The sequence below is a fragment of the Vibrio nitrifigilis genome (genome assembly GCF_015686695.1).
GTDB classification, from domain to species: Bacteria; Pseudomonadota; Gammaproteobacteria; order Enterobacterales; family Vibrionaceae; genus Vibrio; species Vibrio nitrifigilis.
On sequence record NZ_JADPMR010000001.1, the window covers coordinates 1,384,118 to 1,441,788 of the forward strand.

55 protein-coding genes, 2 tRNA genes and 1 pseudogene (2 of these 58 running past the window's edge) are annotated in these 57,671 nt (G+C 42.7%); 22 read left to right on the top strand and 36 right to left on the bottom strand.

What is annotated here, in order from left to right; genetic code table 11:
• A protein-coding gene (locus I1A42_RS06205) for an SEL1-like repeat protein (RefSeq protein WP_196122931.1) crosses the window boundary here: on the bottom strand, positions 1-783 show its start. 1,335 nt of this gene lie to the left of the window's left edge; only the first 783 of its 2,118 coding nucleotides appear in the window; it begins with the start codon at positions 781-783; its stop codon lies off the left edge, out of view.
• Between the two features lie 453 nt (positions 784-1,236).
• Between I1A42_RS06205 and I1A42_RS06210 the strand changes: the two genes are divergently transcribed.
• Together I1A42_RS06210 and dbpA are read left to right on the top strand one after the other, a co-directional pair.
• Positions 1,237-2,838, top strand: a complete 1,602-nt coding sequence (locus I1A42_RS06210; RefSeq protein WP_161156773.1) for a BCCT family transporter — start codon at positions 1,237-1,239, stop codon at positions 2,836-2,838.
• A 155-nt stretch (positions 2,839-2,993) separates the two neighbouring features.
• On the top strand, positions 2,994-4,376 hold the full coding sequence (gene dbpA, locus I1A42_RS06215; RefSeq protein ID WP_230389341.1) for an ATP-dependent RNA helicase DbpA: 1,383 nt from the start codon (positions 2,994-2,996) through the stop codon (positions 4,374-4,376).
• A 77-nt stretch (positions 4,377-4,453) separates the two neighbouring features.
• Here dbpA and I1A42_RS06220 read toward each other — a convergent pair whose 3' ends face one another.
• A complete protein-coding gene (locus I1A42_RS06220) occupies positions 4,454-4,990 on the bottom strand; it encodes a PadR family transcriptional regulator (RefSeq protein WP_196122932.1) in 537 nt (178 codons plus the stop codon).
• Positions 4,991-5,193: 203 nt separating this feature from the next.
• On the opposite strand from I1A42_RS06220, the gene I1A42_RS06225 reads away from it, so the two are divergent.
• Together I1A42_RS06225 and I1A42_RS06230 are read left to right on the top strand one after the other, a co-directional pair.
• Entirely contained in the window at positions 5,194-6,450 is a 1,257-nt protein-coding gene (locus I1A42_RS06225; RefSeq protein WP_196122933.1) for an L-lactate MFS transporter, read from the top strand.
• Positions 6,451-6,677: 227 nt separating this feature from the next.
• On the top strand, positions 6,678-8,090 hold the full coding sequence (locus I1A42_RS06230) for a hypothetical protein (protein WP_196122934.1): 1,413 nt from the start codon (positions 6,678-6,680) through the stop codon (positions 8,088-8,090).
• A 68-nt stretch (positions 8,091-8,158) separates the two neighbouring features.
• On the opposite strand, the gene I1A42_RS06235 is transcribed toward I1A42_RS06230, so the two are convergent.
• From I1A42_RS06235 to I1A42_RS25015, 7 genes and pseudogenes are all read right to left on the bottom strand, one after another.
• Entirely contained in the window at positions 8,159-9,022 is an 864-nt protein-coding gene (locus I1A42_RS06235) for a 5'-nucleotidase, lipoprotein e(P4) family (protein WP_161156781.1), read from the bottom strand.
• 184 nt (positions 9,023-9,206) lie between these two features.
• Positions 9,207-9,683 (bottom strand): hypothetical protein, encoded by a 477-nt coding sequence (locus I1A42_RS06240; RefSeq protein WP_230389342.1) that lies wholly within the window; start codon positions 9,681-9,683, stop codon positions 9,207-9,209.
• 3 nt (positions 9,684-9,686) lie between these two features.
• Entirely contained in the window at positions 9,687-10,538 is an 852-nt protein-coding gene (locus I1A42_RS06245) for a DUF3100 domain-containing protein (RefSeq protein WP_230389343.1), read from the bottom strand.
• A 428-nt stretch (positions 10,539-10,966) separates the two neighbouring features.
• Positions 10,967-12,118, bottom strand: a complete 1,152-nt coding sequence (locus I1A42_RS06250) for a M20 aminoacylase family protein (RefSeq protein ID WP_161156783.1) — start codon at positions 12,116-12,118, stop codon at positions 10,967-10,969.
• Positions 12,119-12,121: 3 nt separating this feature from the next.
• On the bottom strand, positions 12,122-13,627 hold the full coding sequence (locus tag I1A42_RS06255; protein WP_161156785.1) for an aldehyde dehydrogenase family protein: 1,506 nt from the start codon (positions 13,625-13,627) through the stop codon (positions 12,122-12,124).
• 12 nt (positions 13,628-13,639) lie between these two features.
• Positions 13,640-14,056 (bottom strand): NAD-binding protein, encoded by a 417-nt coding sequence (locus tag I1A42_RS25010; RefSeq protein WP_268982056.1) that lies wholly within the window; start codon positions 14,054-14,056, stop codon positions 13,640-13,642.
• Positions 14,042-14,536 (bottom strand): annotated as a pseudogene (locus I1A42_RS25015) (NAD(P)-dependent oxidoreductase); the annotation flags it as partial. The gene I1A42_RS25010 and the pseudogene I1A42_RS25015, both read right to left, overlap by 15 nt.
• A 257-nt stretch (positions 14,537-14,793) precedes the next feature.
• On the opposite strand from I1A42_RS25015, the gene I1A42_RS06265 reads away from it, so the two are divergent.
• The gene (locus tag I1A42_RS06265) at positions 14,794-15,720 is read left to right on the top strand and encodes a LysR family transcriptional regulator (protein WP_161156789.1); all 927 of its coding nucleotides are present in this window, start codon (positions 14,794-14,796) and stop codon (positions 15,718-15,720) included.
• Positions 15,721-15,804: 84 nt separating this feature from the next.
• Complete coding sequence (locus I1A42_RS06270; RefSeq protein WP_161156820.1) at positions 15,805-16,281, top strand: LabA-like NYN domain-containing protein; 477 nt, start codon at positions 15,805-15,807, stop codon at positions 16,279-16,281.
• 77 nt (positions 16,282-16,358) lie between these two features.
• Here the strand turns inward: I1A42_RS06270 and I1A42_RS06275 are convergent, their stop codons facing one another.
• The 3 genes from I1A42_RS06275 to I1A42_RS06285 form a co-directional block, all read right to left on the bottom strand.
• On the bottom strand, positions 16,359-16,736 hold the full coding sequence (locus I1A42_RS06275; protein ID WP_161156791.1) for a DUF805 domain-containing protein: 378 nt from the start codon (positions 16,734-16,736) through the stop codon (positions 16,359-16,361).
• Positions 16,737-16,873: 137 nt separating this feature from the next.
• Positions 16,874-17,638, bottom strand: coding sequence for a substrate-binding domain-containing protein (locus I1A42_RS06280; protein WP_161156793.1), 765 nt, complete (start codon positions 17,636-17,638; stop codon positions 16,874-16,876).
• 393 nt (positions 17,639-18,031) lie between these two features.
• Positions 18,032-18,856, bottom strand: a complete 825-nt coding sequence (locus I1A42_RS06285; RefSeq protein ID WP_161156795.1) for a DUF2076 domain-containing protein — start codon at positions 18,854-18,856, stop codon at positions 18,032-18,034.
• 431 nt (positions 18,857-19,287) lie between these two features.
• Between I1A42_RS06285 and yegD the strand changes: the two genes are divergently transcribed.
• The gene (gene yegD / locus I1A42_RS06290) at positions 19,288-20,640 is read left to right on the top strand and encodes a molecular chaperone (RefSeq protein ID WP_196122935.1); all 1,353 of its coding nucleotides are present in this window, start codon (positions 19,288-19,290) and stop codon (positions 20,638-20,640) included.
• Positions 20,641-20,707: 67 nt separating this feature from the next.
• On the opposite strand, the gene I1A42_RS06295 is transcribed toward yegD, so the two are convergent.
• The 3 genes from I1A42_RS06295 to I1A42_RS06305 form a co-directional block, all read right to left on the bottom strand.
• Positions 20,708-21,796 carry a glycerol dehydrogenase gene (locus I1A42_RS06295; RefSeq protein WP_196122936.1) on the bottom strand — a complete coding sequence of 363 codons (1,089 nt, stop codon included), beginning with the start codon at positions 21,794-21,796 and terminating at the stop codon, positions 20,708-20,710.
• A 335-nt stretch (positions 21,797-22,131) separates the two neighbouring features.
• Positions 22,132-22,785, bottom strand: a complete 654-nt coding sequence (gene bluB, locus I1A42_RS06300) for a 5,6-dimethylbenzimidazole synthase (RefSeq protein ID WP_196122937.1) — start codon at positions 22,783-22,785, stop codon at positions 22,132-22,134.
• A 99-nt stretch (positions 22,786-22,884) separates the two neighbouring features.
• Positions 22,885-23,376: a hypothetical protein gene (locus I1A42_RS06305; RefSeq protein ID WP_196122938.1), complete on the bottom strand. Its 492-nt coding sequence runs from the start codon at positions 23,374-23,376 to the stop codon at positions 22,885-22,887.
• Positions 23,377-23,835: 459 nt separating this feature from the next.
• On the opposite strand from I1A42_RS06305, the gene I1A42_RS06310 reads away from it, so the two are divergent.
• Positions 23,836-25,095 (top strand): YeeE/YedE family protein, encoded by a 1,260-nt coding sequence (locus I1A42_RS06310; protein ID WP_196122939.1) that lies wholly within the window; start codon positions 23,836-23,838, stop codon positions 25,093-25,095.
• 346 nt (positions 25,096-25,441) lie between these two features.
• Here the strand turns inward: I1A42_RS06310 and I1A42_RS06315 are convergent, their stop codons facing one another.
• The 3 genes from I1A42_RS06315 to I1A42_RS06325 all read right to left on the bottom strand — a co-directional run bounded on the left by I1A42_RS06315 (position 25,442) and on the right by I1A42_RS06325 (position 29,099).
• A complete protein-coding gene (locus I1A42_RS06315; protein ID WP_161156807.1) occupies positions 25,442-26,809 on the bottom strand; it encodes an L-cystine transporter in 1,368 nt (455 codons plus the stop codon).
• Positions 26,810-27,165: 356 nt separating this feature from the next.
• Positions 27,166-27,594, bottom strand: a complete 429-nt coding sequence (locus tag I1A42_RS06320; protein ID WP_161156809.1) for a hypothetical protein — start codon at positions 27,592-27,594, stop codon at positions 27,166-27,168.
• A gap of 797 nt (positions 27,595-28,391) precedes the next feature.
• Positions 28,392-29,099 carry an NAD(P)H-binding protein gene (locus tag I1A42_RS06325; protein WP_161156148.1) on the bottom strand — a complete coding sequence of 236 codons (708 nt, stop codon included), beginning with the start codon at positions 29,097-29,099 and terminating at the stop codon, positions 28,392-28,394.
• A 559-nt stretch (positions 29,100-29,658) separates the two neighbouring features.
• Between I1A42_RS06325 and cobT the strand changes: the two genes are divergently transcribed.
• From cobT to btuD, 4 genes are all read left to right on the top strand, one after another.
• Positions 29,659-30,720, top strand: coding sequence for a nicotinate-nucleotide--dimethylbenzimidazole phosphoribosyltransferase (gene cobT, locus I1A42_RS06330; RefSeq protein ID WP_268982044.1), 1,062 nt, complete (start codon positions 29,659-29,661; stop codon positions 30,718-30,720).
• 242 nt (positions 30,721-30,962) lie between these two features.
• Positions 30,963-31,988: a succinylglutamate desuccinylase gene (locus I1A42_RS06335; protein WP_196122940.1), complete on the top strand. Its 1,026-nt coding sequence runs from the start codon at positions 30,963-30,965 to the stop codon at positions 31,986-31,988.
• A gap of 138 nt (positions 31,989-32,126) precedes the next feature.
• Positions 32,127-33,122, top strand: a complete 996-nt coding sequence (gene btuC / locus I1A42_RS06340; protein WP_196123779.1) for a vitamin B12 ABC transporter permease BtuC — start codon at positions 32,127-32,129, stop codon at positions 33,120-33,122.
• Positions 33,109-33,864: a vitamin B12 ABC transporter ATP-binding protein BtuD gene (gene btuD, locus I1A42_RS06345; protein ID WP_196122941.1), complete on the top strand. Its 756-nt coding sequence runs from the start codon at positions 33,109-33,111 to the stop codon at positions 33,862-33,864. The genes btuC and btuD overlap by 14 nt, the downstream gene beginning before the upstream one ends.
• Positions 33,865-34,238: 374 nt before the next feature.
• Here the strand turns inward: btuD and I1A42_RS06350 are convergent, their stop codons facing one another.
• From I1A42_RS06350 to I1A42_RS06365, 4 genes are all read right to left on the bottom strand, one after another.
• A complete protein-coding gene (locus tag I1A42_RS06350; RefSeq protein WP_196122942.1) occupies positions 34,239-34,814 on the bottom strand; it encodes a nucleoside triphosphate pyrophosphohydrolase family protein in 576 nt (191 codons plus the stop codon).
• Between the two features lie 138 nt (positions 34,815-34,952).
• The gene (locus I1A42_RS06355; protein WP_196122943.1) at positions 34,953-35,303 is read right to left on the bottom strand and encodes a DUF2750 domain-containing protein; all 351 of its coding nucleotides are present in this window, start codon (positions 35,301-35,303) and stop codon (positions 34,953-34,955) included.
• 80 nt (positions 35,304-35,383) lie between these two features.
• Positions 35,384-35,956: a DUF1415 domain-containing protein gene (locus I1A42_RS06360; protein WP_196122944.1), complete on the bottom strand. Its 573-nt coding sequence runs from the start codon at positions 35,954-35,956 to the stop codon at positions 35,384-35,386.
• An 81-nt stretch (positions 35,957-36,037) separates the two neighbouring features.
• On the bottom strand, positions 36,038-37,252 hold the full coding sequence (locus I1A42_RS06365; RefSeq protein ID WP_196122945.1) for an MFS transporter: 1,215 nt from the start codon (positions 37,250-37,252) through the stop codon (positions 36,038-36,040).
• Between the two features lie 101 nt (positions 37,253-37,353).
• Between I1A42_RS06365 and I1A42_RS06370 the strand changes: the two genes are divergently transcribed.
• Complete coding sequence (locus tag I1A42_RS06370; protein WP_196122946.1) at positions 37,354-38,223, top strand: LysR family transcriptional regulator; 870 nt, start codon at positions 37,354-37,356, stop codon at positions 38,221-38,223.
• A gap of 42 nt (positions 38,224-38,265) precedes the next feature.
• On the opposite strand, the gene I1A42_RS06375 is transcribed toward I1A42_RS06370, so the two are convergent.
• A complete protein-coding gene (locus tag I1A42_RS06375) occupies positions 38,266-38,493 on the bottom strand; it encodes a glutaredoxin family protein (protein ID WP_196122947.1) in 228 nt (75 codons plus the stop codon).
• 128 nt (positions 38,494-38,621) lie between these two features.
• Between I1A42_RS06375 and I1A42_RS06380 the strand changes: the two genes are divergently transcribed.
• The 3 genes from I1A42_RS06380 to I1A42_RS06390 all read left to right on the top strand — a co-directional run bounded on the left by I1A42_RS06380 (position 38,622) and on the right by I1A42_RS06390 (position 40,554).
• Positions 38,622-39,128 carry a M48 metallopeptidase family protein gene (locus I1A42_RS06380; protein WP_196122948.1) on the top strand — a complete coding sequence of 169 codons (507 nt, stop codon included), beginning with the start codon at positions 38,622-38,624 and terminating at the stop codon, positions 39,126-39,128.
• Positions 39,129-39,130: 2 nt separating this feature from the next.
• Complete coding sequence (gene rlmF, locus I1A42_RS06385) at positions 39,131-40,243, top strand: 23S rRNA (adenine(1618)-N(6))-methyltransferase RlmF (protein WP_408063516.1); 1,113 nt, start codon at positions 39,131-39,133, stop codon at positions 40,241-40,243.
• Between the two features lie 89 nt (positions 40,244-40,332).
• Entirely contained in the window at positions 40,333-40,554 is a 222-nt protein-coding gene (locus I1A42_RS06390) for a hypothetical protein (protein WP_196122949.1), read from the top strand.
• Here the strand turns inward: I1A42_RS06390 and I1A42_RS06395 are convergent.
• Entirely contained in the window at positions 40,551-41,162 is a 612-nt protein-coding gene (locus I1A42_RS06395) for a tetratricopeptide repeat protein (protein WP_196122950.1), read from the bottom strand. The genes I1A42_RS06390 and I1A42_RS06395 overlap by 4 nt on opposite strands.
• Before the next feature lie 169 nt (positions 41,163-41,331).
• On the bottom strand, positions 41,332-42,276 hold the full coding sequence (gene metA / locus I1A42_RS06400; protein WP_161156094.1) for a homoserine O-acetyltransferase MetA: 945 nt from the start codon (positions 42,274-42,276) through the stop codon (positions 41,332-41,334).
• Between the two features lie 258 nt (positions 42,277-42,534).
• Between metA and I1A42_RS06405 the strand changes: the two genes are divergently transcribed.
• Positions 42,535-42,909, top strand: coding sequence for an ATP-binding protein (locus I1A42_RS06405; protein WP_196122951.1), 375 nt, complete (start codon positions 42,535-42,537; stop codon positions 42,907-42,909).
• 20 nt (positions 42,910-42,929) lie between these two features.
• On the opposite strand, the gene I1A42_RS06410 is transcribed toward I1A42_RS06405, so the two are convergent.
• The 5 genes from I1A42_RS06410 to I1A42_RS06430 all read right to left on the bottom strand — a co-directional run bounded on the left by I1A42_RS06410 (position 42,930) and on the right by I1A42_RS06430 (position 48,106).
• A complete protein-coding gene (locus I1A42_RS06410) occupies positions 42,930-44,051 on the bottom strand; it encodes an ABC transporter permease (protein WP_230389344.1) in 1,122 nt (373 codons plus the stop codon).
• Entirely contained in the window at positions 44,044-45,195 is a 1,152-nt protein-coding gene (locus I1A42_RS06415; protein WP_196122953.1) for an ABC transporter permease, read from the bottom strand. The genes I1A42_RS06410 and I1A42_RS06415 overlap by 8 nt, the downstream gene beginning before the upstream one ends.
• The gene (locus I1A42_RS06420) at positions 45,195-46,175 is read right to left on the bottom strand and encodes an HlyD family secretion protein (protein ID WP_196122954.1); all 981 of its coding nucleotides are present in this window, start codon (positions 46,173-46,175) and stop codon (positions 45,195-45,197) included. The genes I1A42_RS06415 and I1A42_RS06420 overlap by 1 nt, the downstream gene beginning before the upstream one ends.
• 10 nt (positions 46,176-46,185) lie before the next feature.
• The gene (locus I1A42_RS06425; RefSeq protein WP_196123781.1) at positions 46,186-47,580 is read right to left on the bottom strand and encodes a TolC family protein; all 1,395 of its coding nucleotides are present in this window, start codon (positions 47,578-47,580) and stop codon (positions 46,186-46,188) included.
• Positions 47,581-47,872: 292 nt separating this feature from the next.
• Positions 47,873-48,106, bottom strand: a complete 234-nt coding sequence (locus tag I1A42_RS06430; RefSeq protein ID WP_161156154.1) for a hypothetical protein — start codon at positions 48,104-48,106, stop codon at positions 47,873-47,875.
• A 614-nt stretch (positions 48,107-48,720) separates the two neighbouring features.
• Here I1A42_RS06430 and I1A42_RS06435 point away from each other — a divergent pair.
• Entirely contained in the window at positions 48,721-49,692 is a 972-nt protein-coding gene (locus I1A42_RS06435) for a chemotaxis protein CheV (RefSeq protein WP_202436449.1), read from the top strand.
• Positions 49,693-49,932: 240 nt separating this feature from the next.
• Positions 49,933-50,613 carry a DUF2726 domain-containing protein gene (locus I1A42_RS06440; protein WP_196122955.1) on the top strand — a complete coding sequence of 227 codons (681 nt, stop codon included), beginning with the start codon at positions 49,933-49,935 and terminating at the stop codon, positions 50,611-50,613.
• A gap of 23 nt (positions 50,614-50,636) precedes the next feature.
• Here the strand turns inward: I1A42_RS06440 and I1A42_RS06445 are convergent, their stop codons facing one another.
• Positions 50,637-51,713 carry a GGDEF domain-containing protein gene (locus tag I1A42_RS06445; RefSeq protein ID WP_329604805.1) on the bottom strand — a complete coding sequence of 359 codons (1,077 nt, stop codon included), beginning with the start codon at positions 51,711-51,713 and terminating at the stop codon, positions 50,637-50,639.
• Between the two features lie 294 nt (positions 51,714-52,007).
• On the opposite strand from I1A42_RS06445, the gene I1A42_RS06450 reads away from it, so the two are divergent.
• Together I1A42_RS06450 and I1A42_RS06455 are read left to right on the top strand one after the other, a co-directional pair.
• Positions 52,008-52,084 (top strand) — tRNA-Val (locus I1A42_RS06450).
• Positions 52,085-52,106: 22 nt separating this feature from the next.
• Positions 52,107-52,183 (top strand) — tRNA-Val (locus I1A42_RS06455).
• Positions 52,184-52,343: 160 nt separating this feature from the next.
• Here I1A42_RS06455 and I1A42_RS06460 read toward each other — a convergent pair.
• Positions 52,344-53,102, bottom strand: a complete 759-nt coding sequence (locus tag I1A42_RS06460; protein WP_196122957.1) for a DeoR/GlpR family DNA-binding transcription regulator — start codon at positions 53,100-53,102, stop codon at positions 52,344-52,346.
• Positions 53,103-53,269: 167 nt separating this feature from the next.
• Between I1A42_RS06460 and I1A42_RS06465 the strand changes: the two genes are divergently transcribed.
• On the top strand, positions 53,270-54,247 hold the full coding sequence (locus I1A42_RS06465) for a Gfo/Idh/MocA family protein (RefSeq protein WP_196122958.1): 978 nt from the start codon (positions 53,270-53,272) through the stop codon (positions 54,245-54,247).
• Between the two features lie 62 nt (positions 54,248-54,309).
• On the opposite strand, the gene I1A42_RS06470 is transcribed toward I1A42_RS06465, so the two are convergent.
• The 4 genes from I1A42_RS06470 to I1A42_RS06485 all read right to left on the bottom strand — a co-directional run.
• The gene (locus I1A42_RS06470; protein WP_196122959.1) at positions 54,310-54,828 is read right to left on the bottom strand and encodes a cupin domain-containing protein; all 519 of its coding nucleotides are present in this window, start codon (positions 54,826-54,828) and stop codon (positions 54,310-54,312) included.
• A 277-nt stretch (positions 54,829-55,105) separates the two neighbouring features.
• The gene (locus I1A42_RS06475) at positions 55,106-56,017 is read right to left on the bottom strand and encodes an AraC family transcriptional regulator (protein ID WP_161156072.1); all 912 of its coding nucleotides are present in this window, start codon (positions 56,015-56,017) and stop codon (positions 55,106-55,108) included.
• A 309-nt stretch (positions 56,018-56,326) separates the two neighbouring features.
• The gene (locus I1A42_RS06480; RefSeq protein ID WP_161156070.1) at positions 56,327-57,196 is read right to left on the bottom strand and encodes an aldo/keto reductase; all 870 of its coding nucleotides are present in this window, start codon (positions 57,194-57,196) and stop codon (positions 56,327-56,329) included.
• Between the two features lie 183 nt (positions 57,197-57,379).
• A protein-coding gene (locus I1A42_RS06485) for an MFS transporter (RefSeq protein ID WP_230389345.1) crosses the window boundary here: on the bottom strand, positions 57,380-57,671 show its end. The gene runs 905 nt beyond the window's last position; 292 of the gene's 1,197 nt are visible here — the last part of the coding sequence; its start codon lies beyond the right edge, outside the window; the stop codon is at positions 57,380-57,382.

Consider the following 57,671-nt stretch of genomic DNA (forward strand, 5'->3'; position numbering starts at 1 on the left):
ATGGTAGGTGACAACGGGACCATCGACTTCCCCATTTTTATAGAAAGCGGTTTGATGGAGTTGCCCAGTTTTAAAGTAGAGTTTCATCTCTTTATTTTGTGTGCCCATCAGATCGAAGTGGCTCACTTTTTGTAATTTGCCATTACGAAAATATTGCTTAAATTCACCGACAAAGCGTAGTTTATTTAATTCCTTATCATTGGTGTATCCCTCAATGGCTTTACTGTTACTGAGTCGGCCACCTTTAGAGTAGTAACCGACGACTTTCCATAGTTTTTTCTGTTTATCGTAGGTGAGGGGAGTTTTGATACCGACTAACCCGTTGGAGCGGTAGTCTTTTTCGAGTGATGAGTTTAACCAGATGATGCTGTCATCGTGAGTGTATTTAGCGCCACAGATTTGTGCCGTACAATGTTCGATTTTGGTGATCATATACGGGTATTGATCACAGGCCGTGGTGGTAAATTTGAAGTAGTCACCGTCTTTCGCTTGTGCCCATGTTTTACGCAGGAACGTTTTATATTCTTCAGCTTTCATTCCCAATGAATCCCAGTTGACGTTAGCTGAGATTTCGTTACAACTTGTCAGGTCTTCAAAGCGAATTTTTTCTACGCGTACGAGGTTCATTCCTCCGCCTTTTCTGGAAATCGTACTGCGATTGACATCGATATCTGAAATTTGTCCTATGAAGGGTTGCCCCTTCGGTGGGGTTGATTGAGCGTCTGCCCATGCGAGTGAGGGTGCGAGAGCTGACAGCACAAGCATCGAGTGAGTGATTTTCATTATTAGTATTTCCTAGCCTTAGTTGTGAAAAGAAATATACCGTGCATGAATATTTGAACAACGCTCATCCAGTGCTAAAAACTTGAGTTTGCTCCAGAATCGATCAAATAGTTTGTGTTTGTACGGTGATTCAGCTTCTATAAATCGGACGCTGGTTGCGATGATGCGGCAAAATTCCACACTAAAGGTATGTCTATATTCCACTAGGTGTATAAGCGAGGCTGTATATATAAAATATTTCGATTTCAAATTAATTTTGTTGTAAAAAAGTTGCTTTATTTTGTGATTATTCTCACATGATGAGAATAAGTTATTGAAAGTGAGCTTTGTGCCGTTAGTATTTAGCGAAACAAACAATTCGAGTTCTAAGTATTTTGTCAATGTGTCCGCACACTCCTTGTCCTACAAGGGCGGACAGACGCATTCATAAGGCGCTTTTTAAATAAAATTATCATGCAGTACGCATCAAAAAAATATAGTATCGAAACCACCGATTATTACGTAGGCCAAGACAATACGAAAAAATGGGGGTTTGATATTCATACTCCTGTATTTCTCATTAGTTCTGGTCTTATCCTCGCATTTCTCATTGCTGTTCTTTCAACCAATCCAGCCACCGCTAAAGCTGCCATCGACCAAGTGCGAAATGGCATCATGAATCAATTCGATGATCTCTTTATGTGGTCAACGAACTTTTTTCTTATTTTTGCTTTGATCTTAACTTTTTCTCCCTTTGGTAAGATTCGCTTGGGTGGTAAGGATGCTGTTCCAGAGCACTCGACCAAATCATGGATTTCCATGCTGTTTGCCGCAGGTATGGGTAGTGGCGTGTTATTTTGGAGTGTTGCCGAGCCCGCGGCAGATTTTACCAATTGGTATTACATGCCCCTCAATGCGACACCTAATTCACCCGCGACGGAGCCGTTGGCCTTAGCAACGACTATTTTTCACTGGGGTATTCACGGTTGGGCTATTTTTGCATTAGTGGCATTAGGGTTGGCATTCTTCTGTTTTAACAAAGGCTTACCGCTCTCAATGCGTTCGATTTTCTATCCCATAATGGGTGATCGAGCGTGGGGTTGGTTCGGACATATCATTGATATTTTATCCGTGTTAGCAACCCTGTTTGGTCTCGTGACTTCTTTGGGTATTGGTGCTCAGCAAGCGACCAGTGGTATCAACCATGTATTTGGTACTCATGGCGGGTTGGGGATGTCGTTATTAGTAATTGCGGTTGTTACACTGATCACTATTGGTTCCGTAGCAAGAGGCATTAACGGTGGCGTTAAACTATTGAGTAACATAAATATGTACTTTGCTTTCGCCCTGTTTGTCTTTCTGGTTATTGTCACACACAGTATCGCGTGGGACTCATTGAAGATGGCCGTGTCTGGTTATATCGAAAATATCATTCCATTGAGTAATACCGTTGGGCGTGATGATAAAGACTGGATGCACGCTTGGACTGTCTTCTATTGGGCATGGTGGATTTCTTGGTCGCCATTTGTTGGTACCTTTATCGCTCGGGTTTCACGTGGCCGAACCGTTAGAGAGTTTTTAATTGCTGTTATGGTTCTTCCAACCTTAGTCATTGTGTTATGGATGGCTGTCTTTGGTGGTTTAGCGTTAGATCAAATCGTCAACAAAGTTGGAGAATTAGGCACTAACGGATTAACAGATATTAGTCTGACACTGTTCTATATTTACGATCAGCTGCCACTGGGAAATGTCTTGTCAATCCTCTCAATCTTCTTGATTTTGGTGTTTTTCATTACGTCTTCCGATTCAGGTTCGTTGGTGATTGATAGCATTACAGCTGGTGGTAAGGTCGATTCACCGCTACCACAACGTGTTTTTTGGGCAACATTAGAAGGTGCCATTGCTGCAACCATGTTGTGGGTTGGTGGTGAACAATCCTTGCAAGCCTTGCAATCAGGTGTGGTCGTGACTGGCTTACCGTTCACGTTCGTCTTGTTGTTAATGTGTGTCAGTTTAGTGATGGGATTGCGGTCTGAATATCAGGTTTATCACGCCCCCAAAGTCGCCACGGCATAATGGATTACGCACAGCCTATCTAATCACGATAGGCTGTGTTCATTTTTCTCTTCCCTAAAGGCTTGTTCACTCAGATAGCCATACCCAGTTTTCCTGACAACTGCTACAATCACGCCATTGTGATTGACGAGCCAAGATTGGCCACAGGAAATACTTTGCAAGCAAATCAACCATTCAGTGCTATTAAACTTAAGCCTTCATTAACTCAGACACTTTCGGAACTGGGTTTCTCTTCAATGACGCCAATACAAGCGGCGGCATTACCAGAAATTTTGCAAGGCAAAGACGTGCTTGCACAGGCTAAAACTGGCTCAGGTAAAACTGCCGCGTTTGGTCTTGGTTTACTTAACCAACTTGAAGTAAAGCGCTTTCGAGTTCAGTCATTAGTGCTGTGTCCTACTCGAGAATTGGCCGACCAAGTGGCCAAAGAGCTACGCCGTTTTGCACGTGGTATTCACAACATTAAGATACTAACGCTTTGCGGTGGTGTGGCCATTGGCCCTCAAATCGGATCACTTGAACATGGCGCGCACATTATTGTCGGAACGCCGGGTCGAGTTTTAGATCATTTGGAAAAAGGGCGTTTGAATTTGGATCATCTTACGCAATTTGTGTTAGATGAAGCCGACCGGATGTTAGAAATGGGCTTTACGCAAGCCTTAGAAGATATTTCTAGCTACATGCCAACTCAGCGCCAAAACTTATTATTTAGTGCGACTTTCCCTGAGCCGATTGCTCAGATGGCTCGTGGCATGATGAATGAACCCGTCACGATTAAAGTGGAAGCCACCGAAGATAAAGTGAACATTCAACAGAGTTTTTATGCCGTTGAAAATACTGCTGATCGCGAACAAGCTACCCAAACTTTGTTGCTTCAGCAACAGCCAGAAAGTGCGGTGGTGTTTTGTAATACCAAGCGAGAAGCTCAAGAACTCGCGGATTATTTATGTGATGTAGGGTTTGATGCTAAATCACTTCATGGCGATCTCGATCAACGTGAACGTGATGAAGCGTTAGCGTTGTTTGCGCTTAAATGTATTAACGTATTGGTTGCTACTGATGTTGCTGCGCGCGGGTTAGACATTGATGCCTTGGATTTAGTGATTAACTACCATATGGCACATGATACCGAAACTCATATTCACCGTATGGGGCGTACTGGTCGCGCAGGTGCTGAAGGCGTCGCGCTGAGTTTAGTTGGACCAAAAGATGAGTATAAACTCTCTTTACTTGAAGAGCGTTTTGGTGCGCAATCGATGGCAACATTACCTGATGTGGCTAGTGATGTTTTTCCTGCTAAAGCAGCGATGACGTGTATTCGTATCGAAGGGGGTAAAAAGCAGAAATTGCGCCCTGGCGATATTCTTGGCGCTTTAACTGCAGGTAAAGAACTTGCGGGTGCCGATGTCGGTAAAATTCAGGTCCACGATATTTGGGCTCATGTGGCGGTGCAACGTGCAAAAGCTAAGCTCGCACTATCCAAATTGAATAACGGCAAAATGAAGGGTAAATCTTTCCGTGCGCGTTTTATGTCTTAATTCTTGCTGGTAAAGCATTTTACTGTCAGTGGGGTTAACAGTGTTGACCCCATTTTTATACGTGTCACAGCGCGCGTTTATTCTTGGCAGTATTGAATGCAGCGTTCGCACCAATCAATTAAGCCTTGCTCACGCATGATAGCTCCTTCTAACAACATATAATCACCAAAGCGATGAGAGTACTTATCCGGTCGAGCAGTGTATTGCCGCTTGGTTTGATTGAGCTCATTTAAACGTTGTTGATGCTGATTTCTTTGGCTAATCAGTAGTTCAATACGAGTATCCATATCGATAAAGTCACAAAAATACATACGAACCCGAAAAACATCTTTCGCCGTTTTACCAATTTGGGCATCGTCTTTAAGCCATTCGATAAGGTCTGCTTTACCTTGCTCCGTAATGGAATAAAGCTTCTTTTCAAGCACTTCACCTGAAATCGTAATGTCGTAAGTGACCAGACCTTCTTCAAAGAGCTTTTTCAACTCTGTATAAATCTGACTATGCTTGGCATGCCAAAATTCGGCTAAATCATGATTAAACTCTTTAGTAATGTCGTAGCCAGTCATCGCGTGACGGTTGAGCAATCCTAGAATCGCGTACTTAAGCACCCGCATCGTGTTATCTCTATTTTTTATTTGACGATTAAATCATAGCAAAGTCAGCATGTTGCAACAACGAATGTGATGTGCAGCAAAAATAAAACTGGGCAAACATGTCAGTATTGACATGTTTATTCTTACACCAAGGTTGATGTAGGGAAGGGTGGCACCATGTCACCGCGCTAGTCTTATTCTTTAACCATCTCAGGAAAAGAACGATGAATTACTCGAAGAAACGATGGTCGATTCTGATCGCAGCCTGCTTTATTAATTTATGTATTGGATCTATGTACGCTTGGAGTGTGTTTGCCGCCCCTATGGCCGAACATTTAAGTGCACTCAATCACATCAAACTCACGCCAGCGGATTTGGCTGTGGTGTTTATTGTCGGGAACTCAGTCGGTCCTATTACGATGATTACTGGCGGAAAAATTAATGATGTTTTTGGTCCTAAATTAGTGATTTTAATTGGTGGCTTGATGTTTGGTGGGGGAATGTTTTTGTCGGGCTTTGCCACTAGCGTTAACCAATTGGTGATCGATTATGGCCTCATTCTCGGTCTTGGACTTGGTATGGTGTATGGCTCAACGATCAGTACGTCGATTAAGTTTTTCCCCGATAAACGTGGTTTAGTCGGTGGGTTGACTACGGCGCTGTTTGGCATTAGCTCTGTGGTTATTCCTCCTATCGCAGCAGCGATTACGGCTCATATGGGCGTGGTGGCATCATTTAAGATTATTGGTGCTGCTTTTACGATTATTGTGTGTGGCAGTGCGTTCTTTATCGATAAATGCCCGGAAGATTTTATTCCCGATGGTTGGACGCCTAATAAAGCGGGAAAAGCGGCTGCGGCTAATGATAAAGATTGGAAACAAATGCTAATGACGCCAACTTTTTACATGATGTTCTGCCTTTTGATGTGCGGCGCGATTGCTGGATTGATGTGTATTTCCCTCGCGGCACCATTAGCACAAAAGATGATTGGTATGTCGACGGTTGCGGCGACTGGCGCTGTTTCTACATTGGCTCTATTTAATGTGTTTGGCCGTATTGCCGCAGGTAGTCTTTCTGACAAAATTGGGCGAGTGAATACGCTAGCTATAGGGTGTTTTCTGACTATTCTTGGTTTGTATTGCCTCTACTTAGCTGACGTTGGTGATACCGTTATCTTCTATCTTGGTATCTCTATTATTGGTATTTGCTTTGGCGCGTTTATGGGGGTATTCCCAGGCTTAACGGCCGATCAGTTTGGTGCCAAAAATAACAGCGTGAATTTTGGTATTTTGTTTGCTGGATTTGCTGTCTCTGGCTTTACCGGCCCAACCATAATGCATCGAGTACTTGAAACAACCCATTCATACAAAGGTGCGTTTCTGATCGGAATTGGCTTTTGTCTTGGCGGCTTAGTACTTTCTGGATTATTTAAGTGGTATACCGCGCGCGCCAATAAATTAGCATTAGCCCACAATTACTAGTGGCTGTGTATAAAGGCTGTTGATGTTTGTGCTGCTTTTATCTCGGATAACTATCAACCACCAAACGTCAACAGACTTTCAATACCTGCCTTATGTCTGTTTTCGATAAAAGTAAGCTCAGGTAAATGAATGTGAAGATCATTGCTGTTTGTTAGTGAAGTTTCGACAATGCTTGATGCTCCTGTGAGTAATTCGCGAAAAGATATCGAACAAATAGAGGCACATTGATGAAAAAATCATGGTTTGTATTGTGTGGGTTGGCTTCGTTAACCGGCTGTGCACCTGGACCAGATGGGCAACCTATGATTGATGCGAGAGTATTAACCCCAGTTGTAGGGCCATTAGTAATGGGTCCTCAGGGGGGACCTCCTCCTGGCCCACCGCCAGAAGGGATGCCTCCTCGTCCAGATAATGGTATGCCACCACCACCTGGAGGTTTTCGTCCTGGAGGGCCTAAAGTGGAGTTTGGTACTGCGGCTTATATCGTGTCTGACGGTGAACGCATTGATGGTGGAAAGTACATTTCAACCCGTGATGATGAAAACACTATCCGTGCCCAAGGCAATACCAGTGCGACATTAAATGGCGTCACAATCGTTAAAAACGAGGGGAGGGCGACCAGTAATGAAGGGTCTAGCTTCTATGGTTTAAATGCAGCGGTTTTGGCTAAAGACCATGCTAATTTGGATATTAATGGTGGTCGAATTGTCGCGAATGCTGAAGGCGCTAATGGTGTTTTCGCATACGGTGATGCCATTGTCCATATCCGTAATACTCAAGTTCAGGTATCGGGTGGCAATGCTGGTGGTATAGAAGTCGCGGGTGGTGGCGTTCTTTATGCGGATAATCTTAATGTTCATACGACGGTAAAAGCGGCGATTCGTAGTGATCGTGGTGGCGGTCAACTGTTTGTTAACGGTGGGCAGTACACAACTCAAGGGAGCATGGGCGCTCCAGCGATTTACAGTACCGCAGATATTCACGTTAACAATGCGACATTAACATCAAATGACTCTGAAGCTGTGGTGATTGAAGGGTTTAACTCTGTCACGTTAAATAACACCAAACTGACCGGACGGATGCGTGATCCGCAAGGTAAAGATGGAGATGATGTTGTACGCAACATTATGTTATATCAAAGCATGTCGGGAGATGCACAAGACGGCACCAGCAAATTTACTATGAATGGTGGTGAATTAACTGCTCGTAGTGGCGATATGTTCTATGTCACCAACACCGATAGTGTCGTGAATTTGCATGGTGTGCAAGTGAACCTCGCTCCCAATTCATTATTGCTGAGAGTCGCGGGCAATCATCATAAAAATGGCTGGGGAACCCAAGGCCAAAACGGTGGTGTTTGTAAAGTAAATCTTACCGACCAAAGCTTGGCAGGTAATATATATGTTGATGGAATTTCACAATTAACATTGGCTATTACTGCATCGTCTCACTATAAAGGAGCGATTAATCAGCAAGGTGAGTCGGCGAAGTCACTGTCTGTAACTCTCGATGATTCAAGTAGTTGGACATTAACCGCTGATAGTTATATCAGTGAGTTCCATGGTGATTTACACCATGTCACATTCAACGGTCATACTTTGTACATTGCAGGTAAAGCCGTAAGTGCTGCTCGTCATTGATCTAAAAAGCAGAGGAAATCCTCTGCTTTTCATTTTAAAACCCGATAAACGTTAGTAATACTTCACGATTATGATTTTGGCTGCCATGCTTTTAAGGCGCTGATTTTTTCTGCTCGACGCTGCTCAGTGCTTAAACTCCAGTTGCCACCAAACGCGGCACTTTCAAATGAGCCATATTCTGGGTTTGGCATCATAATCCAATCTTTACCCCAGTGCGCTTGGTTTGCTTTATAAGTGGCTAAACGTTCTTTTGGTGTACCAGATGCATCGGTGAAATCACCCAAATTGTCGCCCAACATTAAAATCACACGATAATGAGCCGCTACGAATTGGTCGCGAGTGGTTTTATTCGACGTCCAATCAGGTTTTTCGCCCTTAGTAAGAAGAACATCTTTAGCTCCAGTCATTGGGAATCCTAGTGCTTTCATGTTTTCTAACGTCGCCTGCTCGTTTTCTTTTTTACGGTTAGTCACGTAAAAAATCGTAATGCCTTTTTTCTGTGCATAGTTTGCAAACTCGACTGCGCCTGGCATTGCTCCTGTGACTTTATCTTGAACATATTGCGACCAAGTTTTAGAGCTGTAGCCTTTACCTGATTTGATCAGATAAGCTTCATAGACATTGTTATCGAGCATGGTTTCATCACAGTCGACAATGATTGCTGGTGGAAGTTGACCAAATCCCTCTGGTTGCATAGCTGGTAATGCGGACCAATTTTTATCATGTAATCCTGCTTCAGCACGCATGGTTGCTAATTGAAACATACCTTGCACATTAGCCTTATACTCCACAGAATTTTGCATCCAAAGTGTTGCATTGAGTAAGTCATTAGGATTGGCTTCAGCTGCGTTTGCATTAACAGCCATTGCTGCGCTGCATAGCGTGGTTGAGAGTAAAGCGGTCGAGAGAAGTGTGCGCTTGGGTAATGTCATGGTTTCCATCCTTCAAATAAGCAGCCAAAGAGCGAGTGATTAATAACTTAAACGTAACCAAATGTAACTGCAAGAAACTTATTGCTCAGACATGAAGAAGGATGAGATTAAAATTTGAGTGGAATAGTGGAACAAGAGTGCAGTGGTGAGCTAGACCAGAAAAGGGCTAGCTCACTGAAAACGATTAAAGAAACGACTGAGCGACGAATGCTGAACCCACATAAGTGCCAGTAAAAACGAGTAAAGAGACGATAGCAATCTTAATCCCTGATTGCTTAAATAATGTCACTTCCATATGTGTGACTGCCATTGCGGCATAGGCAAGTACAGGGGTCGCTAGAGAAAGGAAACTCAGTGCTTTTAATTGAGCCAACATCGTTTCAGAACCTGGGAATCCAGGCAGCGTGCAAACGACGCTGACTAAAGAGACCCAAGCAACGGTTGGAATTGGGCCGGGAATCACAGCTTTTAAACCCATGCCTATGACAATCATTACAAATAAGATGAGCATACCGGGTAGGGCATCAAAAAAACTATGACCAGTGCCAGCCCAGTTACTCATTAATGCAATGCCGCAAAAGATGATAGTCAAAATGATGTTTTCTTTAAAACCGAGTACTTTTTCTTCTTCAGAGCGAAGATCCATTTCTTGTGTTGTCATGACTTATTCTCCACTTTCTACAGCATTATTAACGGCGGTCTTACTGGCTTTGAAAGCACTTAATTTTTTGTAATACCATTCAGAGAATGGTAGAGCGATGAAGATGGCCACATAAAGCCCAGTTGCGTTAGTCAGTAAATTACTTGCACCCGCAAAGGCAAGAATATCGTTTTTCATTGTTGGGTAGGCCGCTGCTAAGGTGCCAGAACAGGCGGCAGTCATGCTACCACTGCCTACGCCACAGGCCATAGCAAGAGCGCGGGGATCAAACCAATGCGTTGTCGCTAAAAAGCCAGAGAGAAGTGCAAAATAGATGGTGCCAAACATAGTGCCCATTACGTACACGCCCATCACGCCAACACCTTCACTACTTTTCAAGCCGAAGCGATCTGAAATAACCGCAATGTTAGGTTCGCGAGCAATGGAGTATGTTGCGCCAATAGATTCACGGCCCATTTTAAATAGCAACACGGCTACAGGCATAGCGATTAACATGGTTGCGAGATTCCCCGCTTCTTGCAGAATCATGGCAACGCCTGAATCAAGAATTTTTGGTAATGCTGGCCCGATTAATGTGCCGAATTTAGCAATAAACGGCAGAATACCAATTCCGATAATCGATGTTGCAATGGATGCTTGTTTTTTAGTGATTAACTTACCCGAGAAACGAGTGATATTAGGGTTAAATACCAAGCAGAGTAAAAAAGAGTAGAAAAGAGGTAAAAATAGTAACTTTGCTGAGCCTAAAGGAATACTTTTAATGCCAATAAGTTCAGATAAAACCGTAGCAGCTAACACGATGACGTGTAAGCGCCAATCTAAAAGTGCTCTGATTGAATAATGGTTATTCATCATTACTCTCCTTGAGTAAACAATAATTCTGTGACAGTCCTTTGTGAGATTTTATTACAGCATAGTTAGTGTTCTATTAGAATTGCTTTATCGTTACCAAAAAGGCAACACTGAAATTCCTTTTATTTCAATTAATTAAAATGCTATTTCTGTTTGGTTATCTAATTAAGTGATTGTTTATATTAAATTTGTAACATTTTACGGGAATAAATAAGGTGATAAAAATCGGTGGTAATGCCAAGTGATCTGCGTCGAATATTGAATGATTATTGCGACAGATATTCAACACCAGTTAGAAATGCGCATTTGGTGGCATACTGATATGAGTAGTTATAAGCGTTTTATATGAGAAATGTTGTTAATTGGGTGTTTTTGTAAAAAAATACCGCCAAAGCAGGCGGTATAAAAAAACATGACTAAAAAATAGGTGTTTATTTGAGCAGGCGTTCAATCAGGTTTTTCCATAGTAGAATCCCTGTTTCAAGTAGCTCATCATTAAAGTCATAATAGGCATTGTGTAGAGGAACAGCAGAATCAGAACCATCTGCTCCAAGCCAGCAATAGGCCCCCGGACAATGCTCCAACATGTAAGAAAAATCTTCCGAAGCCATGCTTGGTGCAATATTCCAGGCGACACGCTCAGCGCCGAATGCATCGATGGCCGCAGCACGTATCTGCTCTGCTTGTTTTGGGTGATTCGTGGTAACCGAGTAGCCATCAAAAAACTCAATAGTTGAGCTAACACGGTGAGCAGTCGGTACTTGTTCTGCTATCTCGCCAATCAAGGTTTTCACTTTTTGACGTACCGTGTTGTCGAGGCAACGGTAGGTGCCTTCTAATACCACTTTTTCAGGGATAATGTTGATGGCTTCTCCTCCCTGTATTTTAGTGACACTGACCACGGCAGATTCCAAAGGTGACAGGCGTCTTGCCACAATGGTTTGCAATGCTGTTACGAGCTCAGCGGATGCAACGATCGGATCATAACCATCATTGGGAATCGCAGCATGACAGCTTTTCCCAGTTAAAGTGATCTTAAAAGTATCCAGCGAGGCCATCATAGCGCGCTCATTAATTGCTACCTCACCGACAGGACGTCCCGGCCAGTTATGTAAGCCATAGATGGCATCCATTGGAAATAAGGTAAACAATCCTTCATCCACCATCTTAAGGGCACCACCTAAATTTTCTTCTGCAGGTTGAAAAACAAAGTGGACTGTCCCTGAAAATGATTTCGTTTGGGATAACACTTTTGCCGCGCCTAATAATATTGCCGTGTGGCCATCATGTCCGCACGCATGCATCGCCCCAGAGTGGCAGGATTTGTGGGCAATATCGCCTAACTCTGTGAAGGGAAGGGCGTCCATATCTGCACGCAATCCAATCGTTGGGCCTTCACCATTACGTAAAGTGCCAACAACACCGGTACCACCCAAACCACGATGAACATCGAGTCCAAACTCTGATAATAACTGAGCGACGCGGTCTGAGGTACGATGCTCCTCGAACCCTAGTTCTGGATGACGGTGAAAATCTCTGCGCCATGATTTGACTTCGTCGAGTAATGAGTGGGGAATGGTCATAACTTATCCTTCTACTGTTCCGTAGTTAAAACTAAAGGCTGGCTGAGGTGCGGTTTCGACCCACACACTTTTTACTTCACTGTATTCGCGAAGTACTTCTAATCCTGATGAACGGCCATGGCCGCTATTACGATAACCACCAAATGGAGAGCTCACGTGGATGGTTTTGTAGCTGTTAATCCAAAATGTCCCCGCTTTGACCTGATCCGCGACGCGATGGGCGCGGGCGACGTCGTTAGTCCAGACTGCTCCGGCTAAACCAAATTCACTGTCATTGGCAATAGCGATAGCGTCCGCTTCGTCTTTAAAGGGAATAGCGACCACAACTGGACCGAAAATTTCTTGTTGAGCAACCGTCATTTGGTTATCGCCTATCAACACGGTTGGGTTAATAAATAATCCTTTACGCTCAGCAATTGGCTGAACGTTTTGTGCAATTGTTGCGCCTTCTTTTGTCCCAATGTCGAGCAGACGACAAATATGATCGTATTGCTTACGGTTTTGGATTGGCCCGATATCACATCCTGATTCTAACGGTGCTCCGACACGAATTTGCTGAGCAGCACTGGCAACAGCTGCAACAAATTTATCGAAAATGGTGTCTTGTACTAATAGGCGTGAGCCAGACACACAGCTTTGTCCCGAACCACCGAATATGGCGGCCATTGCGCCTTTCATCGCTGAATCCAGATTAGCGTCGTCGAAGACAATATTGGCGGATTTTCCTCCAAGTTCTAATACACAAGGAATGCAACGTTTAGCGGCCGCCATAGAAATGTGCGCACCGGTATTGGGTGAGCCTACAAAGCAGATTTTACGAATGTCATTGTTGGCAATTAATGTTTGTCCTACGGTATGTCCGTACCCTGAAACCACACTGACAAGCCCTTTAGGAGCACCTGCTTTTTCAATTAATGCGCCTAGCATTAACGATGTAATCGGTGTTAGCTCAGAGGGCTTGAGAATCACAGCATTTCCTGCAGCTAGAGCAGGCGCTACCTGCCAACCCGCTGTAAAGATTGGTGCATTCCATGGGGTAAATTGCAAGATCGTTCCCATGGCCTCATATTTCACATAGTTCAAATGTGACGTTGGAACAGGGATGACCTCCCCATGAAGCTTGTCAGCCCAGCCGGCATAATATTCAAACATCTCAGCAACAATAATGACTTCAGCTTTGGCATTATTGAGCGGTTTATTGGCATTAATGCATTCAACGAAACCGAGAGTATCGGCATGATGACGAATCTCTGCACCAACTTGGTAAAGAATACGGCCACGCTCTTTCGCGGTGAGGGCCCACCATTGCTGTTGGGCAACCTTCGCTGCTTCATCGATAGTTGCTGCGATAGAGGCATCTGCGTCTTGATATGCCGTTAATAACGATTCATCTTCAGCATGATACAAATTGATTGTTTCACCAGATCCGTGAATGATGCTGCCATTGACCCAGCTTCCGATGGTGCCTGTCCCTAAAATGGTTTGCATTGCTTGGGTTAACTGTTCCATGTTGTATTCCCCTTAGTAAAGATCGTTATCAATAAATTTGGCTATTTCATTAAAATCCTGGCTGTCAGTCAGCTCTGAATCACTGGCTTGCCACATTTCAATGGCTTTACCTGTCAGGTTGAGAGAGAGGTTATATTGCTCGGCCAGTTTTTGTGCGAGACCAACGTCTTTACGCATCAGGCCCATGGTAAAACCCGAATCATAGCTTTGATTAAGGATCCATTTAGGAAAATTGACTTGGCTGACTCCGCTTCGACCTGACCCCGCATTGATACCGGCTAACACTTTTTCTGGGCTAACGCCTGCTTTGGCCGCAAGATTAACGACTTCTGATGTGGTGATAAGGTGTGCGGCGCACAGTAGATTGTTAGCAATTTTTGCAATATTACCCGCCCCAACATCGCCAATGTGCACTTGAGTGGTACTCATTGCTTGTAATACGGGAAGTACTTTGGTGTAAGTTGTTTCTGAACCACCGATCACCATACTCATGGTCCCGGATGCTGCCCCTGCTGGTCCTCCAGAAACTGGAGCATCAATAAATTCAACGCCTTTAATGGCTAACTGAGCGGCGACATCGCGGCTAGTTTGTGCTTCAGAGGTTGTCGTATCGATGACGATCAGTCCTGAATGAGCATGAGCTAGCAAGCCTTGTTCGTCTAAACAGACTTTTTGCACATGTTCTGCTTTGGGTAACGATAGAATGACAACATCACACTGTGGAATGAGATCGCTCAGTTGAGAAATGGGCGTCACACCATGCTCAGATATGGCTTGGAGCGCTTGAGCTGACAAATCATAACCGAAAACCGTGAATTCTTTTTTGGCAAGGGTAGCGGCCATGCCAGAGCCCATATTACCTAATCCTATAACACCTATTTTCATATCGAATCCTTTTGAATGAGAGTGAGTGTGGCCGGTATTTAATCCGTCGCGAGTCTTGGAAGTATTATGTAATGTTCTGTTTTAACGTATAAATTAAGCAAAATTCCATTTGCTGGCAGCATCTATGCATCGAATGCGATCACAGAGGGTAATGCTAAGTAACTATCTGGAGATAGAGCATTACCAGTCTGGCGAGTATAGACAGCCCCTCTGTTGTGGACAATAATCGAAATTTGTAACTTTGTTGCGTTCAAGGCAACACAGCTGCCAAGGATGGATTGATGAGTTATTTACAAGAAAATCGAATTAAGTTCTTTTATGAAGCGACTAAGCACGGCTCGGTTCGGGCGGCGGCGGATTATTTGAATGTTGCCCCCTCTGCGGTAAGTCGGCAGATTAGTCATTTGGAGCAAGAGCTAGATACCGTGCTGATTGAACGTCATCGACGTGGAATTAAACCCACGGAGGCAGGGGAGGAGGTACTACTTTACTACAAAGGTTATTTGCAGCAACAAGAGTTATTGTTAGATAACTTGAAATCTCTGCGAGGATTGCAGTCTGGTAAAGTGGAGTTAGCCATTGGTGAAGGCTACATTGATTTGGTGACGGAAGTGATGAACCGGTTTTCTCAACAGTATCCGGGGATGAATATCCAGTTATCTGTGCATAATGGTAACGAAGTGATTAGAAAAGTCACCGAAGACGACGCTCATTTGGGGCTGGTTTTTAATCCGCCATCACATCCTAAACTGCGTAGCCATTTGCATTGTTCCCATCCATTATGTGCTGTGGTTGATAAATCGCACCCAATTAACGATGAATCGTTACCACTGAAAATGAGTGTGCTTAAACGCTATCCCATCGCTCTGCCTGATACTGCTCACGGGATTCGGCAAATCATTGCTGATGTTGAGAATGACACTAATATCACTCTGACCCCGAATGTGATCAGTAACAGTCTAACGGCTTTACATCGTTATGCTGCTCATGGTGGCGTCACCTTGATTCCTGCGTTTATCGTACAATGTCAACCTGAATGGCGTGATCAGTTTAATATCTTGCCGGTAAAAAACGCGAGATTAAATAGCACTCAAACACATATTGTTTCGAGGGTTGGTCGACATTTAGGCAAAGGTCCTACCGCATTTTTAAAAATGCTATCCACTCAACTGACCCAACAAAATCAAAATGTGTTGGATTCGGACTGACCTAATTATCCCTGGTTGGCATTACGGCAAAAATACGAGCTTAATTATGTTAGGATGAGCGTTTTGGCTAGAGATAAGAATATTATGGAAAAAGTTGCCATTTTGGTTGATGTACAAAATGTGTATTACACGACTCGCCAAGCCTATCAGTGCAATTTTGATTACAACGAATTTTGGCGTCAGGTAACCAATAACCGCGAAGTGGTCTCAGCCATTGCTTACGCTATTGATCGTGGTGACGAAAAGCAACGTCAATTTCAAAATATTTTACGTGCGATAGGTTTTGAAGTGAAAACTAAGCCGTTCATCCAGCGAGCCGATGGAACAGCAAAAGGCGATTGGGATGTGGGCATTACGCTTGATGCCATTGACTGCGCTAAACACGCGGATACATTGGTGTTGGTTTCGGGCGATGGTGATTTTAGTATTCTACTCGATAAGATATTTCAAGATCATGGCTGCGCGACAGAGGTGTATGGTGTTCCTCCCCTCACTGCCTATTCGCTACAAACTGCAGCCACACGCTTTTTACCCATTGAAGGCGATTTGCTACTCAAATAAGCGCGTAGATTGAAGATTACTATGTCAGTTGAAAGAGCGGTTTTCCGCTCTTTTGTTTATGAGTAACTAAATGTTCATTAGCGACCAAAACTTAGGTGTTTGGGGCTAGGCCCATACTCGTTTTCGTAGGGGTGACCATCGGCAATCGAAAAATACAGAGCTGATAAAAATCCAATGATTGGAATGAACAGTAGCAGTGCCCACCACCCAGAACGGCCTGTGTCATGGATGCGTCTGACAAAAAGTGCGAGCGATGGTAGGAAAATAAAGGCGCCATATATTGCACTAATGGTGCCTGAGCCTTCTATAGCGTTGATGGTGCCGAATAAACCGTCGAGTGCGGCAAAAATAAAACCAATGATGATATTGATAAGGTAAAAGTGCCAAAACGCTTTACGTCGCTCCCGGCCTCGAAAATTCACATACTGTCGGATCGCCGAAAGGTAGTAGTACATAATTCACCTGCAAAAATCTCTTAATTGAGAGCTAGTATATACATACTCATGTCAGCTGAGTTTTTGCTAATAGTAAATTGTGAGTTCACTCAATATAACGTACTTTTTTTTCTGGATATATTGTAACCAATTGCTAATCAAGCCGACATTTTTACTGGCTGAGGAATACCAAAGCCATAATGACTCAGAATATTTTTACCCGTTTTAGACGTTAAAGAATCTGCCAAAGCTGAGAGTTCTGGAGTGACTTGTTTTCCTAAGGCAAATTTATAGTGAGCGGTAATTTGATAAAGATCTGGTATTAGCATCGTATGTAATCCAGGGATGCTTTTCATAAGAGGAATGTTGCTCGCGTATCCCACATGAATATCACTTCTTCTATCTAATATCAGTCGAGCGGCAGTGGGGACACTTGCCGGTTGGGTCGTGCTAAATGCAGGAATATGGCCACCAAGTAAATGTTGCGCTTTATTGCGCATCATCTCTCCCAGCCCATGGTGCAATTGTTCTACACGATCGAAAAACATTTGCGCGTAGTCACCACCAGGGTCGCTACCGGGTTTTGATGTCGATAATACGATATTTGGATCGATCAAACGTGAGAGTAAATTGTCTTGGGTAACGTGAAGTTCTGGTCTGGTAATAATACATAACTGATTAGTGGCGAATACTTTCCCTGGCGCGAGTAACTGCTGGCGAACCAGTAAGTCTGGATGAGACTCATTGGCAGAGGCAAAGAGATCGACTTTTGAACCACGCTGAATTTTGCGTGCCAGTAAACCAGCGGGACCAAAATGGCAACGTACGGACGAATCAAATTGTGCTTCAAACTGAATAATGATCTCACTTAAGACGGCTTTTAAGCTGCCTGCTGCAAACACAGTTAAAGGTTGGTTATTCATGATGATAACGTCCGTTTGAATATGAGTGAATCGAGGTGAATCCAATAATTTTTGATGCGATTTTCTGTAGTCCGTTTTTCAGTGATACATTTTTTGACACATAGCATCGATGTATCTATTGCAATGGTGTAGGCAGTTCGACAATCAAAACGTTATTTGGATAGACATGATCACCATACTCTTAACCGTTGTTAGCGAATAGAATCTTTTAAACAAAAGTTGAGCTGTCTCAATTATTTTTTAATTTGACTAATAAAAGTTGAAAAAACGCCATAGAAAGTGATGATGAATCACAGAAATTGAGTGGATAGCGATTTAGGTGCAGTAAAACGTCACCAAGCAAAAATAAAAAGGGCAGATTATTCTGCCCTCGAAGGTTAGAGAGATGAGTGATTAGCTAATATCATCAAAGTCGTCAAAGCCACCACCATCGAAACCGCCGCCAAAGCCACCAGAGAATGGGTCATCACCCCCACCGAAGTTATCTCCGCCAAATAGGTTATCGTTATTGCTTGGGTCAAAACCAGTGTCGGCAAATCCTCCCGTACCGAAACCGTTATCCATGGAGCTGTTATCAAAGCCGCCATTATCAAAGCCACTATTGTCGAAGCCACTATTCATGAAGTCAGCATCATTCATGTTGTCGCCAAATCCACCATCCATGTTACCCATGTCTGGATTTTCATTGATGATGTTTACAATCTCTTCTGGTTGATGATGGCTAAACATATCCATCATTAGATTACCTAAAACTACACCACCAGCAACACCCGCTGCCGTTTGTAAGGCACCACCTAAGAAGCTGCTACCACGGTTATAGCCACCCCCATTCGGTGCGTAGTTGTTGTATCCACTCTGTGGACCTTGACCGTAACCATTGTTGGGTTGACCAAAAGGAGCACGCTGTTGACCTTGTTGCCACTGGTTACGGGGCTGCTGTTTATTTCCACCAAATAGGTTTGAGAAAAAACCGCCAGATTGTTGTTGCTGCGCTTGTTGCAACTGGCGTTGAAGTGTTTCTACCTGAGCATGTAATTGCTTCATGGTGGCTTCTTGCATGATCATGGTTTGCGCCATGTAATAGGGCGCTGAAGGTTGAGCCACAACATGTTTTTCGATCAATGATTCAGCTTCACGATCGCGGTTACTGTTTTGTTTTTCAGCTTGTTGCAGGCGCTGAAACAAATCATCAATCATCTGTTTTGTATTGGTATCCATATCATTACCTCTGTAATCGCTTGTGGATCGCTTTATTAATTGGTCTACAAAAATGGGACAAAGTTCAAACTTTATAAGCGGTAGACCGTGATAACCAGCAGTAACCCTCCGAAACAATTGGATGTCTTGTGTAACCCAACCCTGCTTAATAAATTGGTATTCAGACACAATAATTCAAGGGTACAAAGCTAATGGACATGCGCAGTGAGGTTGGCATTACCAATCTGCATTATCAATAAATATGGCTGACTAAATTGGACAGTCTAAGCTGGACAGTCCGCATCCATTATCAAACCGACAGCGGCAGTTTGGACTCGGTTTACTCTCAATTCTATGATTTGTCACGCCCTAAAATAACGATTCTAGCTGGAGTTCAACCAATAATTGCTGTATTTTGTGCAACCTTTTTCTCTTCAACGCTTGGGAGTTTTATGTATATCGGATTTGATTATGGCACCTCTAACTGTTCCATCGCGCATATGCTTGATGGACAACCAACTCCTATAGCGGTAGAAGGGGACAATATTTATATTCCGTCGACGGTCTCTGCACCTACGCGTGAATCGGTGACCGAACACCTATTTCGCTTTTGCAATATAAAACCTATCGATCAAGTTGGTGAAAGCTTGTTGCGCCGTGCGATTGCTTTCAACCAAGACGAAGGAATAGAGCTTGATCGTCGCGACATTAACTTTGGTCAGGCCGCGCTCGATCATTATCTTCAAGACCCGCAGTTTACTTATTACGTGAAATCGCCCAAATCATTTTTGGGCAGTATGGGATTACGCGACATTCAGGTGCAATTCTTTGAGGATCTGGTATGTGCCATGATGGTAAACATCAAATCTCAAGGTGAAAACCAGCTTGGACAGTCAATCGACGAGACCGTTATCGGTCGCCCTATCCACTTCCAAGGTCGAGGTGGTAATGATTCAGACCAACAAGCTGAAGCGATATTGTTACGCGCCGCAACGCGAGCTGGCTTTAAGAATGTTGAGTTTCAATTTGAACCTGTCGCAGCGGGGCTGGAATATGAATCATCGTTAACCGAAGATAAATTGGTGCTTGTTGTCGATATTGGCGGCGGTACGACTGATTGCTCTTTATTACAAATGGGGCCAAACTGGGCTAAAAAAAATGATCGTAGCGATTCTTTAATCGCTCACACTGGTGAGCGAGTTGGGGGGAACGATCTCGATATTCACGTTGCATTTCGTCAATTGATGCCTGCCTTTGGTTTTGGTTCTAAGATGGTATCAGGGCTAGAGATGCCGATTACCCAATTTTGGAATCCTGTGGCGATTAACGATTTACCGGCACAAACGGATTTTTATACCAAAGAAAACTTTAAAGCACTTAAACAGCTACATAAGGACGCTAAAGATCCCGCCAAATTGGCCCGTCTAATTGAATTACATCAAGAAATTCTAGGTCATGGCGTAGTGCGCCGAGCCGAAGAAGCTAAAATAGGGCTCTCCAAACAAGATGTCTTTACCTCAACATTGGATTTCTTATCTCATGCCGTAGACGTTGATATCAATAGAAATGACATGATGGAAGCGATTGAATCCCCAAAAACTAAAATGATGCGCTTGGTTCAAGATGCGTTGGCACAAGGTGGTTGTAAACCGGATGTGGTTTATATGACGGGTGGGTCAGCTAAATCTCCCATTTTACGTCAGGCTGTCGAGGAAATATTGCCAGGTATTCCTTTGGTGAGTGGTAATGATTTTGGCTCAGTAACGGCAGGATTAGCGCGTTGGGCTGAGGTGTGTTTTCGCTAGAAGATAAGCTAGACAGTAGAAGATAAGTAGGACAGTCCAAATTGGACTGTCCAATATCATGGCTATTTTATTTCTGACAACCTAACTCATGGGCTGTCAAAATTGCTGATAATACGGCATCCGTTGTCACTTCGAATGGCATATTGTGAATCGTTTCATCTGGTACGCTTGATGCTGCCGCAACTTCACGTAACTTATCGATATCAATCGTTTTAACACCCAAATCAAAGAGGTTGGTTGGTAAGCCAACAGAACGGCAGAAATCAAGTACGGTATTAATTTCTTCCAGTGGTGCGTTTTCTAACACCAGTTGTGCAAGTGTACCAAATGCCACTTTTTCACCGTGATACATGTGGTGGCATTCTTCCAATTTAGTCATACCGTTATGGATAGCATGAGCACCCGCAAGGCCTGAACTTTCAAAGCCGATACCCGACAATAGTGTATTGGCTTCAATGATGTTCTCTAAGGCTTTGCTTGAGAGGTTATTATCGCTTGCCAATTTTGCTTTGTAGCCATCAGCAAGCAATGTTTCATAACACAGTTTTGCCAAAGCTTGGGCGGCAAGAGTTTGAGCACCGCCTGCCATTGTTTGTTTGCCAGAACGCGTATTGGCACGCGCTTCAAAGTAAGTAGACATCGCATCACCCATACCTGCAACAAGTAATCGAGTTGGAGCATTGGCAATAATTTGTGTATCAAGCACAACCATGTCTGGGTTTTTAGGGTAAACCAAGTATTCAGAAAACTCCCCTTCAGGAGTATAAATGACTGAAAGGGCACTGGTTGGTGCGTCAGTAGAAGCCAGTGTTGGCATGATAGATACTGGACACTCATTATAAAAAGCCACTGCTTTTGCCGTATCCAGTGTTTTACCACCACCAACGCCAACGATAACGTCAATATTCTTTTCTTTTGCTAAAGCAACAAGGCGTTCAATTTCAGGACGGCTGCATTCCCCATTAAACAAAGCCATGTGCATGTTTAGACCAGCGTTAGAGAAACTTTGATCAATTTGCTTGCCTAGTAAACCAGTCACAAAACTGTCGGCGAGAACTAACGCATTGCTCCCCATTGGTTTGATGTATTTACCCAAAGACTCGATAGAGTTCGGTCCTTGAATGTATTTGCTTGGGGAAATAATGATGTTATCCATAGGGGCCTCCATAACAGTGCTGTTGGACTGGTTCGTCCAAATCTAGATAATCGCAATAAGCGACAACACTGGTTGGTTTTATTTTAAGTGTACGCAGAACGCGAGGTAAAAATTGATGTTAGTAGGGACTCAACATCAATATGGTTACCATCATACTTAGGGATGAATCGGTTTTTTGAGAGAGAGCTTATGTTTTAAAATATTAATAAAAACATAATATTATGAATAATTATAAGTATCCCTGTTCGTATTTGTTTACATCATGTTTTATTAGGGGGGAAGTAAAAGAACATACCATTTGGACTGTCCGGTCTAGACAGCCCAAATGTGATGGTTTAATCAGTAGGGTAGCTTTGTGAAAAGGTAAAGGATTCGATCGGTTTGCGAGATTCCCATTTTAAGGTTTCTAGTTCTGGGACAGAATGAAATTCCTTTACATAACCAAGGCAAAGATAGGCAACTAACTTGCGGTTTTGGGGCGCATTGACAATAGTTTTGACGGTTTCTGGATTGATGATGCTAACCCAACCCAGGCCAAGGTTCATTGAACGAGCCATTAGCCACATATTTTGAATGGCACAAACCACACTGTATTCACCAGCTTCCGCCATCGAATTTTGCCCAAGAATCGGCTCGTTAGGCGCTTTATAAAAGACGGCGATATTTATCGGTGCTTCAAGAATACCTTCTAACTTTAACTGATGATAAAGCGCTTGTTTTTCCGTGGAAAACTGATCAGCAGCAATTTTTGTTTCGGCGGCAAAACTTTGATGAACTTGCTGTTTTATATCATTGTCTTTGATGACGACAAATTCCCAAGGTTGTGAGTAGCCCACTGAAGGACCGAGTGACGCCGCTGTGATGAGTTCATTAATTTGTTGGTCGGAAATTGCATCGGGTAAAAAGTTGTTACCTCGAATATCACGCCTTAACAGAATGAGGTCGCGTACTGTCTGTTGCTCTTGAGAGCTAAATTGACGATTCTTCATCGACAACAAGTCCTTTTAATTATAAGTAAATGGATCGAGTAATAGTAAAAGTGAATCAGTATCTATTGATAAAATAGTGAATATTAAGTGAGGAGGGCATTAAAACAGATGATCTTCTTCGTTGTCTTTAATTTTTTGAATTTTTACTGAATACCAAATGGCAAACATCACATCAACGGGCATTAGAATAAAACTGATAATAAACAGATAAAATGCCTTTTTCATACCAGGATATAAGCTTTCCATCACATTTATTTCTGGAAAGTGTTTGGCATAGACGACAGGTAATTTACTGCCGATGGGATAGGGGAAATCGTCTTTAAAACTATCCACCTGATATTCACCTTCTAAGTTAACATCTAAAGAGGGAGAAAATCGGTATTTGATAAAAATGATATCTTTGTGGCGATGGTTTTCGTTGATTGCAATAACAGAACCCAGCGTAGAATCATAATCATAGCGAATCAATCCATACGTGAAGGCTTGCGTCTTTGAGTAGGCAATCAGTACGGCAAAGATAAAACCAAAAATGACCAGCACCAATCGTCGCTGTTGCAATTTAACTAAATAGTTATGATTATCCTGATACATTTATTGAGGAGTTCCTCTGGCTCATTTTATACAAGAAAAGCTGTAAAAGTACTTACTACGCGCTGCGCCATTTGGTGTCATTGAGGTGATTTGGGCTTATTAGACAAATCCCGGTAAAATTTGCGGTCAAAGAATAACGTTAGTTTTCTCATGTTTAAAGTGTAGAAGTTAACTTTTTATTCCTCTGCTAAATAGTTCGGATGTTTTTCATGGATCACTGATTACTGATTGAGTTGTCATTGATGACATGGTGTGATGTGACTGAACTAACAATCCCTATGTTATTGATTTTCATTATTTGTAGTGTGAAACCGATTTCTTAATTTGTGAATTTTGCTATTAAGTTAGATCAAAAAGTTATATTTAAACTTGTCAATATTGAATCTTGATCATGTTAGCCTGTGCCCCCTTTGTGTTCTGCACACGAATTTTAGTTAGTCATCTCACAGGTTAAATCTCATGAATAAGACACAAGCATGGTGGGCGACAGGTATTGCGCTTATCACGTTGTTACTTGGCGCAACTTTACTCGATAATGCATCACTGTTTCTCCGACTTCTGATGGGGCTTGCGCTTGGGTTCGCGCTTACGAAAGGATCGTTAGGATTTGCTGGTAGTGTTAACCGTGCTTATCGTCGCGGTTCAACGCAATTATTACAAACGCTAATGCTTATGTTTGTGGTCACTGCAATCATTAATGCGGGATTACTGTTTAATGCTGATTCCGGTGATTATCGCTTATGGGTTAACCCGATTAACATGGGCCTACTTATTGGTGGGGTGATGTTTGGCGCTGGAATGAGCTTGTCTAGCTGCTGTGCAACTGGGGTTATGGTTGAGATGGTTGGCGATATCCCTCGTGCGTTAACCACGTTGTTTTTCTTTGGTGCTGGCGTCTTTTTCGGCTTTCCATTACAAGCCACTCAAGGTTGGATTCGCCAAACGGTAATGTCGACTAAAAGCTATGAAGGAAAAGGTGTGTTTTTACCGGATCTGTTTAGTTGGGGACCTTTGCACGGTTACTTCTTTGCTGTTCTTGTCACAATTGCTTTTGCCCTAATCGTGGTAATGGCTGCTAAGAAATACCAACAGCGCCGTGAAGATATTGGTACTTATTACGGAGTTGATGGCGAGATGATGCGTGAACAAGTATCACGTAAAACACAACCGCAAAGCGCAGTACTGTGGAGCCAACAAAACTATCTGCGTTGGTTTGGTAATGTTTGGCAAATGAGTACTTCGGCACTCGTCATTGCGCTTATCTTTGGTGTGATGATGGTTGCTACGGGTTCTGGCTGGGGGGCTTCGACTCCTTTTGGTGTCTGGTTCGGTAAATTGTTGATGGCTTTTGGTGTCAGCTCTGCAAATATTGCGGCGTTTACTCACCGCCCTGAAGCGTTATTCAATCTACCTTTCTTTAGTCACAGCGTAAGTGTGCAAAACTTAGCGATTATGATTGGTACGTTAGTCGCGGTACTCTATTTAGGTAAGTTCTCTTTATCGTTGAAGAATAATTATACCATTCGTCATTATGCGCTGTTTGCATTGGGTGGTTTGTTGATGGGCTTTGGTACTCGTTTTGCTAACGGTTGTAATGTGGGGGCTCTCTTTACCCCTATTGCGAATTTTTCATTATCAGGTTGGGTGTTCCTAATCGTGTTACTGCTTGGCGGTGTGCTCGGTAATAAGTTGCAAGCCAGCGTACTAAAGCAATGTTAATGATGGAATAGATGAGTTGCGGTTGACGCAGTTTATAAGGCCTGATTTCGAATCCTATCGTAATCAGGCCTTTTTATTGTTCAGCTGATTTATATACCCAAATAACCTCAAGATACTGTTTCTGCGAGAATGGTTTCGCCCTTTGGGAGCTCATCAATAAACCTATCTCTGCGCCCAATCACGTTGAAAGGGAATGACCATTCCTGCCGTGATTGAACTTGACCTATGTTCGTTGATGAGGCTCTGAATCCTGCATTTTGAGGTCATTTGGGTATAGTTGGGGGCAACCAAACTAACTAAAAAGAAAAGGCGTACCAGTAGGTACGCCTTACCTCTTAAATCTCAATTACTGTTGGGTGACAACGTCAGGTTGATGAACCTGTTTTAGTAGTCGACTTGTAATCGTTCCGGCTGTCATTGCACCAGACACATTGAGAGCGGTACGAGCCATATCGATGAGTGGTTCAATCGAGATAAGCAACGCTGCAATAGTGACAGGTAACCCCATCGCTGGTAGAACAATTAATGCAGCAAAGGTCGCACCACCACCCACTCCGGCAATACCAAAAGAACTAATCGTCACGATAGCGACTAACGACATAATAAAGTGAGCGTCTAATGGATTGATACCCATTGTCGGCGCAACCATAACCGCTAACATTGCTGGATAGATACCAGCACAACCATTCTGACCGATAGTAGCGCCAAAGGATGCGGCTAAGTTCGCAATTGCTGGTGGAACGTTAAGTTTGGTTATTTGGGCTTCAACGTTAAGCGGAATTGTTGCTGCTGAGCTGCGCGAACTAAACGCGAAAGTGAGTACCGGCCAAATTTTGGTGAAATACGCTTTAGGGCTTACACCAACGAAAGAAACCAGTAAACCATGTACTAAAAACATAATGGCAATGGCTAGATAAGACGCGACGATAAAGCCTAATAGTTTAAGAATGTCATTTGCACTTGAAGTCGCGACTACTTTAGTCATAAGAGCTGCGATACCGTAGGGGGTAAGAGCCATGACCATTTTTACTAAACGCATTACGATCGCTTGAACTGATTCAACAAATGAGCGAATTGGAGCTTCAAGTTCTTGTTTCTCAATCATTACTTTGCGAGTGGCAATGCCCACTAATACGCCAAAAATAACCACAGCAATGATAGAAGTTGAACGCGCGCCGGTTAAATCAGCAAAAGGGTTGGTTGGGATGAAACTTACCAGCATTTGTGGAATAGTAAGATTCGCAACGGTAGAGGCCTTAGTAGTCAAAGCGGCCATCCGAGCGACTTCTCTTGAGCCTTCGGTTAATCCAGCTGATGTTAAACCAAATGCCTGTGCGATAAAGATACCGATAAGGGCCGCGATTGCAGTCGTAAACAGCAATACCCCAATGGTTAACGTTGAAATCTTACCTAAAGATCCGTTTTTATCTAAACGAACAACCGCAGAGATCATCGACACTAAAACGAGTGGCATTACTACCATTTTTAGTAATCCAACATACCCATTGCCAGCAATGGCAACCCAAGAGAGCACCTGTTGAGTGTTTGGTTGACCTTCTCCAAACGTAAATTGAAGGCCGAAACCGAATAGACTACCTAACACTAAGCCGATAAGAACTAAGCGAGATAGTGTATTGGTTTTGCTTTGCTGATGAAAAATCACCGCAAGAATGCCAATGAATATCGCTAATGCCGCGATAACCGAAAGTGACATAGTAATTCCTTATTATATTGAAGACTGTTATTTGGATGTTTCATTCTTATCACTTCATCGCTTGTAGCGAGATTAAGCGATAGGAAATATTAAGTTTGGTAAATGAGAGGCAGATCTCCCAAACTCAAGACTGCGATATGATAAACGCAAATTCTATTGATGGAATTGACAAATACACCATGGCTATATGATTTAGTTATAACTTAGTCAAATTAGTTGTTAAGAGGTCATTTGGGGATATTGTTGTCAGAATTGGTATTGACAGAAAAGCAATCAATAGCTGCGTTGCGAAAGGGAAGGAATAAAACGAAAAAAGGTCCCAAAAGGGACCTTTTCCATAAATCTTTTAGCAAGAATTATTTCACGCTAGTGATAGTACCTTTGTAACCAGTCACTTTCACGTGGATTTTCTTGAATACTACGTAGTCTTCAGTAGTGATTTCGTAGCGAGGAGCAACGATTAGATCTGCGCCAGATGCTTTAACAGCATTGTAAGCTGCAGCTGCTTTAGCAGAAGCTGATGGGTCTGCGAAAGATAGTGCACCACCTGTACCGTAATCTACGCCATCAACGAAGTGATCACCTGCACCCCATTTGATTAGGCCCATAAGAACGTTTGCAGTAGCTTCGCCAGAGATTTTTTGACCAACTTTGATGTCAGCTTTTACTGAAGATTCAACGTTTGCTACCAAACCAGAAGTTGGTTGGCTTGCATTGTAAGAAGAACAGCCAGCAAGAAGAGTTAGAGCCACTGCAGCAGCAGATAGTTTAAGTTTGTTTGTCATTTTATTTCCTAATTACCTAGTTTAAATGTGACGTTCACGTCAACAGCATGTGACGCTTTCGTAGCACTTGTGTGACGTTTGCGGGATTCATTATAGCGAACCTTAATATTTGTCCTATGGCTGCGATTATATTCTGGAATACACTTCACACTAGTTTTATTAGTGATTTATCAATTGCTTCAATTATGGGACTAATATCAAAATTTAATTTTTAATTTTATCAATTATAAGGTGAATAACACTTTAGTGTTAGGGTTTATTTGGAATTTTATTCTGAATAGGAAGTGGTGATTCTAATGCGAGGAGGGGATATCTGCTGGGAATTATGTATAAAAACATACATAACTATTCGGCGAATAATGCTCTGTAAAATCCGTTTTTTTGTCATATTTATGTCAGGAGAATGACATTTTATGTTAATGCTTATTTAGGTATTCTTAATGAACTATAGGGTTATACCCAAGTAACCTCAAGATACTGTTTCAGCGAGAATGTATTCACTCTTAGGCAAGGCACTGATTTGAAGACATAGTCATTCTACGTAGAAAATCAGTAACACCGCCTAGGAGCGAATACAACTCGCCCTTTGGGAGCTCATCAACAAACCTATTTCTGCGCTCAATCACCTTGAAAGGGAATGACCATTCCTGCTGTGATTGAGCTTGACCTAGGCTCGTTGATGAAGCTCTGAATCCTGCATCTTGAGGTCATTTGGGTATAGATTAGTTCAAAAATTGAGTATGGGTATGAGTGTTATAAATAGGGAGGGGGAGGAGTATCGGTATGCTCTTTAAAACTCACTCGTCACATTTTCTGAGAAGCTTCTTCATATCAATACTATTTAAAATAGACACAGATGAACTGTGAGGTGCGAGCAATGTTTTGAGTAATGCTTGTGCCACATCTTGTGCGTCTATAGGGACAAAATTTTTCAAATTGCCAATAAAAAAGTGCTGCAGTATTTTCATGGATTTTTGCAGCCATAACTCATTAGGGCGAGGCTGTTCACGTTCTCCTTTTAGAGGCCCTGGTCTGAGAATCACAAGGTGTTCAAAACCTATATTCATCAATTTATGTTCCATGACTCCTTTACAGCAGAGATAGTGAGAGTGTGATTTCGGGTTAGCCCCATAGCTTGAAACAACGGCAATATGAGTCACGCCCATCGATTGCATTTGCTTAGCGATATCTACGACAAGATCAACATCTACCTTTTTTAACGCATCTTTTGATCCTGCCTGTTTTAGTGTCGTACCAAGTGCGATGACACCATAACGAACGTGACCTTTTATATAGTCGGGAATGGCAGATAGGTGACTATCCACGATCTGTACAAGCCGTGGGTGTTGATGGGGTAATGGACGGCGGTTCAATGTGTAGACTCCACCTAAATGACATTGATTTAGCAGAGTTTTTAGCACTTGAGAGCCTACTAAGCCTGATGCTCCGGCAAGTAACACATAGAAATCGTCTTTATGTGCTCGCGGAAAATCGTTATTCAACATTATCTACTTCATCCTTAACACTTAGATGACCTTTGAAAAAGGGACAACCTGTGGCGTTATCCGTAATCACCTAAATAGTTGTAACACGAATGACAGGGAGACTATAGGGGGCAATTTACTGTTTTGCAAACAATAACCTAGTGAAAGGCGGCAGAATATATTGGCAAAACGCCAACATATTTTGCTGAATGAACATTTATGAACTACTGGATAACGATTATCGACGTTTAACGAAGTGGAAATGGCATGGGGGGTACGCGTTTCTTGTTACTTTTATTTCGTACTGATTTTTTTGAGCGACTGTCTGTTAGCATTATTTGTATTCCTTTGTTTATTAAAACTTATCATGCAACATAAATGATGGTTTCACCACGTTGATATGAGTACACTTTATCGTAAATATATGAAACTTCCGTGAATGACATAAATTGCTCTGCTTATTACCAAATCAATCAGGAAAAAGAGTTTACTTGGCCGACACTTTTTTCATCATCGTTGATGAAACGCGATATGTTAGCGTTATCAATATGACACTTGGTGATCGCTCTGCTTGCTGCTTATGTGCAATAACGGTTCTATAGGAAAGATAACCATGTTAGATCGTCAATTTAGTGCTGATATTCAATCTCGTATTGATCAAAAAACCAAGCCTCTCGGTTCTTTGGGGCAAATCGAAGATATTGCATTCCAACTAGCACTTATTCAAAGCCAGAACAAAGACACAGCCGTAACTAACATTAAGATCGATAAGCCGATGGCGATTGTTTTTGCCGGCGATCATGGTATTGCAGATGCTGGCGTTAGTATTGCTCCAAGTGAAGTGACTCAGCAAATGGTGGTCAATTTTCTCAATGGTGGAGCGGCTATAAACTGCTTTTGTCGCGCGAATAACATCGAGATTAAAGTGGTCGATACGGGGATTTTATTTCCGGTAGAATCGGACCATCCTGATTATTTTATCCAGCGTTTAGGTGATCGTACTGCAAACTTTGCTGAGCAACCTGCGATGACGACTGAACAGATGGAAAAAGGATTAGAATTGGGCCAGCGCTTTGTTGAAACGATGATTGATGATGGTGCGGATTTAGTTATGTTTGGTGAAATGGGCATTGCGAACACCAGTAGTGCTGCTGCCATCGTATCAGCGTTATCGGGTGAGCCTGCCGACGCTTGTGTCGGTCGTGGTACCGGGATTTCAGACGAACAATACAATAAAAAAGTATCTTTAGTCGCAACAGGTGTCGAACGTTGTCAAACCTCAGAACCTTATAAGGTTCTTACTGAATTAGGCGGTTTTGAAATTGTCCAAATGGTGGGAGCTTTCATTGGTGCTGCAAAGCGCGGTGTGCCAGTGTTAGTGGATGGTTTTATTGTCAGCGCAGCCGCTTATGCAGCATCACTTATCGATCCAAGTTGCAAAGACGTGATGATTTTTGCTCATCAATCCCATGAGGCAGGCCACAAATTGGTATTGAGTAAATTGGATGCGAATCCTATTTTAGATTTGGGGTTACGTCTTGGTGAAGGTACTGGTGCGGCACTTGCTGTTCCAATGCTTAAAGCTGCTGCCGAGTTTTATAATACAATGGCAAGCTTTGCTGAAGCAGGTGTAACCGTATAATTGGGTGAATTTCAATTAATAAAACGGTGTTGACGCTAACATCTCAATGTGAACTTTGATGTGGTAAACGTTTATAACTAAGGACTAGGTCACATAGAGTTCACATCAGCGTAGAGTGTTAGCAAAAGTTAGTGATAAAATACTGTTATGTCAGGGTGTTAAATCGACGCGTTAAAATAAAGTTGCTTGATTGTAGGGAACCTGTACCTACTGTTGTTTGCTGTGCAAAAAAGGAGTCACACATGACGTCACTGTTTCATCAGTCATTTTTAGCGGATACGCTAGACATGACTACGGAAGTACTGCCAAGCGTTTGTAAAAACTCAAATGGCGTGACGCTGAAACTTCATCAACGTGGAATTTTAGAAGTGGTTCCAGCTCAGCAAACACCAAACACCCAACATGTGGTTATATCGGCTGGAGTTCATGGTGATGAAACTGCTCCTTTAGAATTGATGGAACAATGGGTTAATAAAATTGAAAATGGTTCATTAGCGGTAGAAACACGTTGTTTGTTCATTATTGCTCACCCCAAAGCAACCAATCGCTATAGCCGATTTTTGGACACAAACTTAAATCGTTTATTTGATGAAAAGCCGCAAGAGCCATCCTTAGAACTTGCTATTGCCGATAACCTTAAAATAGCGTTGAGTGATTTTTTTGCAGGTACTCGCGTTGATGCAAGATGGCATTTGGATCTCCATTGCGCAATTAGAGATTCTAAACATCTCTCTTTTGCCGTCAGTCCTCGTTCACGTCATATGACTCGCAGTCGAAAGCTGGTAGATTTTTTGCAATCGGCTGAAATTGAAGCTCTGATGCTATCCAATGCGCCATCCAGCACGTTTAGCTGGTATAGCGCGGAGTATATGCAGGCTCAAGCATTAACGGTTGAATTGGGGACAGTGGCACCGCTGGGACAAAATGATCTGACACAATTTACCGCATTCAGTAGCGCGATCATGGCCATCATTGCTAACGATGAGCTACCTAAAACAGAACACCAATTAACGACATATCGTGTCAGCCGAACCATTGTGCGCTTACATGAAGATTTTCGCTTTTTGTTCGATGATAACGTCAAAAATTTCACCTCTTTTATGCATGGAGAAGTGTTTGGCCACGATGGTGATAAACCCCTCATGGCACAAAATGAAGGGGAAGCAATCGTGTTTCCTAACCGCCATGTTGACATTGGTCAGCGAGCTGCGTTGATGGTATGTAACGTGGTGATTCGTTACGAGAATGACCAAATTGTTTATGATTAAAGGTCGAAAGTGGATGAGAGCAATGCTGTCCCTATAACGTTCTGACGCGACTGAGCGTTATCCTTTCCCTAAATATCACTTTCTATTTAAATGGCTTAACGTTAAGGTTGAGCCATTCTTATTTTGTACCCTGCGACTATGGATTTTAACCAGCTTATTATCTTAAAACAGCGGCGCTGGAAACGCGCAGCTTATCTCTTGATCCTAATTTTATGTGTGGTGGCTTGTATCTACTTAATGGTAGGTGGCATGTTTATTTCGCTTTTTTCCCAGCACACTATGCTAGAGTCGAGGTTACTCTGGGATTTACGATTACCGCGCTTACTCGCTGCAATGATAATTGGCGCATCATTAGGTATTGCCGGTGCTACGTTACAGGTTCTTTTAGGTAATGTGCTTGCTGAGCCTGGAGTCGTTGGTATTTCCGGTGGTGCGAGCGTTGCAATGGTGTTAGTGCTATTTTTCTTCCCTTTTGCCGCGACTCCCACCGTGTTTATGCTTTCGTGTATGGCTGGAGCACTCGTTTTTACTGCGTTGTTGGTCTTTATGGCTCGTGCGATGAGATTAACCACCTCTCGCTTATTGTTGGTCGGGGTGGCGCTCGGTATCTTGTCTGGCGCAGTAGTGACATGGGCATTTTATTTCAGTAATGATATGAGCTTACGTCAACTTATGTATTGGCTAATGGGCAGTGTTGGTGGCGTGACTTGGCCGCAACATACACTCAGCATTATTACTATTCCTGTGATAGGTTGGTTAATGTGCCAAGGCGATCGTTTAGATAAATTAATGCTCGGCGAAAGCTTTGCTCGTCAATTAGGCGTTAATATTGAAACGTTACGCTGGCAACTTATCTTAGCGGTGTCTGTGTTAGTCGGTAGTGCCGTAGCGCTAGGTGGTGTTATTGGCTTTGTAGGGTTAGTTGTCCCTCACGTACTGCGTCTAATGTTAGGCAGTGAAAACAAAATGTTAATGCCCCTCTCAGCTTTGGGGGGCGCTCTATTATTGACGAGTGCCGATCTTGTTGCTCGCTTGGCTTTGAAATCAGCGGAATTACCACTTGGAGTGGTTACAACAACGCTAGGTGCACCTATCTTTATTTGGATGTTGGTAAAAAATCATGATTCACGTTAATCATATCCATGTCGGTGAGCGGCTTTTGCCTTTGTCATTTACTTGTCAGCCGGGGGAAGTCCTGCATGTTGTAGGGCCCAACGGCAGTGGTAAGAGTACGTTACTCAATGCCATTGCAGGGATGATCAGCTATCAAGGCGAAGTCGTGATCGATGGTATCCCAACCGAGCAATTGCCCTTAACCGAGCTCGCATTATATCGGGCTTTTTTGGCTCAAAGCCAACGTCCTGCCTTTAACTTAGATGTCTTTCAGTATTTAGCGCTTTCTATACCTCATAGCGTTTCAGTACATGACGTAAACGTCGCGGCAGCGGTGCAAGAATTAGCGGATTTAATGAGTATTAGCGATAAATTGCATCGCTCTATTCATGAACTTTCTGGGGGAGAGTGGCAACGAGTCCGATTGGTCGGAAGTTGTTTGCAAGTCTGGCCGCGCCTTAATGACAAAGCAAGGTTATTGCTTTTAGATGAACCATCAGCACCGTTAGATATCGCTCAAGAAGCGATGCTCTACAAATTGATCGATTATATGAAACAAAAGGGGCTGAGTATCATCGTAGCAACGCATGATTTGAACAGAACATTGCGTCATGCTGACCGCGTACTTTTACTCAAACAAGGCGTATTACAGGAAAGCGGTATCCCCAGCGATGTGTTAACGGAAGAAAATTTAGCGCGAGTGTTTCAAACTCGAGTGAAGAGTGTTGATTTTGATGGAAAATCTCTACTCTTGTTCGAATGATTTTGGTGCATTGAGCACAAATGTGGATCAGTCGTTGAATGTCGCTAGAGGTGTTATTTTACCTGTTCTATATAAATCAATGACTTATGGTTTATTTTAAAGTTGGCACGCAATTGGCATTAAGTAAGAACGATACATTCTCGTTCTTGTTAGGCTTTTTATAGTCTCCTTAGCCACTTTGTCTCCCAAGGTGGCCTTTTTTTTGCCTGAAATTTGTGCATAGACAATATATTGCATTGTGGCGTTACAGACCTACTGGTTTTTCCTCTCGGTGTATCATTGGATACAAGATGATTTGGACAGTCCAATATAAGAATTTGATTGTGGGTATAAAAAAAGCTGCTTAAAGCAGCCTTTATGATATTTCGTTCGTATTACTTAGTTAGTGGTGCTAAGTCGGCAGGACGGTAGTAAACAGATTTAAGTACTTTGCCTTTTTTCACTGTTTTACTTTCTGATACAAAATCTTCTGCACATTTAGCGATGATGTAGTTGCCTTTTTCAACGGCCATCAGTTTGATGCCTTGTTTCGCATAGAAGTCTTCCGTTTCTGCGTATTCGCTTTCATTACGGCACACTTTACTCATATTGGAGCTGTGCACTTCATCCCAACATGGTAAGAAATCAATACCACGATTGACGGCAACGTTTAATAGAATGTCAACGAGGTAGCTAATCGCTAGGTTGTCAGCAACACGGTTGTGGCCAAGATGAACTAAACGGCCCATCAACACATAAACACTGTCTACAATAGCGTCAGCTTGTTCAGTTTTATCTGGTGCTTCAGCTAATTCAGTCATCTCTTCAATGATCAAAGAAGAGTGCAGGGCATCTTGCTGCTCATCAAGAGTATCCGGTTGAGATACTGGTAAATCGAAAGTTGAGCGAAACTCTGTGATATCACGGTAAAGGTGGTCAAAGATTTCTTGCGTTAACTTAGTGAGTTGCATTGATATTGTCCGAAAATAGAAAGTATCGCTTATTCTAACAAAGCCCTGCTTTATCATCATCCGCGATAGGTCAATAAAAAATAAAACAAGACGCAGAATGTGCGTCTTGGATAGTAAAAATTCGTGTAAGCGCGATGATTATAGGTACTGTTTCGCAAGCTCTGAAGGTTCTACTTCTTTACCTTCTAATTGAGCATTCCAGTTGGTACCAATTAGTACACCATCTTCTGCTAGGGTGATTAACCAGTCTTCAACAAAGATGTCGAGTGGAATCTCTAGCACTTCGAAATCAGCCCACTCTTCAACGTTGTGCAGTTCTGCATCTTCTTTTGCAGACCAGAAAGGCATGACTTCACTTTCTTCGAATTCGGTTGATTCGCATGAAAGCCAGCCTTCGTCGTTACGTAGACCCCAAACTTTAGCGTTTTCTTGTGACTCTTTAATGAAAAGCTCTAGGTTTGCTTGGATATCTGAAGTTAATTTGCTCATGTTGTTCTCTCATAGAAATGCTGCGCGTAGGGTAGCATCTTCAATAGTGAAATCCCATGACGAATTTATGTGTGTTCTACTTATTCAGTGTTATCACGAAATAGGTATGGGAATAATTGTTTGCGCTGTTCAACGTTCAATGCCGACACTCGGGCGATATTATTATCCGGAATTTCTTCTGGATTTGGGAAATGGCGCAAAACTTTCTCCATACTTTCTTCGCGAATCAAATGAAAGATTGGGTATGGTGAACGATTGGTGAGGTTTTCGTCATCTTGTGGATCAGAGTCAGCAAAACAGTAGTCTGGATGAAATGTCGCAACTTGATAAATGCCTTCCCACTCCTGTTGGCGTATTAAGACATCGACCCAATCGATGAAAAAATTATAATCGACAAAGTCTTGCAACATATTCGGAACCACGACCAATGTTGTTTCTAATGTGGCTGGTTTTGTTGAATCAAGCTCCATAAATTGAGAGAGAATATCTTCAAGTAAGGCTTCTTCTTGCGTTGCTTGACTAACAAAAATCTTAATTTGTTTGTTTTTTTGGGGCTTAGCGGCAAACGGGCATAAGTTTAGACCGATCACTACATCATCTAACCATTGATTCACTTGTGTTGTGATGGTCTGAATATTTGTCGTTGAGCTCATAATGTGTCATTGCTTGTTATAAAAGTGCTGCAAGCATAGCACAAACTAAATTGATGACGTTCTGAATCCTGCATTACGAGGCTATTTGGGGACTGATATAAACGATGGCTGCTCGGTTGACTGACTTGCTATTCGCTTGAGTTTCCAGCATAACGCAAACATCACCACATAAATCACCATGGCTCCGGCCACAACGTATTCCCAACCACCGTGTTGCCAACAACTGAGCAGGTAAAATCCGCCCAAACTCCCCCCAACATAGTAATGAACTAAATAAAGAGCGGTGGCCGTTGCTTTTGCCTGAGTTGCGTGACGGCTGACCCATGAATACGCCAAGGTATGAGTAAAGAAAGCACCGCAGCTAATAAGTAGTAACCCTAGAAGTATGGTTGGTATGGTTTCCACTAATCCAACCCACATACCAATCAGGCTACACATAGAACCCAATATCATGCCTTGAATCGGGGTGTAATGCTTCACCCAGATACTGGTTAAGCGGGAGCTGATGGTTCCACCTAAATAGCACAGGAAAATCAATGACGCTAAACTGACTGGTAATGAATAAGGTGGTGCGGATAAGCGAAAACCTGCGACCGAATATAAATTAACAAATAGAGCAAAGTTAGTGCCGCCAATAAGCATTGCAACCCAGAGTTTTGGTGTTTTTAGGTGGCGAATAATATCTAAGTTATGTTGGCGAAAGCGACCTTTTTGCGCGACAAAATGCTGCTGTTTTGGTAGTAGATAAGCCACCAATAATGAGCCGATTAGGGTAATGCATGTCATGACCACTACCGCGTCTTGCCATCCGATCCAATCGGTCAGTACCCCTCCAAGTATCCGCCCCGATATTCCCCCAAGGGAGTTTGCCGCGATATAACTGCCAATCGCTTTGCTAAATGCTGGTGCTTCCAACTCTTCAACCATATAAGCAACAGCGACAGAGGCGAAAGCGGCTAACGCGATGCCCATTCCTGCCCGAGCAGCGACTAATAACCAAAACTCTTGGGTCATGAGCATAGTGATGCTGATTAATGGCATAGCAAATAAGCCAATAAGCATCACTTGCTTACGACCAACCGATTCAGAGCGGATTGCCCAAGGCACGAGACTTACAGACAGTGCCAACGTTGATGCTGCAAACAGCCAGTTTGTTTTGGTTTCTGATAGCGAAAAATGCTGGGCCATATAAGGCAGCATCGGCTGAAATAGGTATAAGTTAGAAAATACGAGGAAAGAACCAAAAGCGAGAGCAAAGGTGACTTTTTTATATTGGCTGCTTTGGAGAGAAATCATGATAACCACTTTATCAATTACAACGTGATCAAATTAGCAGTCGTCGAGGGATAAATAAAATATATTATCTCAATGACAACTAGATCGAATCAATATAAGTAATGGAAACCCGACATTTAAAACATTTTGTCGCAGTAGCGGAAAATGGCAGTTTTACTCAAGCTGCGCAACAGCTGCATATTGCTCAGCCAGCATTGAGTATTTCAATTAAAAAGTTTGAACAGTTGCTCGGTGTGACTCTGTTTAAGCGTGATGAACGCAAGGTGAGCTTAACGCACGAAGGGGAAGTATTACTGACCCATGCACTGCGTATCTTACGCCAAATTGATGATGCTCAGTTGGCGATGGATGAATTAAAAGGGGTTGTAAAAGGGGAGGTAAGGCTTGGCACTCCCGGCATGATGGGATCGTATTTTTTCCCGCAAATCATCATGGAATTTAAAAAGCAGTTCCCAAATTTAAAAATGACGGTGGTTGAAGCGGGAGCGCAATCGATACGTAAGATGCTATTGAGTGGAGAGCTCGATATCGGCGTTATTTTGAATCAAGATGTTCCTGCTGAATTGGAAGTGGACGCCATTTTGTCCTCCCAAATGGTGGCTGCGGTAAGTAATCAGCACCCATTGGCGCAAAAAAAACATATTGATTTTGATACTTTCTTTGCTCACGAGCTGGTGATGTTTAAGCCGGGATATTTTCATCGCGATTTTATTGATAAGGTGTGTAAAGAGAACCACTATGGAGTCGAGTTTTCTTTTGAAACGAACTTATTACCGATGATTTTGAGTATAGTCAAACAGCAGTATGCCATTACCGCATTACTTGAGTTAGCGACAGATGTTGAGCCTGATATTACAGCAGTGCCATTTAACCCACCCGTTTGGCTTGATTTGGCGATGGCTTGGCGCAAAGAAGGGTATTTATCCCATGCTGATCGAACGTTTATCGAATTTATTAAACAGTACGTTTAAACACGCAGTGAGCAGCATGGAATAGCGCGTTGTAAAAAAGGGTTAGTCCTTATACATCCGCTCAAAGTTTTTTGGGCTCCAACCAATCATCAGTTGATCGCCGATTTTAAGCACGGGTAAGCTACGTGCTCCAATCGCATCGAGCTCTTTTCGGCCACGCTGCATTTTAGCGTTACACAAGCGGTATTGGATCTGTTTGCTATCCAAATAGCGTTGCGCATCTTTACAATGTGGGCATTTATCTTTTACATAAAGAACGACACGTTTCATTATTTTTCTCCAATATCGCAGGGCAGAGGAGTGTACCTATCTATTCTAGCGCTTGCAACGAACTTGGATGAATCCCCATCTGCTTTAAGGTACACTTAGCGCCCTTTTTACAGGCAAGGTGTAAACAAATGAGCCAACCTGAGGTCATGAAATACATTCAGGGCTATCCTGACCATATTATTCAACCTGTACAGCAGTTGCTTGAAAATAAAAAGCTACTGCCATGGTTTGAGCAGCGATATCCGCAGCGTCATGATATTCAAAGTGAAAAGGCGTTATTTCAATACACTGTTGCGATAAAAAATCAGTTTATGAAGAAAACGGCACCGCTGAGTAAGGTGATATACGACAGTAAAATTCATCTGATCAATCACGCATTGGGTTTGCACACTTATGTGTCACGCGTACATGGTAATAAAGTGAAAGCGAAAAATGAAATACGTATTGCTCAAGTGTTTAAACAAGCGCCAGAACCTTTATTAAGAATGCTGGTGGTACATGAACTGGCGCATCTAAAAGAGAAAGAACACAATAAGGCGTTTTATCAATTGTGTTGCCATATGGAGCCTAATTATCACCAGCTCGAACTGGATGCGCGATTATTTATGATGGTTCAAGATTTAAAAGAGAAGTAAAGATGGTGAAACCAACCTCTGTTAACGCCCCAAAGCACTCGACGGCACAATCAAAACGCACCACATCGGCTAAAAGTATCGTTAAAAAAAGCGCCGCAAAAGCGGGAAAAAACGGCAGTAATACGGCGATGCAGGTTAAAGTGGTTAAAAGTAAAGCCGGGCTACATAAACGAAATCGCCATCATGGATCCTATGATTTTAAGGTGCTGAGCCAAGTTGAGCCTAAATTAAAAACACATATTAAAAAGAATCCTCTTGGGCAAGACACTATCTCCTTCTCTGATCCTGAAGCGGTGAAGCTACTTAATAAGGCGTTGCTGCATCATTATTATGGAATCCAGCATTGGGATATTCCACACGGCTTCTTGTGTCCGCCTATTCCTGGACGAGCTGATTACATTCACCGCTTAGCTGAGTTACTGTTTTTGGACTGTCCCATTGCGAAAACGATACCCGTGACGATGTTAGATGTTGGCATTGGCGCAAACTGTATTTACCCAATGATTGCGACGGTAGAATATGATTGGCAGGTCGTCGGTAGCGATATTGATCCAATATCAGTGAAGCATGCAAGCGAGCTCGTTAGAGCTAACGCACCATTACGCGGCCACATTGAATGTCGACTACAGAAAAATAGCCGTTCAATCTTTAAAGGTGTGATTGAGCCTAATGAGCGTTACACGGTCACAACCTGTAATCCTCCCTTCCATAGCTCATTAGCTGAAGCGATGAAAGGTACGGAGAGAAAGCGCAGCAATTTGAAGAAAAATCAGCACAAACGCGGAGTTAAAACACCAGCGCAATCGTCGGGCAAAGAGCATGTTTCTTCTGCTCTGAATTTTGGTGGGCAAAAAGCCGAGCTATGGTGTCCTGGTGGAGAAGCTGCATTTTTGAAAAATATGGCGGTAGAGAGTGCACAATTTGCGCAACAGGTTTTGTGGTTTAGTAGCCTGATTTCAAAAAAAGACAATGTACGTTGGATGAAAAAACAACTCGAAAAAGTGGGCGTGAGTGAAGTGCAAATTGTAGAAATGGCTCAAGGTCAAAAAATAAGCCGTTTTATTGCATGGAGTTTTCAAAATCATGCTCAGCGCAAGGAATGGATCACTAGATAATGCTATCGTGGCGAAAATTAAGGCTAACCTTGGCGACGTTAAGGTTAGCTTGATAGTCCGCACCACACCTCAGTATGAAGGAGGTCGCTATGGATTTTCCTCTCTATGTTCCTTGCCAGCCCGATTGGCTATGTGTGCCATTTTTATCCGTGTTTTCTGTACTTCTCCTTGTGGGGCTCATTCTCTTTATTCGATTGTTATACCGCGAATATAAGAAAGCACATCGAGTGTTGAAAGTGCATCGTCACCGTCGTACTCGCTATCGTGATCGTAAAGGCGGTAAAAATGGACGTCCTACAAATATTCGTTAATTCATATTGTGCATTATTCGGTATTGTTTCTCTAACTGATTAGCCTCGAGAGGTTTACCCATGGCGCGGAGAAACTGGATGTGTAATTGCCATATTCTGCTGCGTTGTGGTGCATGATTTTTCGCTAATTCAATCATGGTGAGTGCAGGTTGGTATTGTTTGTTTTGCCAGTAACACATCGCCGAGTTCTCGTAACTTGCCGCTATATTGGGATAATCAGGTTGTTGAATAGCCAAAGAAAAATAGTGTTGCGCTTTATTGTAGTGATGCCTTTGGCATAAAAACGTGGCGTAATTATGGAGCAATCCGCCATGGTGAGGGTGACGCTTGATGGCTTGTTGATATCTTTGAGCAGCCTTAGCAAATTCTTTCACTTGGGTGAAGTAGTATGAGAGAGCGATATCGGTTTCAATATAAGTGGGCGCTGCTCGTTGCGCTTTGTCGAGATTGAACTTGGCTTTAACGGTGTCACCTTGCTTTAAGTAAGCTAAGCCCAAGGCTATACGCGCATCAGCAATAGAGTTCGGAGCCGAAGATGTGTGTTGCGGCGATTGACTGACGCACCCTAAAAGTATGAGGCATATTATTGCTATCAAGATTTGCTTCATTGCTGCTCTCGGCGGTGGTGTCTCGAACTGAGAGTAAAAAGTACCGCTAAAAAGAGGAATACTTTAAAAGTGATGATGCGACTCAGTTGGCAAATACTAGGGAACAGATGAAAAAAGAGCCACGTAAACGTGACTCTAGAAAGTGATTATCCTGCGATGAGACTGACTATTAGTCTTCGTCTTTATTAAATTTATCTTCGCTGAAGTTTTCCAAATCGTACGGTGTTTGTTGGTAAACACAGTAGTTTAGCCAGTTTGCAAAGAGCAGGTGACCATGACTGCGCCAGCTTGCACGTGGTGGATTTTCAGGGTTGTTATCTGGGTAGTAGTTTACCGGCATTACCGGTTCTAGCCCTTCTTTGACATCGCGCATGTACTCATTGTGCAAGGTGTCAGCATCATACTCTGGGTGGCCAGTAACAAAGACATTACGTTTGTCTTTTGTGGCTGCGAGATACACACCTGCTTGCTCTGAAGTTGCAAGGATATCCAGATCAGTATTTTGTGCTAAGTATTCAGTATCAAAATCTGCGTAGCGGGAATGAGGTGCTAAGAATGTGTCATCAAAACCACGTAATAATGGGTGAAATTGACGACGAATTTCATGCTGGTAAACACCAGACAATTTATCTTCACGAGTACGCTTTGGCAGATTGTAGATGAGTTTTAGTGCAGCTTGAGCTGCCCAACATACAAACAGTGTTGAGGTTACGTGGCTCTTAGCCCATTCCATGATCTTTTTCAGATGGTCCCAATACACAACATCTTCAAATTGAACCAACCCTAAAGGTGCACCAGTAATAATCAAACCATCGAAATTACGTTTTTCGATCATTTCAAATTGGCGATAGAAGGCATTTAGGTGTTCTTCTGGCGTGTTTTTGCTACGGCGATTATCAATTCTTAACAGCTCAATATCCACTTGCAAGGGTGAGTTGGACAGCAGGCGCAAGAACTGGGTCTCCGTCTCTATCTTCTTCGGCATAAGATTTAAGATCAAAACCTTAAGCGGACGGATTTCCTGAGTCGATGCACGCGACTCTGGCATCACAAAGATGTTTTCATGGCGTAGAACATCTCTTGCTGGCAGTTGATCAGGTATCTTAATAGGCACGGCTTTCTCCCTAAGCGATAATTATGGACGTCTATACTTCTAGACTTATAACCTAACTCAGTAGATATGTCGAGTCCCAAATGCGATATTACAGAAATTAGCGAGGGATCCAAGCTGGATGATTAAGGCGTAATCAACGGGTCTAGATAAAGTCCAATCACAAAAGGAATGGTTCATTCTCTAGCGATGTGATTGTACTATACCCAAATAACCTCAAGATGCAGATATACATAACTGCAATTTTTGAATAAGTGATTTATGTCTTTAACCGTGACTTTGATTCGTGGCTTACCGGGCTCTGGTAAGTCAACTTTGGCGCAAAAGATCGAGGGAATTCATCTCGAAGCCGATATGTATTTTGTCGATGATGATGGGCAATATCATTTTGACCCTAATAAGCTGAACGATGCTCATCGTTGGTGTCAAAATCAGAGTGAATATTGGCTCAAGCAAGGAAAAAGTATCGTGGTGAGTAATACGTTTGTGCGGCGTTGGGAAATGGATGCTTACCGAAAATTAGCGAAACGTTACAAAGCTAAGTTAGTGGTCAAAGTGTGTCGTGGTCAATTTGGCAATGTACACAATGTGCCAGAAGAGACTCTAGCCCAAATGCAAAAACGTTGGCAAGAATAGTAATGTGTCTGCGAGTGCGCTCAACGTCCACGGCGTTTGAACTGCCAATACGCTAACCCTCCCCAAATCAGTGCCTGTCCCCAAAGCAGAGTCCATTGTGGTGCGATTTGCTGCCATGTCGCTCCCATTTGATTGAGGGCGAGGAAACCTTGAATGGCGGGGGTACTTGGAAAACAGTCTGCAAGCCAAACGAGCGCCTTAGGCATGCTTTCCAGTGGCCAAATGAATCCTGCAGAAAAGACTAATGGCATTGAACTTACCAGCACGACTAATGTGACGTATTCTCGATGTGGCGTCCAGGCACCTAAAAAGATTCCGATCAAACAGCTAGTGATTAAAAACGGCAGTAACAGAGTGACTAATGCGCTAGTTGAAGCAACACGATTGATGCCGTGAAATGAAAAACTGCCGCCAAAATAATACATGCTAAGTACGTAGTACACGGCGACTAACACGACTAACCTAACAACCATTACTTTTCCGACAGACAATTGATTCCAATAACCGTGTTGATGCTTTTGTGTACCACCGATTAGGCCTGAAGCCATAATCATCGTCTGCTGTAAAATGAGCACAAAAACAGCCGGAACAACATAATCGACATATCCCATACGGGTGTTAAACGTCGGTTTCAAATTGATCTTTGAGGGAGCGTATTCACGTGTCGCACTTTCTATAGACTCTCCGCTGCTGAGTAACCGAGTTATTTTAGCTTTAGCAGACAAGGTACCTGCTGCCGTTGTTAAACCTTCGACCACGGTACCATAAACAAGAAAGTAAGAAGCATCGCCTGCAAATGCGAGCGTGGGTTGGGTGCCGAGCACTAAATCACGATAAAAGTGTTCCGGTATTACTAAGTAGCCAGCAATATTGTGATCTAAGAAGCTCTGTTGCGCCTCTTTTAGCGCATTTAAACGCTGTACAATATGCAGTTGTGGCGTGGCATCTATCATGCGTTCGAGCTGATAGCTTGCTTGGCTTTTATCCAAATTTACCACGGCTATTTTCTGTTCCCGAGGGGTCTGATGCTGATAGGGAAGGGGGTAGAGAAACGAGTAAAAAAACACACCACCAAAAACAGTAAGTAAAACAACAGAGTTGGTGAATAAAGCGCGTATTTCCCACCATAGAGGTTTAATCATGTCGTTGGCTCCCATGCGCTGTATTTTGCTGTGTTCTCCAGTGAATCAAACCTAATCCGATCAGGAGCGGCACGAGATAGATCACCATATACCCCATGGGTTTCAGTGACTCAACGATACCTAAACCATAATTGGTTTGATTGATTTGCACATTGATATAGTGACTGATGGGGAGCAAATCACGCCAGAACGTTGCCAGCGATCCCATATTCGTTGCCGGAAAGGTAATGCCCATAAAGGCAAAGCTTGGCGCTGTGTATGCGGCGGCGAAACTCAGACTTCTGGCTGCATCCAGAGTTAAGAAATAAATCATCACACCCACAATGACACAGGCTAAGATGGTCAGCCACTGAGCAATCAGTAATACCGTGAGTTGCCCATGCTGAGGCCAATCAAGAAACGAATAAAAAAACCATAAGTAGCCTGCACCTTGCAAAGCAAACAATAAACAGTAAGGCGTTAATGTTCTCAACAGGTTGGTGTAGGGAGTGTTGCCAAGCCACAGGGATAATCCTGAGTTTCGATGCCAAGTCGATAGGATTAAAATCGTACTGGCCACGATAACAATTTGCCATAACGCAGGAATAATGCCCGAAACAAGAAACTGGGCATAGTTCATATTGAGATTAAATAGAGCCGTCATTTGAGTTTGGATTGGAACGGCTTTTCCTAATGCACTAGTGAACGTTTGTTGTCCTGAAACAAGTTGGTTGGCAACGCTTAGTTTCGCGTTAAAAGTATTTTGCACCAAGGCAACAGCAGAGTTGACCAACTTACCAGTCAGGATATATTGGCTGTTATAGAACGTGGTTATTTGAGGTTGACGATGAAGTTGAACATCACGATCAAAACCATAAGGAATCACCGTGTAGGCGTAAATATGACTTTGAATTAAATCGGCCTTGGCTTGCGCTTGAGAAGGGTATACCCGAATCACAGATAAGGTCGACGTTGCATTTAAATCACGGGTAAAACTTCGTGATAATTCACTGTGGGATAGGTCTACCACCCCCACTGGCAATGAGCGTACGATAGCTGCAGAAAATATCCACCATAGAATAATTGCCAGAAAAATAGGGACCCAAAGCAAGCATGTTTGTAGCCATGGATCGCGCTTTAATAATCGCCATTGAACCGAGAACATTAAGGGGCGAGCTCCACAGCGACACTCATGCCCATGCGCAAACCTGGCGTTGGTGTTATGGGGCGGGCTTCCACTTCGAATGTACGTAGATCAAAGCCTTGGGCCGAATCTGTTGAGCGCCATGTCGCGAAGTCACCCATTACGACGAGATGGGTGACTTTAAACGTCACATCCTGTTTTAACGCTGGTACGTAGGCTTTAATGATTGCCCCTTTTTGAAAATGGCCTAATAGATCTTCGCGGACATTGAATACCGCCCATGTGTCTTGTGTGTCGATAACCGTGACCACAGGGAACCCTTGTGGCGCTAATTCTCCACTGTGTAACAAGACTTGAGAAACTTCGCCATTAAACCAGCTACTGATTTTAGTATCGGCCGCATAGGCTTCGACTTCGGCTACGGCACCGGCGGCGGCTTTTGCTTTTTCTGTGGCAGCTTGTATCGTTTCCTGGCGAGCCCCTTCTTGGGCGAGTTTAAACATTTGCATGGCGGCACTTTCGGTATATTTAGCGGCTTGCCATTGTGTTTGTGCTTCATCACGTTTCTGTTCAGCGACCACACCATCTTTATATAGATTGTTAACGCGCAGGTAGGTTTTTTCAGCCAGTTCTGCTGCCGCTTTGGCTTTTAGCCATTTGTCTTTGGCTGCTTGAATTTGTTGGGTACGCGCACCATTCTTGGCTTCTTCTTCCATCGCTCCAGCCGCCTTTTGCCCAGCTATCGCTTGTTCGAGTTTTGCTTCAATTTCTGGGCTATGAAGGGTAAATACGAGATCGCCTTTACTGATCGTATCTCCCTTGCGCACAAACACTTGATCGATACGGCCTGCGACTTTAGAAGAGATACTGTACTGTTGTGACTCAATCTGACCTTGCAGCTTAATAGGTTGTGGTTGATAGGCAACGTAAAAGGCATAGAGAATCCAGCCAACCAGAGCCAGTGCGAACAGTGCCACTACCGATGTTTTTATTGCTTTCATAGGTACCCCTTTATGGACGCTTAACCGACGGCATTTGCGTCGATGTTTGGCCGTGAGTTAACAATACAGCGGAGTGACGATAATGTTGGAATGTCGTCATTTCGCTACTCAATGCCAGTAGCTTTGTCAGCGCGATGAGATAATTGAAACTTGCCACAGATTGCTGAGTTTGAATGCTCGCTTGATTCAATTCAGCATCAACGACATCCACGGAAGTCGACAATCCCTGATTGAATGCTTTTTCTCTTAATCGAAGGTTTTCTTTCGCCAGTGTCAAACTGGATTGTAAACCTTGTACTTCCTCAAGGGCCTGCTCAGCTTGTTGATATGTACGCTGGACCAACACACTTAAATCTTCTTTAGCTTGAGCTTTTAAATAGCGAATTTGAGTAATCGCACTGGCTGCTGCTTTTACTTGATCGCTACGCCCAGTATTTTCCATTAACGGAATACTCACACCAATACCAACCATCCAATCAGGGTTTAAATCACTGACAACCGAATCGTCCTCGTAGAGATTGTAATTTCCGTACAGATAAACCTGCGGAGAATATTTACCATACTGAGCTTTTTTTAAATTTTGCGCCTGGTTTTGTTTCGCATCGAGAATGGCAAGTCCAGGGTAGGTGGTCAATGTTTGCTCGGTAAACGCCGCCATTGGAGGTAAATCCGTATTGATAAACAGTGGATCGCCAGGTTCCACTAAAGTGGATTGGCCTAGAATTTTAGTCAGAGCACTTTGAGCAATATCGAGGCTCTTTTGTGCTTTTTTTTGCTCGACAATGGCTTTATCGAGAGAGGCATCCGCTTGCAACCTTTCAACGTGTGCAATTTGCCCTTGTTGTTCGAGTTTGGCTGCATTGTCCCTATGCTTTGTTAAGCCGATCACGACCGCTTGTCTGGTATTTAAAACTTCACGAGCCAGCACGACACTGAAATAGTATTTAGCTAAATCTTCATAGCGAGCCAGAACTTCCATTTTTAAATTCCCTTGGGCTTCATCAGCTTTACCTTGGGCGGCATCTTGCGCAGCACTGATTTGTCCACCAGTAAAAATAGGCCAAATTGCCCGAATTGATGACGTGACCACATCTTTCTGACTCAACTCTGCTGATAGTCCGCTAGAGCCTGCTAGATTGGCATTTAAGCTGGCAATGATTTGCTGTAAAGCAGAAGGAAGGGGGAGATCTAAGGTGACGGCATCGTTTAAGCGAGTGTATTGCGCCCCCACTGTTACTTGCGGCAAGTTCATTGCCCATGTGGCATCTTTTAAGTGGGTATAACGTTCAACATTCGCTCTCTCTGCGGCGAGAGAATTGTTATCTTGCTGGAGAATCTGCCAAGCTTGATCAAAGGAAATAGGGGCCGATATAGCGAATGGAGCAAAGAGTGCCAGTTGGACCATGAGGGACAATGGATAAAGTGGAATATGCAAAAATTTGATCATCGGATTCCTATTGTCGTTCATCAATGTATTTAACAATGGTATGCCACATAGTCTGACCATGTTGAGACGGAAAAAACGCAAAGAAGATCGAAGTCTGACGAAAATGTATGAATCAAGGGAGTGACGCAGTTTGGCTATAATAGGCTTGCCAACGGGTTAAGAGCGTTCGCAACAAAGGCAAATTGTGACTTTGTTTCGATGTTGTCTTATCCAGTTAGCAAGCCTCTTAATGATGAGTGACTTGCCTTGTCTAGTAGTGATGGTGACAAGGGCAGTAGTGTTCTGCTCGCCATTCAAGTTCGTGGTCGCCTTGCATGCTAAGTAGAACATCTTTTCCTGACATCTGAGGAAAAGCCATCATCACTCGCACATCGTCATGGGCATCCGAATCAACCTCGTACGCACGTACACAGGTAAATGTCGATTGCATATGACTTACAAGCATATGGCGACTAAGGCAGATTCCCAGATCATCTCGCTTCATCATTGTCCTCCTTTTCGATTGACTGAACGCTAGCACTTATTTAAGTGAGCATTCATTACGCTATTCCTGCTTATTTAATTATAGAAAAGCCCCACCAGAGTGCAGAAAAATCTTTGTGATCTTTGCGACTAAATAACATACTTTGTGCATTAAAGTGTGCGTTATTGCATATTGGTATGAGTACTACAAAATAGGTGAATTAGAGAATCTAAACTCAATTGATGCGCCTATCACTAGACGCCAATCGAAACACCATCTACATTTGTGCTAGTGATTTGTAATCGTTGAGCCGTTATTTGGTACGAACAAAAACGAAATAAGTGAATTATTTTATTAAAGAATTGCTAAAACTGGCCGTCACAGAGAGTATATAGTCTCTGATTCAATGAGTTAGATATAAAAATTCATCGGTTAAATAGCTCATAACAAAGACAGCAAGATAACAATCTGGTAGGGTAGGACGTCTGTTTTTGGAAGCAGGTACGCAAAAAGAAACAGAATAACGCTTGAATCAGCGTATTGGTCAAAAGCCGAATTCAGGCTAGGACGCCGGCGTCTTTCTGAAGTGGGCAGCAATGTAACAACGACTATCATCTCGGGACGATGTGACAATTATGAGTAAAGAAAGCAGTTCTATTCTTTTAGAAAGTGGTACCAATGAGCTTGAGATCATTGAGTTTCATTTAGAAAAAGTACTTCCGGATGGACGCACTAAAACCTGTTACTACGGAATTAACGTCGCTAAAGTACGAGAAGTTATTCGAGTTCCAGACACCACTGATTATCCAAACGCACAACCTCATATGATTGGGGTATTCTCCTCGCGTGAAATTCTGACTCCACTGGTTGATTTGGCTGGTTGGTTAGGTGTACCTGTAAGTCAAGACATCAACAAAAAGTATGTCATTGTGACGGACTTCAACCGCATGACCAATGGCTTCTTAATCGATAGCATTAGTCGCATTCACCGTATTTCATGGAATGATGTGGAATCGCCAAGTCAGTTCCTCGAATCGGGCGAACAAGATTGTGTGGTAGCCGTGGTTCGTAAAGAAGACAAACTGATCATGATCCTCGATTTCGAGAAAATCATAGCGGACATCAACCCAGAGCTGAGTATGGAAAAATACGATGTTAAGGTCGACCGTTCTGTTGACCTTAATCGTAAAATGGTGGCGAAACGTAATGGTAAAACCATTATGGTGGTGGACGATTCCGCCTTTATTCGTAGTTTGATCCAAGATACTTTAAGTTCGTCTGGTTACAACATCATTGCTTGTAAAGATGGCGGTGAGGCATTTGAAAAACTTAACGATATTGCTGCACATGCCAAAAGTGAAGGTGTGGCCGTTACCGAATTTGTAAACGCTGTGGTCACCGACGTAGAAATGCCGCGGATGGATGGTATGCACTTAGTTAAGCGTTTACGTGAGGGTGAAGCCTTTAAGGAAACACCTATCGTCATGTTCTCATCTTTGATGAGTGATGATAACCGCGCTAAAGCGATTGCGTTGGGGGCGAATGATACCATCACTAAACCTGAAATTGGCAAGATGGTAACCCTGATGGATAAGTTTGTTTTCTAATTCATTCGTTGCTTAATATTGAATCATACATAAAACGGAGCCTTTGGCTCCGTTTTGTTATTGAGTCAAGATACTTGGGAGAATGTGTAAAGTTTTTCTTGATTAACCACCGCTATCCCAATTACATTCAAGATGTTATTCGATTTTCGGCGCCTATTAGAAGCCATCATCATGGTGAGCCAAGTACGTTTTGTATACTTAACGCTAATGAACGCCATTATTTAAGGAGCTTTGCTTACTATGATTAACATTTTCATAGTGGTCGTTATCTTAGTTGTCTTTTTCTATATCACACAAAAGTATGTATTGAAGCAAGAGCAACCTTCTCAGTATCAATATCGTAAGAAAGGCTCGTTATTAAACATGTCTGAAGGGGCATTTTTTAATGCATTGGTGGAAGCGGTGGGGCAGCATGGTGTTGTTCTGGCTAAAGTGTCGATGACATCCGTTATCATTCCACATAAAACGAAGAATAAGAAACAGTGGTTTATTGCCAATAATCAGATTGCTAAAAGCTATTTTGATTATGTAGTGTGTGATTCTCGCACACTAGAACCTCGCGTGATCATCGAATTAGATAACGGACGAGAACTGGATAAAGGCAAAATTGAGCGCCAAAAATTAATTATTCAAGTCTGTAAATCTGCGGGCCTACCGCTAATTGGCGCCAATATTAAGCTCAGTTATCAAGTAGGGAGACTTCGTCGGCTTCTCGCCGCTCATATTGATTTGATTGAGCCTGATAAAGAAGTGCGCTTTTGTAAGCGTTGCGGAGCACCTATGGTGCTGAAAATTGCCACCCAAGGAGAGTTTAAAGGGCGACGTTTCTTCACTTGCAGTCGTCAGCCTCACTGTACTTATACTGAAAACTATAACGTTGTTTTTGAAGAAAATGATCACCCTGAACAATCAGATTACTGATTTATCGACAACGCTCATCCTCTTTATAAATGACTTGTTGCGGTAACTGGAACCTTTTGCTCATTGTCATCAACGGATTGCTCTGCGGTTGGGCATAGCCTAACTTGATTTCGACCACTTTTCTTCGCGCGGTAGAGCTCGTGATCTGCCATGCGAAGTAAGTCTTCAATGCGATTCCCTTCTTTGTATTCACAAATTCCTACACTCAGCGTTAAATGAATATGGTGATCATCATAAATAAAAGGGTTGGCTGCAATGAGCTTGCGAATTCTTTCGCCGATCAGATGCGCTTCATCTAACGAGCGATTAAACAGCGTAATACAAAACTCTTCACCGCCAATGCGGTAAAGGTTATCGTCGCCAACGATTTGCATCATTAATTGACTGGTTTCTATCAATACCTTATCACCAATATCGTGCCCATATTGATCGTTAACTGCCTTAAAAAAGTCGATATCGACAATCAGAAAACTCAACTCTTCTTTATCTCGATGGGTTTGAAAATATTCAAATGCGGTGGTTAACGCTAATCGATTGTGAGCACTGGTCAACGCATCTCTTGATGCAAGGTTGGACAAAGTGCTTTCTACTTCATGACGATGAAACTCGTAGGTGTGTGAAATGAGCCAGATCACTAGATAACTGGAGACTAAGTTGACCATTAAGTTAATGGTATTGAACGCAGCTAAATCAACAGTTCGATAGTAAACGATGCTGATCTGAGTAATAAACAGTAGCAGTGAAGAGATAAAACCGCGCTTAAGACCCACTAAAGAATACATCAACAGGGGGCATACCAAGGTCCAAATAAAGCCATGATTTTCGGGAGGGAGAAACAAGTTACTGACAATAAACAAAAGCAGTAAGAGATAAGTAAAACAATGAACGTCCATCTGTGTATGATGGCGTTTTTTTGCACGATGATGAATGTAAAAGGCGTACAGGGAGAATAGGATCTCCAAACTTGCCATCAGGTAGGCGTGCACATAAAAAATGCAAAACACAGCCAGAAAAACGGAAATAACCGAGAGTGAAACACTTATTCCTGAGAGGACAGAGGACCTTATATTATGGGAACTATCAAAAAGTTTCGCATCCATGCAGCTAGCCAAGTTAATTGATATTATGGTTATTGTTTGTACAGTTCTATATTACCTTTTTAGGGGGATGAGTAAATCTATTTTTGAATCTGATTCACAAAAAGTGATAGAAAGCTCGCTTTCGCATTACCATTACACATTGAGTACGCAAAAAATAAAACGTAGTACTAAAATAATGATTCGCATAAAAAAACAGCAAAATGGTGTCATAAAAGCCAATTGAATCAAAAAGTAAAAAAATAGACTTGCACCCGTGATGAACACTCGTTAATATCCTTCTCGTTCCCAAACAGTGCGTCCGTAGCTCAGCTGGTTAGAGTATCGCCTTGACATGGCGGGGGTCGGTGGTTCGAGTCCACTCGGACGCACCATTGGTTTGGAACACTACACAGTGCGTCCATAGCTCAGTTGGTTAGAGTATCGCCTTGACATGGCGGGGGTCGGTGGTTCGAGTCCACTTGGACGCACCAAAATTCTAAAACAAAGCCCGCTTATTGCGGGCTTTGTTGTTTCTGGCGAATCGGTTTACCTAAAATGCCAAAAGAGGTGGGTCAGCAATGTATCTTTATCCCAACTCTAGTTGGGTAAAATTAGAGCATAAGTAGAATTGGAATAGCCTAGTCTATGCTGCTATTTATTTTCGTTTAATAATATCAACTCAACGCCATACTGTTCTAACTTCTCTAGGATATTCTTTGGCGGCTTATCCGCAGTGATTAAGCAGTCGATATCTTGCCAACGGCATGATTGGTAAGGCAGTTGGGTATTAAACTTATTCGACGTTGCAACGAGGATCACTTTTGCCGATTGCTCAGCCATCGCTCGCTTTAAAGTTGCATCATTTTCATTATCAGCCGTAATACCCGCGTCAGAAAGAGCACTGACTCCAATGAACGCAAGGTTTGCCCGATACTTACCAATTTGTTCAACCGTCGTATTACCTAATATTGTGTGAGAAAATTCATCGAATTCTCCGCCTAACACACATTTGCGAATCTGTTTTTTACCCATCAAGGCATTCACGCTTTCCAGCGAGTTAGTGATGATGGTTGACTCTGTTTCAAGCTGTTGAGCCAATAACATATTGGTCGTTCCTGCATCCAAAAAAACCGTATCACTGGGTTTAATTAATGAGGCCGCTAGTACCGCTAACTTTTGTTTTGTCGGGTTGGGTTCATTTCTTTGCGAGAATGATCGGTGAATTTGCGATTCGTTAAGTATCGCTCCGCCACGAATGCGCAGGATTCCTGGTATTGTGCCAAGCTTTACTAAGTCTCTTCTGGCTGAGTCGTAAGAAATATCAAAGCGTTCACAGATAAACTCTAAAGTCACTTTACCGTGTTCTCTCAGATAAGATTCCAATTCTATTAGGCGTTCTTCTTGGGTCATGAGATCAATTTTATATGTTCGTTTAACTGGGATCATAATTGTTTATAAGTGATTATGCACGTTATTTCAATTTTATAAGTATTAATAAGTGATTTTAACTTGATCTTATACGTGATTTTACGGATATTAGCACCTGTTTATACGTTTTTATAAGTAAAGGTAAGTGTATGCGGTTAGGCATCATAGGGGCGGGAAACATCGTTAAGATGTGTTTGGATGCGTTAGAGCACATCGAAGACATTGATTGCTGTGCATTATTTGTGCGAGAGACCAGTCTTGAGAAAGGACAAGCACTGTGTGCACAGTATGGCATCTCAAAACTCTATAGTGATTATCAGGAAATGCTCAACGATGAGGATATTGAGTTTGTTTACATTGGTATTCCCAATAACATGCATTTTGAATATGCACTTGCAGCACTAGAGGCCAATAAGCATGTTATTTGTGAAAAGCCGTTTACTAACACAGTAGAAGAGTTAGTGACACTCAATGAACTTGCCAAACAAAGGTCATTGTTTCTATTTGAAGCGGTCACTAACATTCATTCCCCTAATGTGGCTTTATTCAAAGACTATTTACCCAAGATAGGGCAGGTTAAATTGGTGCAAGGGAATTATTCTCAGCTATCAAGCCGTTACGCCAATTATCTTCAGGAAATTGTTCACCCAGCTTTTGATCCTGCTTGCTCTGGTGGTGCGCTTTACGATATCAATATCTATAACATTCACCTTGCTTGTTATCTTTTCGGTAAACCAGAAAATGTCCAGTACAGTTTTAACCGTGGATTTAATGGTGTCGATACATCAGGTGTAATGTTATTAACGTATCCAGACTTCATTGCTGTATGCGCCGGCGCAAAAGATTCGGCAAGTGATGGGCATTTTACTGTTCAGGGGGAAGAAGGATATTTAGTGATCCGCGGTACTCCTAATATTGTTCCTTCACTTGAACTCCACATTGGCGGTGAAAAAGTAGTATGCAATCTTCATGATGTGGATAACCATATGGTGTATGAGTTTAGAGCGTTCGAGCAGATGTTTGCGGCTCGCCAATATGAGCAATGTTATGGATTACTGCAACACTCAGTCGATGTTATGACGATTCTACAGGCGGGTAAGCAGCAATTGGATGTACCGATTGCCTAATTAATAGAATCGGTATCAATAGCCTCGTTTATATGAGGCTATTCTATGGGCACTGTTTTCAATTATTGCTCTAAACTCAACCGGTTCGCTTTGGCATAATCGTCATCTGCGACCTGTTCTTTCCAAACAACATTTTTGCCTTGCGCATTAGCTGCGGTCACTACAAAGTGCGTCATAGGGTCTTTTGTTGTGGCTCCGTGCCAATGGTCGATCCCCGGTGGACACCAAACTGCTTCTCCAGGATGAAATGTCAGCACTGTACCATCTCGAGTCACCGTTATTGCGGTACCCGCTGTTACAATCATATGTTGACCTGCTGGATGGGAATGCCAAGCTGTGCGCGCTCCTTTGGCAAAGGTAACGTAAGCACCAGAATAGTGAGCGATATCGTTACTCGGAAAGGCCATTTTGACATGCACTTTACCGGAAAAGTATTGGGTAGACCCATCAAACTCAGCTTGATTCACACCACGGTACACTTGCTGTGAGGCTACAGCATTATTGATTGTAAGCGTTGTGATAATGAGGACAGGCACTGTTAATAAACTGGTCGCCCATCGTCCCTTAGTTAAATGTCTCATCGTTTTCCCTTATTCGTGAAAATAGCAGTGAAGTGCTAAATCAATGTTCACCCATATTCAATGAGGGGAACAAGGTTTAGCTACATTAACTAATCTAAGGTGGGGAAGGTAAACAGCGTTATCCTGATCGTCCGATATCTTTGCCTAATTAATTTAGGCAAAGATGAGTTATGTAACCAGATATAACAATAGATCAGCGAGGGCTTATCTATTGGGGTTCATTATTGAGGGACATTGATATCTTATGTCGCGTTTTTATCTATCCATTCCCCCGCTATTACAACGTATCTTCAGCGCGTAATGCTTTGATGTCTTTTGCTGGTGGCGCACCAAATTGACGGCTATATTCACGGCTAAACTGTGATGGACTTTCATAGCCAACTTTAAATGTGGTGGACATGGCATCCAGATTTTCCGTCAACATTAAACGTCTTGCTTCACTAAGGCGTAATGTCTTTTGGAACTGGAGTGGCGTCATCGATGTCATCGAGCGAAAGTGGGTGTAAAAAGCTGATTTACTCATTCCACAATTGGATGCTAATTCGCTGACACTGAGAGGTTGGACAAAATTCTTTTTCAACCAATTGATAGCTTTGGATATTTGATGGCTATGGCTGCCGAATGTCACTATTTGGTTGAGACGACTGCCTTGTTCTGAGGAAAGCAGTCGATAAAAAATTTCACGTTTAATTATTGGAGCTAGAATAGCGATATTTTCTTCTTCATCTAATAGTGATAAGAGCCTAACGAAAGCATCAAGTAGGGAATCTGAAAGTTCACCAATAGCGATGCCTTTTTCGGCCTTTTGATGTTTGGAAAAGCTGAGTTGACTTTCAGTAATCAACGCCGATATTTCTGGCAGGTCTAACTCCATGATGATGCCTAAGTAAGGCGATTCTTCAGACGCTTCGATAATATTGGCAATGACGGGTAAATCCACAGAAGAGATCAAAAAATGGTTAGTATCATAAATAAACGTATCTTCTCCCAAGATCACACGTTTCTTGCCATTAGCGATCAAGCAAATTGACGCTTTATGGGTATAGCTAGTCGGCGGTGTCGGTGACGTCCAGTGACTTAATCGTAAACCTTTAATACCCGTATCAAACTGATTAGTATTCTCTGTCCACTTTTGAATGAGACTTGCTAAGCGCTGAGTGGCATTTTTAGTTTGCTGCGAATCGTTCATATGTACTCCACTTAGAAAACCAGCTTTTATGAAGATAGTATCAAATTCATATTGGCTAAAATATGGTTGCCTGTCCTTGTTATGTTCGACAAGTTTTTTATTTTTCTATTGTTGTCTTGTTACCCAATGCAAACATAAAAAACAGGCCGTCATGGCCTGGATAAAGTTCAATCCTTTGAACATCAGCAGTGGATACCTGTTATGTGTAGAAAGGCAATATAGTGGCCTTTGGTTGCAATTATTTTCGGGAAGGTAGTTACGGGGACAGGCACGATAAGAGTTGGTGCCTGTCCTTGTTAATTTATTTCTCTAATCGTGAATTTTTACGCCTAAACAACCACGAACAAATTGCGGATTAAAGTGTTTTACGGCTTCTCCCACATAACCCAAATCTAACGTATTAATTTGTTCCATTTCGGCGCTTGATAATTCGAAATCCCAAATATCAAAATTCTGTTTGATGCGTTCATTGTGCGTAGATTTCGGAATCACTGTTACGCCTCGTTGCATATTCCAGCGTAAGATAACTTGAGCAACACTCTTACCATGTTGTGCAGCAATGCTGAGCAACATTTTATCTTCAAATGGCTGATGACGTCCGCCCCCCAACGGTGCCCATGCTTCAGGTTGAACGTTATAATATTTCATCGTTTCAACTGCTTCAGGTTGAGCAAAATATGGGTGTAGTTCCACCTGATTGACCATAGGTGTGACTTTTACGGTTTCACAGAAATTAGCGAGTACATGAGCGTAGAAATTTGAGACACCAATAGACTTTAATTTGCCTTCCTCATACGCGTCTTCAAGTGCACGCCATGCACTAAAGTAATCTCCCATTGCTTGGTGAAGTAGATATAAATCAAAGTAGTCCAAGCCTGCTTTTTGAAGGGATGATTCAATCCCTGCTTTGGCCATATCGTAATTGGCCATATCTTGCACCCACAGTTTTGAGGTGATAAATAACTCGTCACGGGTGCAAACTCCTTCGGCAATCGCTTCGCGTACGGCATCGCCAACCGCGTCTTCATTTCCATAAACAGCAGCAGTATCGATAAGACGGTATCCAGCACGAATCGCACTCAGAACCGATTGTTTGCACTCTTCTTTATCGGTGACTTGAAAAACGCCAAATCCAGCCATCGGCATTTTAAGGTTGTTATTTAATGTTGTATATTCCATCGAGAATATCTCCACTCTGCTGATTATTTAAATGAACTCACTGAGTGAACATCATCATGTTCATGATCTCAACGAGAGAGAAATTATGCCACGGTAGCTTATTATTTAGTTTGCCTGATACTCGGCATTGTTTGCCTAAAATTCCATATTTTAAAAATTCAAAAGAGCAAAGGCATTATTATATTAGGTCATTACTTGCGTCTTTGGTTTTTTGGTACGGTACCATGTGATCAGTACGGTGATTGAACCAAATAAAGCAAGAACCCCATATCCACATGCTACTTGTAATAAATGATAGTGTTGCGAGAAGCGTCCCGCGATGTAAGTAGGAACAGCAGCACCTATGTATGAAGTGGTGTAAATTACCGAGAGTACATTTGCCCGTTCTTCCGCTAATAATCCTTGAATCATGGTCTGGATACTGCCAGATAAGACTAACCCTTGTGTAATACCTGCCAGCACACTGGCAATTAAA

Bases quoted from the DNA above. Each gene is read 5' to 3' on its own strand.
- I1A42_RS06375 (WP_196122947.1), bottom strand. From the start codon at position 38,493: ATGAAACGTGTCGTTCTTTATGTAAAAGATAAATGCCCACATTGTAAA.
- I1A42_RS06315 (WP_161156807.1), bottom strand. From the start codon at position 26,809: ATGTCACTTTCGGTTATCGCGGCATTAGCGATATTCATTGGCATTCTT.
- I1A42_RS06470 (WP_196122959.1), bottom strand. From the start codon at position 54,828: ATGAGACATTTAACTAAGGGACGATGGGCGACCAGTTTATTAACAGTG.
- I1A42_RS06415 (WP_196122953.1), bottom strand. From the start codon at position 45,195: ATGTTCTCGGTTCAATGGCGATTATTAAAGCGCGATCCATGGCTACAA.
- I1A42_RS06480 (WP_161156070.1), bottom strand. From the start codon at position 57,196: ATGGAATATACAACATTAAATAACAACCTTAAAATGCCGATGGCTGGA.
- I1A42_RS06305 (WP_196122938.1), bottom strand. From the start codon at position 23,376: ATGTATCAGGATAATCATAACTATTTAGTTAAATTGCAACAGCGACGA.
- I1A42_RS06365 (WP_196122945.1), bottom strand. From the start codon at position 37,252: ATGATTTCTCTCCAAAGCAGCCAATATAAAAAAGTCACCTTTGCTCTC.
- rlmF (WP_408063516.1), top strand. From the start codon at position 39,131: ATGGTGAAACCAACCTCTGTTAACGCCCCAAAGCACTCGACGGCACAA.
- I1A42_RS06220 (WP_196122932.1), bottom strand. From the start codon at position 4,990: ATGCGGGTGCTTAAGTACGCGATTCTAGGATTGCTCAACCGTCACGCG.
- I1A42_RS06420 (WP_196122954.1), bottom strand. From the start codon at position 46,175: ATGAAAGCAATAAAAACATCGGTAGTGGCACTGTTCGCACTGGCTCTG.
- I1A42_RS06355 (WP_196122943.1), bottom strand. From the start codon at position 35,303: ATGAGCAAATTAACTTCAGATATCCAAGCAAACCTAGAGCTTTTCATT.
- I1A42_RS06275 (WP_161156791.1), bottom strand. From the start codon at position 16,736: ATGTACTACTACCTTTCGGCGATCCGACAGTATGTGAATTTTCGAGGC.
- I1A42_RS06265 (WP_161156789.1), top strand. From the start codon at position 14,794: ATGAGTTATTTACAAGAAAATCGAATTAAGTTCTTTTATGAAGCGACT.
- btuC (WP_196123779.1), top strand. From the start codon at position 32,127: ATGGATTTTAACCAGCTTATTATCTTAAAACAGCGGCGCTGGAAACGC.
- I1A42_RS06360 (WP_196122944.1), bottom strand. From the start codon at position 35,956: ATGAGCTCAACGACAAATATTCAGACCATCACAACACAAGTGAATCAA.
- I1A42_RS06440 (WP_196122955.1), top strand. From the start codon at position 49,933: ATGATTAACATTTTCATAGTGGTCGTTATCTTAGTTGTCTTTTTCTAT.
- I1A42_RS25010 (WP_268982056.1), bottom strand. From the start codon at position 14,056: ATGAGTACCACTCAAGTGCACATTGGCGATGTTGGGGCGGGTAATATT.
- I1A42_RS06445 (WP_329604805.1), bottom strand. From the start codon at position 51,713: ATGGATGCGAAACTTTTTGATAGTTCCCATAATATAAGGTCCTCTGTC.
- I1A42_RS06380 (WP_196122948.1), top strand. From the start codon at position 38,622: ATGAGCCAACCTGAGGTCATGAAATACATTCAGGGCTATCCTGACCAT.
- bluB (WP_196122937.1), bottom strand. From the start codon at position 22,785: ATGAAGAATCGTCAATTTAGCTCTCAAGAGCAACAGACAGTACGCGAC.
- I1A42_RS06430 (WP_161156154.1), bottom strand. From the start codon at position 48,106: ATGAAGCGAGATGATCTGGGAATCTGCCTTAGTCGCCATATGCTTGTA.
- I1A42_RS06285 (WP_161156795.1), bottom strand. From the start codon at position 18,856: ATGGATACCAATACAAAACAGATGATTGATGATTTGTTTCAGCGCCTG.
- I1A42_RS06320 (WP_161156809.1), bottom strand. From the start codon at position 27,594: ATGACAAACAAACTTAAACTATCTGCTGCTGCAGTGGCTCTAACTCTT.
- I1A42_RS06335 (WP_196122940.1), top strand. From the start codon at position 30,963: ATGACGTCACTGTTTCATCAGTCATTTTTAGCGGATACGCTAGACATG.
- I1A42_RS06210 (WP_161156773.1), top strand. From the start codon at position 1,237: ATGCAGTACGCATCAAAAAAATATAGTATCGAAACCACCGATTATTAC.
- I1A42_RS06460 (WP_196122957.1), bottom strand. From the start codon at position 53,102: ATGACCCAAGAAGAACGCCTAATAGAATTGGAATCTTATCTGAGAGAA.
- I1A42_RS06370 (WP_196122946.1), top strand. From the start codon at position 37,354: ATGGAAACCCGACATTTAAAACATTTTGTCGCAGTAGCGGAAAATGGC.
- I1A42_RS06405 (WP_196122951.1), top strand. From the start codon at position 42,535: ATGTCTTTAACCGTGACTTTGATTCGTGGCTTACCGGGCTCTGGTAAG.
- I1A42_RS06410 (WP_230389344.1), bottom strand. From the start codon at position 44,051: ATGATTAAACCTCTATGGTGGGAAATACGCGCTTTATTCACCAACTCT.
- I1A42_RS06280 (WP_161156793.1), bottom strand. From the start codon at position 17,638: ATGAATAACCAACCTTTAACTGTGTTTGCAGCAGGCAGCTTAAAAGCC.
- btuD (WP_196122941.1), top strand. From the start codon at position 33,109: ATGATTCACGTTAATCATATCCATGTCGGTGAGCGGCTTTTGCCTTTG.
- cobT (WP_268982044.1), top strand. From the start codon at position 29,659: ATGTGCAATAACGGTTCTATAGGAAAGATAACCATGTTAGATCGTCAA.
- I1A42_RS06270 (WP_161156820.1), top strand. From the start codon at position 15,805: ATGGAAAAAGTTGCCATTTTGGTTGATGTACAAAATGTGTATTACACG.
- yegD (WP_196122935.1), top strand. From the start codon at position 19,288: ATGTATATCGGATTTGATTATGGCACCTCTAACTGTTCCATCGCGCAT.
- I1A42_RS06350 (WP_196122942.1), bottom strand. From the start codon at position 34,814: ATGCAACTCACTAAGTTAACGCAAGAAATCTTTGACCACCTTTACCGT.
- I1A42_RS06395 (WP_196122950.1), bottom strand. From the start codon at position 41,162: ATGAAGCAAATCTTGATAGCAATAATATGCCTCATACTTTTAGGGTGC.
- I1A42_RS06475 (WP_161156072.1), bottom strand. From the start codon at position 56,017: ATGAACGATTCGCAGCAAACTAAAAATGCCACTCAGCGCTTAGCAAGT.
- I1A42_RS06390 (WP_196122949.1), top strand. From the start codon at position 40,333: ATGGATTTTCCTCTCTATGTTCCTTGCCAGCCCGATTGGCTATGTGTG.
- I1A42_RS06295 (WP_196122936.1), bottom strand. From the start codon at position 21,796: ATGGATAACATCATTATTTCCCCAAGCAAATACATTCAAGGACCGAAC.
- I1A42_RS06240 (WP_230389342.1), bottom strand. From the start codon at position 9,683: ATGACAACACAAGAAATGGATCTTCGCTCTGAAGAAGAAAAAGTACTC.
- I1A42_RS06230 (WP_196122934.1), top strand. From the start codon at position 6,678: ATGAAAAAATCATGGTTTGTATTGTGTGGGTTGGCTTCGTTAACCGGC.
- I1A42_RS06245 (WP_230389343.1), bottom strand. From the start codon at position 10,538: ATGATGAATAACCATTATTCAATCAGAGCACTTTTAGATTGGCGCTTA.
- I1A42_RS06255 (WP_161156785.1), bottom strand. From the start codon at position 13,627: ATGGAACAGTTAACCCAAGCAATGCAAACCATTTTAGGGACAGGCACC.
- I1A42_RS06435 (WP_202436449.1), top strand. From the start codon at position 48,721: ATGAGTAAAGAAAGCAGTTCTATTCTTTTAGAAAGTGGTACCAATGAG.
- I1A42_RS06325 (WP_161156148.1), bottom strand. From the start codon at position 29,099: ATGTTGAATAACGATTTTCCGCGAGCACATAAAGACGATTTCTATGTG.
- I1A42_RS06425 (WP_196123781.1), bottom strand. From the start codon at position 47,580: ATGGTCCAACTGGCACTCTTTGCTCCATTCGCTATATCGGCCCCTATT.
- I1A42_RS06225 (WP_196122933.1), top strand. From the start codon at position 5,194: ATGAATTACTCGAAGAAACGATGGTCGATTCTGATCGCAGCCTGCTTT.
- I1A42_RS06250 (WP_161156783.1), bottom strand. From the start codon at position 12,118: ATGACCATTCCCCACTCATTACTCGACGAAGTCAAATCATGGCGCAGA.
- I1A42_RS06235 (WP_161156781.1), bottom strand. From the start codon at position 9,022: ATGACATTACCCAAGCGCACACTTCTCTCGACCGCTTTACTCTCAACC.
- I1A42_RS06310 (WP_196122939.1), top strand. From the start codon at position 23,836: ATGAATAAGACACAAGCATGGTGGGCGACAGGTATTGCGCTTATCACG.
- I1A42_RS06465 (WP_196122958.1), top strand. From the start codon at position 53,270: ATGCGGTTAGGCATCATAGGGGCGGGAAACATCGTTAAGATGTGTTTG.